The sequence below is a fragment of the Paralteromonas sediminis genome (assembly GCF_003820355.1).
GTDB lineage: Bacteria > Pseudomonadota > Gammaproteobacteria > Enterobacterales > Alteromonadaceae > Alteromonas_F > Alteromonas_F sediminis.
Map to the genome: position 1 here is coordinate 692,059 of NZ_RPOK01000002.1, position 57,671 is coordinate 749,729.

The following is a 57,671-nucleotide window of genomic DNA, read 5'->3' on the forward strand; positions in this document are numbered from 1 at the left end:
GATCCCAGCTCACTAAAAGGCAGTAACATCAATGCCCCTACTAAGTACAAAAACACATTCAGTTGATTGGCGGAATACTGTTTCAGCAAGTTCTTTTGAAGTAATGCATAACTGGCCCATACCAACGCTGAAAAGGCAATAATAACAATTCCGATGGGCTGTTCTTTGTCAGAGGTAAGAATATCAGGTAACCGTTGTTGAAAGAAAAGCATCAGGCCAGTGATCAGCACAACAATGCCGGTCTTCTGTGTTTTGGTCAGTGATTCTTTAAAGAAAAAAACACCCCCAGCCATTAATGCAAAAGGCGCAATTTGCATCAGGATTTGCACACTACCCGGACTTAAATAAACCAACCCCAGCACATTCGTAACGTAGTTTAGAACCAACAAAAACGTGGTGAAAAACAGCATTGAGCGCCATTTAATAGGCATGTGTAAAACTGGCTTGAGCCGTCTTTGCGCAATGAGAATAAAAAGTACAACAACCCCCGCAAACACAAAGCGGTAAAACGTAATGGTACTACTGTCCATTTGTTTCAAACACAGGATCAAAAACAAGGGCAACACGCCCCACATTACTGCAGTAGTCAGTGAGAGAATAAGCCCTTTTGCGTAGTGATTTGTCTGTAGCGTTTCCGGTTGATTTGGGTGTGTGCTCAACTAGGTTTTTTCCATGAGATCATCAAGATCGCTGATAATATCGTTTATTTCCTCAATGAGCTTGCTTTTTTGTTTATCTGACAACGTCGATCCCAACTCTACCATTAACGCAATTGACTGCGCACGGTTCGCGTCTCTATTAACAGCATACTCCGGTGAACGATAGCTATCTGGATTAAGCATCATAGTGGTCAGTTGCTGCGCAAATTCTGGATTCGAATCACGGTTGGCAAATAATTGTCTGGCTTCGTTTTGGATCAGGCGTCGGTACGCTATCCAGTCATCACCCGTTGCAATAAACAGCGCCGCATATTTTTCAACAATACGCTTTTGCTCACTGCTCAACCTACCAATATTGTCCTCTATTTCGTCTGTAATACTCTCAATGCGTTTCTCGAGTCGTTTCTCAGGTCCGCCTTTACGGCGTTTAGCCATTCTTTTTTCTTGTTTTACGTTCTCTTTTTCCAGTGACGCGAACAAGTACGTAATTTGCTCTTCATTGATATCGAGAGCCATTTCCACCAATGCAGGCGTAACTTTCTCACGCACACGTTCAAAGTGCGCAGTACCTTGCTCCATATGTCGGGCAATAGTTTGCTCATCAAGATGACCATTTTTTATATCGTGCTTAATCGATTCCAATTGTGCCTTGTATTTACCTAACTCTTCCTGACGGTGCCACGTCATCCATTTGGCCACCTTGCTATCAAAAAATGCTTCTTGCTCATCGTTTAGCTCAATGTAATCGTCGAGATACCAGTACACCAACCAATCAAAATTGTTGTAGGCGAATTTTGTAGAACAACCCGTTAGGGTCAGCACTAAAATCAGACAAAAAACTTTTTTAAACATCAATTTAACCCGGCATTTTGCTTGAGCCATGAATAGGCTTTCTTTATCATCATTATTGGTTACGACAAAATTGCATAGCAAGGATTCATTTGTGACAAAAAATTTCGCTGTACTAAGCTCTGGCGGTGACGCACCGGGCATGAATGCTGCCGTCCGTGCAGTTGTCTTGGCTTGCGAAAGAGAAGGTGGCCAAGTGATAGGTTATCGCTATGGCTACAACGGCTTACTGTCACAATCATGCAGAAACCTTAATGCGAAAACGGTTCACAACCTGATTCAACAAGGTGGCACTGTACTGCACAGTGGTCGATGCCCTGAATTTAAATCTGAGCAAAGTGCTAAAACAGCGGCAGCTAACCTAAATGAAAAGGCCATCGATTGCCTCATTGTCATTGGCGGCGACGGTTCTTTTAGAGGTGCCGCGCATTTGTCTAAGTATTGGTCGGGCCAGGTGATAGGATTGCCCGGTACGATAGATAACGACATTCCAGGTACTGACGCCACTATAGGTTATTACACGGCTATCGAAACTGCGGTGACGTCAATCGATAAAGTCCGTGACACCGCTGACGCTTTTGAACGGCTCTTTCTTGTAGAAGTAATGGGCAGGCATGCCGGCTTTTTAGCATTAAAAGCCGCCATCGCATCAGCGTCGGATTACGTTATCTTGCCAGAGTTGTTTGAATCTGAAGACAAGAGTCTGAACGAGATAGAGTTGCAACTTCACAAACACAGAAAAGACGTTGAACATGACAGTTTTATCATCGTTGTGGCTGAAAATGTGTGGCCTGGCGGTTTAGACGCATTGTCTTCGTCATTGGCACAACGTACAGGTTCTGAAATTAGACCCGTTATATTGGGCCACGTGCAAAGGGGTGGTTCACCAGTATCCCAAGACCGAATACTGGCCACAAAATTAGGGTGTGAAGCGGTTCAGGCTGCCTATGATGGTGATAATTGCATTATGATTGGGGAGCAAAAAGGAGAACTCGTTAGAACGCCTTTGAGCGAAGTGTGCGACGCCAGTAAACCACTGACCGCTAGCACAGTCAAAACAATGAAACTATTACTGAACAATCGTTACGCGTAACCAATATTTGCTTTACCCATCTAGGATTGGCGTTTGCGCCGCTTTGCATTACTATTAAATCAATAGAATGATAAAACCGTTAAATCACTAATCAAGACAAAGGAGTGTGTTGTGCATGGTAGCGTTTCTATTTTCTGACCTTAATTGTGTATTCACTGTGGCACTGGGTATTGTTCTGGCCCTATCTATCGCTGAAAGCATTGGCTTTATTTTTGGCTTAGACTTACTTCATTTGAAACGCGATTCATCTCCTTTATCCCACGCTAAAAAGCCGCCTCACCCATCGTGGACATTGCGGCTTATTGTCTTACTGTCGATATTTGCTTTTGTCGGATACTTGATCACGTACTTATTCAGCACATTTATACCCCAAGTGGCTCATGCGGGGCTGACCGTGATGCTATCGCTTATCGTTAGTTTAGGCATGTTCTTATTGTTGCCCGCCTTATCGATGATCAATAAGGTTTCATCACAGGCCTTTGATAATAACAGCGTACCCTAACTATGCATTGCAGCTTTAACCTTATCCCGATGAGATCGCGATACCTTTAACTCGGTCTCGTTTTGCAGTATGAGGTGATATTCACCGCTTACATGACTCACCATTTTTTTCACAAAGTTAATATTAACAATAGCTGAACGGTGAACACGAACAAAAACATTGGGATTAAGCTCTTTTTCGAGCTCTTTCATTGTTTTTCGCATGATGTGCATACCCTCTTTAGCATGCACACACATGTAATCGCCGGCAGCATCAATCCACAATATACTGTCTACAGGTACACGGGTTACCTCAGAGCCGTCCTTAATAGCCATAGTGTCTGAATAAGGGCTAGATTCAACGGGCTCGTCGTTGGCTAACTTCTCTAGCACGTCAGTGGCAGATTGTCCTGTATACCCTGCAACCAAATTAATGAGCTTATCAGACTGCTCTGACTGGTTCTGCTGTTTGAGTGACGCTCTCACTCTGTCTAATGCTTCAGCAATGCGTTCGTCATCAGCAGGTTTGAGTAAATAGTCAAGGGCGTGAATTTCAAATGCCTTTATCGCATAGGCATCATAGGCTGTTACAAACAAAATAATAGGTAGCGTGGTCAGTGTTTTTTTCAATTCCGCAACTACCTGAAAGCCGTTTAGCTCAGGCATTTGAATATCGAGAAAAACCACATCGGGCAAATGCGTCATAATGGCATGCACGGCTTCTTGGCCGGTAGAGCACTCAGTGATAATTTCAATATCTTTGTGCTCTTCTAAACGATATCGCAACCCCTTTCTTGCAAGCGGTTCATCATCAACCACAATAACTTTGATTGTTCCCGAATTATTCTGCATCGTTCCTTTCCTTCACTTCATAGGGAATTCTTATTCTCACTCTAACTCCTTGCGGCTGATTATGCTCAATGGTGAAAGCAAAATTTCGATTATACAAGGAGTGCAGACGTTCTCTAATATTCACTAAACCCACGCCATTCTCGCGCTTGAGCTGGCCGTTCTTTATTTTAGCACCCGGCCCATTATCGGCCACATCTAACAATAAGTCGTGACCAAAGATTTTCGCTGAAATCTCTATTGCACCACCACCGGTCATTTTGGATATCGCATGCTTTATTGCATTTTCAATAATGGGTTGCAAAAGCAAACTCGGAACGAGCGCTTGTTCGCATTTTTCAGATACGTCCCACTGTACATTCAACCGGTCGTCAAAGCGCACTTTTTCAATTTCAAGATACAACCTTAACGCCTTTATTTCCTCACCCAATGGCACTTTTTTTATAGGGTCATTATCCAGTGAATAACGCAAGAAATCGCTCAAACGAGATACCATTTTTTCTGCGGTTTTATTCTCTTTCATCAAAACTAATGTAGAGATCGCATTCAAAGTATTAAACAAAAAATGGGGATTGAGCTGATACCGCAACATCTTTAAATGCGCCTGATGGGCCATGGTAGTTGCGGTAAGTGCATTTTGTTTTTCTTTTTGAAGCATTTGGTAGTTTTTAATACCAAAATAAAGCACAGCCCAACAACCAATAATCACAAAGGCATTGATTGTGCCATGAAAATAGTAAATCAGTTCTTCAGGCCGAAAGCCATGTTTGTAGATCTCCCAATAGTGGAAGTTTCTGGCCACCGCCCACAACAGCGAAACAGCATAGGTGGCAGCAAGAATGGTTAGCGCCATCTTGACCAAAGAATACTGACGACTGTGCTGAAAAACATAGCGAAGAGGTACTGTTAACACCCAGCCTGCTAATGAATTTAATAAAACGATAAACAGAAATATCGGACGGGGGTCGTTTAGAAACGACCCAATATAATAAATAATTGCCAGACCAAGCCAACCTAGCGTGTGAAGACCCCAAAACAGTCTTTCGTTGCTTTCAAACCATTTGTACCAACGACTCACGGACAAACTCTAATTAACTATGTTGAGTTCAGTATAACGTCAAATTTGGGCAGATAATGCGTGTTTACCGTACATGCACCTCGCTTTATCGCATAAAAGTGATTGCAGGTTGCTCAATAGGAAATGTTCATGCGCTTTAACCAATGCACCCACCACCAGGCAGGCCCCACAAGTAAGAAACGCAAATCCTCAAAGAATGAAGGCTTTTTACCTTCGATTTTATGCCCTATGAACTGCAACACCCACATCACCACAAACAGCGCCAAACAAAACTGCCAAACCACCACGCCATAAGACGCTAATAACGCAATGAACGCAAATGACGCGATAGACAATAATGTCATGGCTGCACCTATGGGCCCAGACAAACGAAAGTAATAATACAGTGTGGGTATGATAGCAATGTGAGCCCAAGTCACATCAAACTTAACCAGCCACGCTGGAACAGGAATGGACCAGATGAGTCCGAGTGTGACTAGAAATATGCTGGGAACAGCGATGGCATGAATAACAACGTTAGTCTTGTTTTGGTGACTTTCACCGTATTGTTGAAGGAGTTTTTCTATCTGTCTCATAACGTTTCCAATCGCAATTTTCGCCATAGTATTGTAAATAGAATGTAAACACAAAGCGCTTTTTTACATCACTTGCGCTTTTTTTAAATCTCTTTACATTACGCCATTAGTCTACACAGAAAGTTACGCTTATGATCACATATCAGGTATCACTCGCCTCAGTTTCTTTGCAAACGTTACATGTTTCAATGTCTATTCCGGCTTGCGGAGAAACCACCACGCTCACGTTACCAAGCTGGATCCCCGGTAGCTATAAAATACGCGACTTCGCAAAAAATATCGGTGAATTTACGGCCCTGTCTCAGGACAATACCCCTCTCACATGGCAAAAACTTGACAAACAAACCTGGCAAATAAATACGGAAGGTAAAGCCTGTACTGTTTATTACACGGTAGTGGCAAACGACTATTCAGTGCGGGGCGCTTTTATTAGTGATGAGTACGCCTTTTTTAATGGAACCAGTACTTTTCTTCAAGTAAAAGACCAGCCTGATATGCCCTACTCCATGCAGATAGACGAGAATTCAGCGCCCATGGGTTGGGAAACCTTTTCTTCCATGCCAGAGGTATGTGCCGATTACTATGAATTTATCGACCATCCCGTATATTGGGGAAAAGGCCAAGTAAAATCGTTTACGGTGAAGGGTGTCGACATTACTTTGCTTTTCTCGGGTACACACCCTTTGGATATTGATGCAATTTGTCAGGACTTGGCGCCCATCTGCGCGCACCACCTCACATTGTTTGGAGCCCCCTATCCTATTGAGAATTACCTCTTTATAACCTTACTTGCGGACACAGGCTACGGTGGACTTGAGCATCGCCATTCAACAGTATTGATGTACCCAAGATTCGATTTACCCATGAAGGGGGAAAATCGCTCTATATCCGACAATTACATCGATTTTTTAAGTTTGTGCAGTCATGAGTTCTTTCATACTTGGCACGTTAAACGCTTACGTCCTAGCGTTATGCTGCAACCTGATCTCAGTCGCGAAGTCTATACTCCTCAGCTTTGGATATATGAAGGGTTTACCAGTTTTTATGACGATCTGGCAGTGGCACGTGCTGGAAAAATGTCACCAGAACACTACTGCACTGTGCTCGGTCGCCATATAACGCGCTTATTGCATACACCGGGGCGTCATAAACAAAGTGTTGCAGCGTCAAGCTTTGAGGCCTGGACGCGCTTTTATCAACAGGATGCACACTCAAATAATCATATCGTCAGCTACTATACGAAAGGCGGGATTATCGCGTTGGGCTTAGACATCATTTTACGCGTGCGCTCGGATAACAAGGTGTCTATGGATATACTGATGCAAACCTTATGGAATATGGCTGGGCGCAGTGAGACTGGTAGCCAAGACGATATTATCCTCAACGCGTGTGATTCACTTAACGTAGAAGTACGAGATTACCTAGATAACGTGGTTGAAGGCACAGAAGATGTTGATCTTGACAGCCTTCTTCCCAAGATAGGCTTGAAACTCAACCTCAGACCGCGTTCGAATACTGCCGACAAAGGCGGTGTAAATAGCGAACAGCACCCAAAATACGACTTTGGGGTCACCCTCGCTGAAAATACAGGAATGGGTTGTAAGGTTACCCAACTACAAGAAAACAGTGCAGCTGATCATGCAGGTTTACAGGTAGGTGATATCGTAGTTGCTGTTGACGGCTGGGTAGCCAACGAAACCCTATGGAGACGCCTACTTACACAAAGTGAAGCAGAGTCCTTGAGCCTTTCAGTAGCGCGCCAAGGAAGACTGATAAACCTGCACATGCCAGTGCAACCCAGTAAGCATAGAGTGGCCTTTTTGACCATAGAAAACCGCGAACGTTATCTGTCTTGGCTAGGTCGTGATGAAGCTGAATAGTCAAGACCATCACGCTCAGGCACAAGCAATGCGGGGTCTAACCTGACCGACTTCCAGTTGATCCGCCAGTCGAGATGAGGGCCGGTGGATCTGCCACTGGACCCAACCTCGCCTATCTTTTGCCCCTGACTGACCGTTTCACCGACACCAACCGCAAAGCTATCTAAATGTAAAAAGGTAGAAAAGACACCTAAACCATGGTCAATAATTAATGTTGCGCCAGAGTAATACAGATCAGGGTCAGCTAAGGTGACGACACCCGACGCTGGTGCTACTACTGGAGTGCCTGTACTTGCTGCCAGGTCAATACCAAAATGCGGTCTACTGGGCTTGCCATTGAGTATTCTCTGACTGCCATAAACGCCGGTTATTACGCCGTCTGAAGGCCAAATAAACGAGTCAGTGAAACCACGCATAGTAGAAACTTCTGAACGTGCACGCCTAACGCGCTGTGCATCGTTGCGGATGCGCGCTAGTACCTCACTGGGCGGCGTGACTTTATTTTGATCCAGCCCATCAATACGCTGAATACGATAGGCTCTTTTTTGTATGTTTAACGTTTTTTCTGACCAAGTTTTTTCACCGGGTAATTGCCACTTAAGCAAATGTGTCAGCTTGTCGTCTCTGGAAAAACCAAAAACAAAATGTCCTTGTTCTGAAACATCAACACGCTGATCATTTAAGAAAAGGGTTGCTCCGGGAACAAGCGTCCCCCTGATCAGGCTACCTTGCAGATATTCGCCGTCTAATGTGAGTGCTTGGACATGGGTGTGTATCACAAAGACTATTGTGACCAATGAACAAAAAAGCCCTCGCCGACCTATCATCGGTTTTCAGCCCCCACGATAGCCCCCTTGCCAACACCTTCATAGGCAACCACACAAAAGTTGTCTTCAGGGAACATTACTCTCTGTTGGTCATAAATATATTGCGCAAGACATTCCACTGTGGAGTCGGATGCTATCACTTCGATACAAGCACTTGGCATCACTATTTCAAACCACCCCTGTGAGGCTTCATAGGCGTATGCACTGTAGCCGCTGCCGGGTACATCGAAGGTCATCGTTAATTCGTCGGCCGCAACGGAGTCGTCTTCAGACGCAATGTAAATATCCTGCCATCGCGTTGCCCAATATGCTTCACATGCCTCACTACGTTGACCATTTTTATAGATATCTATCTTTGAACGATGGCCATGCGCTATTCGTTGACAATTGCCGTCGTGCTTTTTCAGGCCATGGGTATAGTGATAAAAAGGCGTTGAAATCGTTTCTGTACGAAGGTGGAGGTGGATCCCTTCGACATTATCTGGCAAATGGGTAGCAATGATTTCTTTTAAATATTCACCCACCGACGCCATAGTCACGCTAGTTGCGTAAACAAACGCATATGCATCATCGGGACAGAATAGTGCAATCGTTCCTTTATTTTGTGTCTCAAAAACCACTTCTACTCTGTCGTCTACATCCCTTTTAATGGTGCATTTAGTATAATCTGCTGGGACTAACAGTTTGTGATCAACATAGTCATCAATCAGTCGTTTGAGATTTTTCTTAACTTTTGAAAAATCCTGGATCATGCTTTCTTCATTAAGTGCGCCATCTAGCACAACGTCAACAATCCAGCTTTCACCAACCATGCCTCGCTCAGAGCACAGGTAAGAAAAGTCCATTACCGTTAAATCATTAACAAACAGTTGCATATGTGTATAACCTATCCTTCGTTGTGGCTCTTGAGCGCTTTAGTAAGCTGATCTTTAAGGTTAGGTGGGACGCCCTTTATTGTCAGAGTATCTGTATTGACATCATAGTGTACACGTTCGCCCATGAGCTTTCTGTCAAATGCCACACTCACACCGCCGCCCTGTCCAGAAAATTTGGCCAGTTGGCGCAATGCCGATGGGTCTGGTGCAAAGCTGGGCTCAATAGGTGTCTCAAGGTTTTCAACAAACACCGAGAAATCGCTCTTGTTTGCCAAATCTGACGGTAAATGCGCAGATAGCTCTTTAATGGAAATTTCTTCGCCCTCGACGTGCTTCGATTTCATGTAGTCTTTTACCTGGTCCCTGTGCTGATGCTTTTCCGATGCATCAAGTACTTCTGTTGACAGGTATTCATCAACCGATGAAATTAACAATTTGTTTTGCTGCTTAACGTCGACTTGTTCCTCACACCCTACAAACTGCATAAAAAAGTCTGACACTTTGCGGCCCATTCGGCCTTTGATAAAACTGATGTAGCGGTTCTGTTCTGGTTGAATAGACAACTGAGTCAGATCCAGTTTAACCGCAAGCTGCATGCGAGCCAGGTCAAGGTGCTCCTTTGACGATAGCTCCAAGGCGCTATTTACCTCAATGTGCTCTCGGGTGTTAAGTAAACCAATCATTAAATACTGAGTTGCCAGGTATTCATAATGCGCAAACACCAAGAAGCCAGTTTCGACCGTATTGGTGTCTAATAACGCTTTAATCAACAGCGTTCCAGCCTCTACACTGAAGCCATGGAATGCTGCGTCGCTTTCTGTCTCTTCCGACTGGGCACGCATAAATTGACGCAAGCTTTGTGCAAAAGCTTGATTATCGTCGGAAAAGCACCCCACGCCCTTTCCTGGTTTGCTATTAAAGCTATGGTTAAGCTGATGACAGAAGGCATCCAAAGCCAACGAAGGAGAAAGACAGGCTTCTCTAGGAACCAGGGTTAACTTTTCGTTGTTGTCCATACCAATCTGGTGAACAACAAAATGATGAACCTGCATACTCATGGGTACGTTTTACTACTCCGGCATAAAAAAATCAGCGCTGTGGTATTTTGCAAAAGCGCATGACATAAAACTTGGCTGGCATTATGCCATAAGTCAGGCATATAATCGCCGTAATCTTTTCTAAACACTTGATTTTCCATGCCACAAAAAAGCAAATACACAAACGATGATGTTGAACGCATCATGAATGAGATTTTAGTTGTATTAGAAAGCAACAAAGCCAATAAGGATCTATCCTTAATGGTGTTGGGGAATGTGGTAAGTCATGTGTTCAATCAACATGTTGCGCCAGCGCAAAGAGCTGAGCTAGCGCAGGCATTTTCTGCTATTTTACAAAAAACGTTAGATAAAGAATAAAGACACTATCGTGATTTTAGCTGAGTCGCCCCGTCGCATGCGTGTTACCCGATTAGTTAGTTGGGGGCACTGGTTCGCATTGGCCAATATTGTTTTTGCGTTAACCATTTCATCCATTTTTTTGTTTTCGTCACCTTCTCCGGGATCGCTACTAGGCAATGCGTATCTGGTGACAAACTGGTTAGGGCACATAAGCTTCATCACATTTATTGGTTTTGTCATTCTTATATTGCCACTGTGTTACGTGGTAAGTAACGAGAAAGCAGTGAAAGCAACAGGTTCTGTTGTTGCAGCCATTGGCCTTGCTCTACTTGCGTTTGATGCACTCTTGTACACGCGCACCGGTTTTCATATTAGTTTTAGTGCTGCGGAGTTAGTCCGCGATGAAGCGCAATACAGAATCAGTCAGTTTGGCTGGCAACAATGGAGTTATTTGTTGCTGTTGTTTTTTATTTGGCTGGGTTGTCAACTGGTACTCGCGAACGCTATTTGGAAACGTCTAGAGCGCCTCAATGAATATAAAATCGGTTTGCCAGTAACCAGCGTATTTGTATTTTGTTTTGTGTCTAGTCATGCAGTTCACGTTTGGGCCGATGCACAATTGTACCAACCCATCATCAAACAAGATAACTTGTTTCCATTGTCATATCCCGCCACAGCAAAAACCACGCTCTCTCGCTATGGTCTGCTCGATTTGGCTCGCTATGAACAACGAAAACAGTTGCAGTTTAATTCGAACCTGCAATCCATCAGGTACCCCAGTGAACCCGTGTACTGCAGTGTAAACGACAGCAGGCCCACGATAGTATTCATTCAGACAGACGATTTTCCACTGAGTGATTTTTCCTCGCTTGGGCTAAGTGCTATCGAACAATACTATGCAACGTCTTCGTCAAGGGAATCCCTTGTGATGTCAGCCATATTTGGTGTGCCAGAATTGTATAAAACGCCGTTGCTGAACAAACGGCCTGTACTTTTGGCGTTGCCTCATGCTCAGGGTATGCATGTGAGTATTAGTACCGACGCCATTATTGAGCACAATTATATTAAGCCTTATCAAGAGCCCTTCGCCATTCCCGTATCCGGTATGCACATTGCCTTTACCGATGCGCAAACCATCCGTACCGTAGTCAATGAGGGCCTGATACAAAGCCATCATGTGATCATAGCAGGTATAGGTAACAATCCTCAGCAGAAAGGTGTGTTGTATTCAAACCTAACCCTTAAGGCAGAACTTGCCAGTATCGAGGATATAGCGCCAACGATATTGCATGCGTTTGGTTGTGATGCTCCTCCAAGGCTTTATTCCACAGGGCGTAACTTACTTGATCCCAGTAGAAACTGGATTGTCAGTACCAGCGAAGACAAAATTGTTGTGGTGAACAACAATCAGCGAATAGAAGTCATGAGCAATGGCAGCTATGAAATCATTAATACGCAGGATAACTCACGTAGTAACGAGCAACTGAATGTTGATTTACTCAGCCAGGCAATTAAACATTTAACCCGCTTTTCGGTAGCAAACTAGGCTATTTACTTTCTAGTATCTGGGACAGTTTACTTACTGCTTTTACCTTACCAAAAGCATTGTCGATATGTTCCTGATGATGCGGTGCTACCTGTTGAGCCAAATAGTAAATCTGCCCGACCCCTGCCTCCTCCGCAGCCATGACATCTCGCCAGCTATCACCAATCATTGTGGAGTCCGCCGGATTGATGTGATGCGCTTCAATGGCATCAAATAACATGCCGCCAGCAGGTTTGCGGCAGCCACATACCTTTTTATATTTGCCAAGTGCATGTTCAGGATGATGTGGGCAAAAGTAAACACCATCGAATTGTACCTGACTGGCTGATAATGCCTGATTCATCCACGTCATCAATGCGTGAAAATCTTTTTCTGAATAGTAGCCACGGCCTATCCCTGACTGGTTAGTCACTACAATAATTTTGTAACCTTTATTCTTGAAGGCCTGCATGATGTCAATGACGCCGGGTACCCACTCCACATCAGCCGCTTGGTAGATATAGCCCTTATCAATGTTGATTACGCCATCGCGATCAAGAAACAATGCTTTGTGCATGAATCACTTTCTTTTTTATCAATGCGATGGCGCTAAGTGTATCACTTAGTTATTCTGATCAAATAACCTAAAAATGCTGGAAAAATCTTTTTCTGCATAACCTTGGTTCTGGTGCATCTTGTACAAACTCTGTGCCAGTGAAGCCATCGGCGTGGCAGAACCGCTTCCTTGTGCAGCCTCTGCAGCGAGTCCGAGATCTTTGTTCATCAGTTTAACCATGAAGCCCCCTTCATAATCATTACTTGACGGCACAGTGTCCATAACGCCGGGACAAGGATTATACAGTTGAAGTGCCCAGTTATTGCCCGAGCTCTGTTTCATGATCTCAGACATTACTTTAGGATCCAGACCGTTGTGAATAGCCAACTGGAGCGCTTCACTTGTCCCTGCCATTAGAACAGCTAGAAGCATGTTATTGCATATTTTAGCAATTTGACCTGAGCCTAAGTCTCCCGCGTGAAAAAGGTTTTTGCCCATCGCGCTTAAAACAGGTCTGGCACGGTCAACATCTTGTTCAGCGCCACCCATAATGAAGGTAAGTGTCCCAGCTTTGGCGCCACCCACACCGCCTGAAACGGGCGCATCGATAAAGCCCACTCCCTTTTGTGACAATCTATTGCCGACAGAACGCGCAGTATCAGCGTCTATGGTGCTGCAGTCTATCACCAGCGTATCTGTGCCTAGTCCATCAGCGATACCGTGGTTTTGGTCAAAATATACAGACTCCACGTGCTTTGCTGCCGGCAACATAGTGATAACGGTATCAGCACCCTCAACAGCCCGTCTGGCCGAATCAGCAGCAGTCGCGCCCACTGCTGTTAATGATGCAACTGCCTCTTTATTCAAATCAAAAACAGTAACCGAAAAATTGGCATTTAACAGGTTTGCCGCCATTGGCCCACCCATATTACCAAGGCCAATAAAAGTGATATTTTTCATTAACTCGTTCCTTTCATTTCCAAGTGACTGAGTGGATGTGTAGCGCCTGCCCAAATAGGCGTAAAATGCTTTGCAATGACGTCGTCGGGTACTTCGTCAAGCTGCTTGTAACGCCAGTTGGGTGAATTGTCTTTGTCAATTAATAAGGCTCTCACACCTTCTTGGAATTCTCCCAGTGCTGCGCACGTGCAAGCCATATTCAATTCCAGCCTGAACGCCTCAGCAAGATTTAGGTGCGCGCCACGCCGAATCTGTTCAAACACGACATGCGCTGTGATAGGCGAACCTTTGGTAAAATTGCCAACTGCTCTGTTAATCCACTTATCATCCCTATTCAAACCTTCTAACATTGCTGCTACTTCAATGACAGAGTCAGCCTTGTCCAACGCTGCAATCTCATGTTGGTATTGCGCCAGCTTAGACGGATTTGTAGCCGGAACAGTAAACTGCTCAAGTACCTGAGTAACCTGCTTTCCATGCTCTGAATCGGCTGACCATTCAATATCGAGTAACGCGTCGATGACTGCATCAATGTTGCCATCAGCGATATGATGATCAGCCATGCCCACAAACAGCGCATCTGCGGCGTTAAACGGAATGCCCGTCAGTCCAAGAAATAGACCCATTCCTCGTCCAAGCCGTGGCAGGAAATAGGTGCCTCCCACATCGGGAAACAGCCCTATGGTTATTTCAGGCATAGCCAAACGACTGCTAGGCGTGACGACTTTGTGACTGGCACCACAAAACAGTCCCATTCCGCCCCCCATCACAAATCCGTGACCCACTACGATAATGGGCTTATTGTATGTGTGAATAAGGTAATCCAACCGGTATTCGGTAGTGAAGAATGCCTCAACACTCGACGGCGTTTGTTCGGGCTGCGCTGTCATGGCTTTATGCATTGAGACAACATCGCCACCCGCACAAAAGGCCTTGTCGCCTGCCCCATAAACGCAGACACAGGTGATGTTGTCATCACTTGCCCACTCCTCAAGTAGCGACAACATAGACTCAGCCATATTGTGATCCAATGCATTCAGCGCTTTGGGCTTATTAAGAACAATGGTGCCTATACTTTTCCCAGCTTTACCGGGCTTAATAGCACTTAATATTGCTGCGTTTTCAGCCATAGCAACTACTCTACCTTAGTTAAATCTGACAACAGTCTTCTTGCAATAATCACCCGCATGATCTCATTGGTACCCTCTAGGATTTGATGTACGCGTACATCACGCACATGGCGCTCCAATGGATATTCTTTGATGTAACCATAGCCACCATGTATTTGTAGCGCCTGATTGCAAACATCAAACCCCACATCAGTAGCAAAACGCTTAGCCATTGCACAATAAGTGGTTTTGTCGGCATGGTTGCCATCTAGCTTGCTCGCTGCCAATCTAACCATTTGACGCGCGGCAACCAAATCAGTGGCCATGTCGGCCAGTTTGAACTGTAATGCCTGAAACGCTGCTAATGGTTTGCCAAACTGTTGTCTTTCCTGCATGTAAGCGTTTGCTGTGTTCAGCGCTTGCTGGGCGGTACCGACAGAACACGTTGCGATATTGATGCGTCCACCGTCCAGCCCTTTCATTGCAAAGGTAAATCCCTGGCCTTCATCGCCAAGCAAATTCGCCTTGGGCACAAATACATCTTCAAACGTCACCATGCGAGTTGGCTGGGCATTCCAACCCATTTTTTCTTCGGGCTTGCCATACACAATGCCTTCACTGTCTGCAGGAACAGCAAAAGCAGAGACGCCTTTAGGTCCGGCTTCACCTGTTCTTGCCATTACCACTAGCATGTCTGTGCTTCCTGCACCCGAGATAAATACTTTTGAGCCGCTTAACAAATAGCCGTCTTGATGAGAAGTGGCTTTAGTTTTTAATGACGCTGCATCTGAGCCTGAGCCAGGCTCTGTCAAACAATAAGAAGCCAGTTTTTCACCGGCAACCAGTGCATCACACCAGGCAGACTTGACCTCGTCACTACCCCAGGTAGCAATCATCCAGGTGGCCATATTGTGTATGGTCAACATGGCTGTAGTGGTGGTACACCCCATAGATAACTGTTCAAAGATAATGGAAGAATCCAGTCGGGCTAGCCCCAAACCGCCCGCATTTTCTGGCGTATACAGCCCACAAAAACCCAGACCGCCTGCTTCGCGGAACACGTCTGTCGGAAAGATGTGCTCTTTGTCCCAATGTGCGGCATTTGGCAACAATCGATCTTCTGCAAACTGCCTTGCTGTTTCTTCAAAAGCCCGTTGATCATCGGTTAATTCGAAATTCATTTACTGCCCCCTGATCAGTCAATCGATATGGTCATGTTTGGACCACGTGCAATATCGTCTTCCAACCATCGAGAAGTGATGGTTTTGGTTTCTGTATAAAAGCGCACGGCTTGCTTACCGTAGGCATGTAAATCACCATAGAAAGAGTTTTTCCAGCCCGTGAAAGAGAAGAAAGGCAGTGGAACAGGAATAGGCACATTAATGCCGACCTGACCGACTGTGACCTCGCGCTGATACTTACGCGCTGCTGATCCACTGTTGGTGAATATAGAGGTTCCATTGCCAAAAGGGTTATTATTCACAAGCGCTAATGCTTCATCTAGTGTCTCTACGCACATACAGCATAGAACAGGACCAAAAATCTCCTGTTGGTAAATCGCCATATCTGCAGTGACGTCTTTAAACACGGTAGGGCCAACCCAGTTTCCCGATTCCTTACCGGCTACCGTTACGTCGCTGCCATCAACCAGGCAGGTTGCCCCCTCATCTTTACCTTGTTGAATTAGAGAGAGCACTCTTGCTTTTGCCGCTGGGCTGATGAGTGGTCCGAATCCGGCGTTTTTGTCATCCCATACACCTGGCTTAACCTGCGCGATTTTTTCTGCCAGCTCATCAATCCACTGCTGCGATTCACCCACAAAAACAGCAACAGAGATAGCCATACAACGCTGACCTGCTGCACCAACAGAGGCCCCCACCATTTGGTTAATGACGTGTTCTTTGTTGGCATCAGGCATGATCACACTGTGATTCTTCGCGCCTGCGAAACACTGCGCTCGCTTCATATGGTCTGTGGCTGTTTTATAAATATATTGTCCTACTGGCACAGAACCAACAAAAGAAACAGCGTGTACGTCAGGGTGTGTTAACAAAGGCTCAACCTGCTCCTTTCCACCATGCACAATGTTCAGCACGCCAGCTGGAGCGCCTGCTTGCATGAACAGCTCAGCCAACTTCATTGGCGTTAGAGGATCTTGTTCAGAGGGTTTAAGCACAAAGGTGTTGCCGCATGCAATGGCAAGAGGAAACATCCATAGAGGGATCATCGCAGGGAAATTAAAAGGTGTGATCCCTGTACAAACACCAAGCGGTTGGATCATGCTAACTGTATCGATGCCGCGAGCCACATTTTCCACGGTTTCTCCCATCATTAGCGAAGGCACATTCATGGCTTGCTCAACCACTTCAATACCACGCCAAACATCGCCCTTGGCATCGTCAAACGTCTTTCCGGTCTCCTGTGATAACACAGTAGCAATTTCATCATGATGCGTCTTTAGCAACGCTTGATAACGCATCATCACTCGTGCCCGTTCAGTTACAGGCACATCTTTCCACGTTTCGAAAGCAGCTTTGGCACTGGCAATGGCTTGCTCGATTTCTACCTGAGTCGCACAGGGCGTTTTTGCAATAACGCTGTTATCAGCAGGATTGGTTACATCGATAAATTCAGAAGAAGAAGAAGGCGTAAACTCGCCGTTGATTAACAAAGGAACTGTGTGCATTACATATCTCACGTAAGTAGTCACAAAAAATTAACAGCAACCTTACCTACTGTTTCACTTTACGTAAACGTTAACCTAATGCGACCCAAACAGGGAGTGTAAACATTATTGTACGCATAACAAAGTATCAATCTGTACACGAAATATTCGTGACGGAAAAACAGTCGACTGTTATTCTGAATACAGTTGCAACACAACATTTTTGGCCATATGGACTTACAACTTCGCCTGGCAATAGTTGAGGATAATGCTACTGCCAGAACGAATCTACGCAGTCATTTGTTACCTTTCGGTTGCTTTGATATCCATAGCTTCAGTAACGGCAATGAGCTGCGAAGTGCCCTGAAGCGCCAACCCATCGATGTTGTGATTATTGATTACCATCTGGGCCAACACAAAAATGGTGTTGAATGCATAGAAGGGCTAAAACTGTCTGGCCATATTAAACCCAGTACAGGTGTGTTTTTCATTACCGCCGACCGCGCACCCAAAACTATCGCGCAAATTATGGAATTGCATCCTGACATGCTCATTGTAAAACCCTATACCATGGGAATGTTAACCAAGCACATAGAAAAATATCTAGTATTCAGGCAATTGGTTACCGATGTGTTGAATCACATGGATAATGGCATATATGACTTGGCTCTGCGACACATGAAAGATCTCATATTAGACGCACAACCCGTCAATGCTAATACGCATAGGTTTATGCCCGAGCTAAACAAGCTCTTTGCCCGCCTGTTGGTTTATACCGGTTTTTACAGCTCTGCCGTCACACTCTACGACAGTATCTTACAACGCTCTGACAAAGTCCTCTGGGCTCAGTGGGGGAAAATTAAATGCCAATATCTATTAGGCGAGTGGAGTGCCTGCGAAAATATTTTGCAACATCTTGTAAAAACAAATCTGACACGCGACAAAGCATTCGAGTGGCTCGCCTGCCTAAGTGCCGAGCGAGAGCTTTATGAACAAACCAGTGACTTTTTGGAAAACATTAAAGTAACAGATTTGACTATGTCTGCGACCAAGCTAATAACGCTGGCCTACCGCAAACAAAACAAAGTTATTGAAGGTATTGATTTACTGCAAAGGCAACGAGAACACAACCGCTCAACCCGTGATAGGTTTGAAGAGTTTACTTATGAGCTGGCTGAGTTTTATATTGCCATCGCAGAAGAAACGCCATTGAAGCAACGAGAAGAAAGCCTCTCCCAAGCGCGAAAACTAATTGGTATGGCTGCCAGAGGGGAATCAGACATGCAGCTAAAACTCAAGAAAGACGTGCTTTTAGCTTACTCTGCCACACTCGAAGGTGATAACGAAAAAGCACAGAAGCTCATTGGTGATCTTAATATGCTGGCCTTGCAATCAGCCCAGCCCAGTGCGCAATTTTGTGCAGCTAAAGTATTGTTCTCAATTGGCCATAAGGAGAACGGCAAAGCACTGCTAAACCGCGCTGAAGCGCAGCTTGAAAAAGCCGAGGACCAAACCTGGCGTAGCGTAATGACAATAGGGCTAAACGACAGTGAAAAGACATTGGGGCTCGACCAACAGAAAGCCGTAGATTTAAACGAAGAGGGCATGGTTTTGTTTGCTAACAAGCAGGCAGAAAAAGCGATGCCCTTATTTTTTGAAGCGTTTCAGCGCATTCCCACAATGCCCGCTTTCTCACTCAATTTGCTACAGTGCCTGGTAGAGCTTAATCGTACGTCATTCAGACACATCACCACTGGTCACCTGCTTGAACAGCTTTCACAGCTCTCGCTCAACCAAGCCAACCAACAACGACTAGACAGAATCCAAAAGTTAATGGCCCGAGAATCGTGTTAGCAATGAAGATGTATCATAACGCCCATTGCCCGCTTTTTGTACGTCAGCATAAAATTGATCGACTAACGCAGTAAGTGGCAAGGTAGAGCCATTTCTTCGAGCTTCGTTCAAAGCAATATTTAAATCTTTTCGCATCCAGTCAACGGCAAAGCCAAAATTGTATTCTCCCTCAATCATGGTCTTAGCTCTGTTCTCCATTTGCCAAGATTGTGCCGCGCCTTTGCTGATGACGTCGATCACTGCGGCGCAGTCCATACCCGCGTTGGTACCAAACTGAAGCGCTTCTGCCAGCCCCTGTACTATCCCAGCAATGCAAATTTGATTCATCATCTTTGCCAACTGTCCGCTACCCGCCGGCCCGAGTAATCGGGCACTTTGCGAGTAGCAAGCGATGACCTCTTTTACGCTTTCAAATGCAGAAGCCGCGCCGCCAAGCATGACCGTCAGCTTGCCATTTTCAGCGCCGGCCTGGCCACCAGAGACGGGGGCATCCATAAACTGTACACCTTTCTTTTGGCAATGATTCGACAACACCCTGGCAATATCGGCAGAGGCGGTAGTGTGATCGACCAGTATGGTGTTAGCCTGCATAGTCGACAAAACACCCTGCTCGCCCAGTGTAACCTCAGTAACATCATCATCATTACCGACACACAGAAATACCATGTCACACCCTGCTGCCGCATCTGCTGGCGTCGCTGCGTACTTTCCAACATATTCCTGTGTCCAGCGAACAGCTTTTTCCTGTGTGCGATTGAATACCGTCACCGAATATCCCGCATTGGCAAGATGACCAGCCATGGGGAAGCCCATTACGCCGAGTCCAATAAAAGCTAATTTGGGTTTGTTGTTGTGCATCTGCTGTCCTTTTATTTTTCGCTGTGCCAAACTCACAGTCTAAAATCTTAGTTGTTAGGAATTATCAATGAGCAACAGCGTACATGAGTTTTCGGCACGTTTAAATGACGGCACTGAACAAGACTTGTCCGAATACAAAGGTCAGGTTCTCCTAATCGTTAATACCGCAAGTAAATGTGGATTCACGCCGCAGTATGATGGTTTAGAAGCCTTATATGAGCAATATAAAGATAAGGGATTTAGTGTACTGGCTTTTCCTTGCAATCAATTTGGAAGCCAAGAACCGGGTGACGCAGGCGATATCGCAGAATTTTGCGTAACCAAATTCAGCATTAAGTTTCCTTTGTTCGAAAAAGTTGATGTTAATGGCGACAAGGCGTTACCGCTCTATGATTATTTAAAAACGGAAGCGCCAGGCGTGCTTGGCAGTAAAGGTATCAAGTGGAATTTTACAAAGTTTTTGGTAGGGAAAGACGGCAAAGTCATCAAGCGTTATGCCCCAGCAACCTCACCGGAAAGCATACAAGCCGACATTGAAAAAGCGTTACAGGGCTAATGATGAATCACATCGCATTTTTCAGTACAAAAGCCTATGACAAAAGGGCTTTTGAGCCATTTTTAATACAGCACCAAGGTGCGCTCACCTGTAATTATTTCGAGGCGTCATTGTCTCCAGAAACAGCATCTTTAGCGCACGGTCACGATGCCGTATGCACATTTGTTAATGATAATATTTGCAGTGATACGTTGAGGGCCTTGCATGCTGCAGGGGTTAAGCATGTTGCTCTGCGTTGTGCAGGGTTTAATCAGGTAGATGTAGAAACAGCGAAAGCGTTAAACATTGCTATTTCTCGCGTGCCTGCCTACTCACCCGAAGCCGTAGCCGAACACACAATAGCCTTAATTCTGACTCTAAACCGGCGCTTGCACAAAGCCTATAATCGGGTAAGAGAGGGTAATTTCTCATTGGATGGATTACAGGGCTTTACCTTACATGGTAAGACCGTAGGCATTGTTGGTACCGGGAAGATTGGATTAGCAACAATCAAAATCCTTGCCGGTTTTGGCTGTAATATTCTGTGTTATGACATCGCAAAAAATCCCGAAGCAGAAGCACTTGGTGCACGATATGTCGACATACCGGAATTGTTAAGTAGCAGTCATATAGTGAGTCTTCATTGCCCGTTAAACGAAGATACACACCACATCATAAACGATGATGCCATTGCACGTATGCGTGAAAAAGTAATGCTTATCAACACATCTAGAGGTGGCCTGGTTGACACCCACGCCATTATACAGGGACTGAAAAAAGGCAAGATTGGCTACTTGGGGTTAGATGTGTACGAGATGGAATCGGAACTCTTTTTTAGAGACCTCTCTGACACCATCATACAAGATGATGTCTTCGAGCGACTTGCTACGTTCCCCAATGTGTTGATTACAGGGCATCAGGGTTTTTTCACTCACGAAGCACTGGAAGAGATAGCCAGAGTGACAGTAGAAAATCTCGTGCACTTTTCTAAGGGGCAGCTTGATGGTGCTCGTCGGGTTGTTTAGCAAGTACGTGTAGATAGCGGCCAAATAGGCTAAATGGCGCTTGCTGGCAATACTGCTTTTCCAACGCAAGGAGATACTGGTATTCCTGCTCCGATACCAAAGGTCTCTTCATATAGTCGTAAAAACACCGTATTCCGGACGTTTGAATACAATGAAATCCAATCCCGGACAATGATTGTGAGACCTCGTCCAATGTTAAGGGTGATTGCGGGTTGAGCCTGACCTGGTTTTTAACCTGTAAGCCATTTTCCACGTACTCAAAATTACCGTATACCACATTTGAAAACAATTTGGCGTCTCTGTTAAAGAAGCTTAAGCTCAAGGTACCTTCAGGCTTCAAAAAACGCACAAGACTAGCCATGCACTTTAATGGTTCGGCAAGCCATTCGAGCACAGCATGACAAATGACAAGATCGTATTTTTCTTCACTGTTGAAAGTCTGAATGGGTGAACAAAAAAAACGCACCATACCTGTGTCAATTGCAGAATTCATTGATGCTTTAGCAAGTTCAAGCACATCTGAAGAAATGTCAACGATATCGACCTTATGACCCCACTCTATAAAGGTCTGAGCCATGACACCCGTTCCCCCACCAAGATCCAACACCTTAAGTGGTGTTTTATGGGCAAAGTGTGGCGCAAGAACATGGCTAAGTATTGCGTGCCGAAGTTTGCCTTTAGGGGTGCCATAAATGTTTTTATTGAACTTATCCGCAATACCGTCAAATGATTGGTCTCGACGAATGTCTTGACGAATGTCCTTTTTATTAGTCATGTTTATGCTGGGTTATCAATATCAACAAAAGACACAGCCACACCGGTTTGTGCTGTTAGCCATTCTCCTAAGGCTTTTACACCATAGCGCTCTGTAGCATGATGCCCTGCACTGAAAAAGCTAATGCCCATCTCTCTTGCGACGTGAATAGTCTGTTCAGAAACTTCGCCACTAATGAAGCCGTCTATACCCGCTTCGGCCGCCGCCTCAATATATCCTTGTCCTCCGCCTGTGCACCAGGCAAGAGTAGTTATGCTGCGGTTACCTGGCTCCATGAGTACTGACCTTCCTAACGTGCTTTCAAGACGTGTTTTAACGTCGACAGGCTCACAAGTATCAACTTCACCGGTATAAACAAGACCCTGTGGTTTAATTGAGTTCAAAGGCTTAATGGCGTTCACGTTGAGCAACTGACCCAGCTGCACGTTATTGCCCACCTCAGCGTGAACATCTAAAGGCAGGTGATAAGCAAAAAGATTGATATTGTTTTCAAGCAATGCTTTAAATCGACTGCGCTTCATACCTGTTATGACCGGCGCTTCACCTTTCCAGAAATAGCCGTGATGGACCAAAATAGTGTCTGCATTTAGTGCTATCGCTCTGTCTATGAGCGCTTGAGACGCCGTAACACCCGTCACGATATGAGAAATGGTATCAGTACCCTCTACCTGTAAACCATTTGGGCAGTAATCCTTAATTTCCTGGGGAGATAAAAAGTCATTCAGTATGTTCAATAGCTGATTTCGTTTCAAAGACATAACATTTCCGTAATAAATACGTTACAAATTAGACATCAACACAAAAATTCGTTATAACAAATCGGCTAGGTAAACCATATGAGGTAACGAAAAAAGAATGAGTAAACTCGATAAAGAGCAAGTAATTGCAGCTTTTACCGAAGCATACACAAAAGCAAACGGTAAAGCTCCACAAATTGAGGCAAAAGGCGGCTGGTTTAGTGTCGATGGCGGTAAAAACATGCGTCTTGCCCAATTAGATGAAATGGCAAAAACGCTCTCTGCAGACAAAGCTACGGCTGATACAAACAGCAAAGAAGCATCAAAGCCAAAAGCAAAACCTGCCACTAAAGCCAAAGCTAAAAAAACAAAATCCGATACAGGATTCTCTGTGAAGCAGTACTGGGCAGAGCAAATTAAGTCAGACAACGCTGGCGCAATCTTGCCCCGATAATCTGCATCTGGCTATTTTGCACTTATACCCTGGGACACAAACGGTAGCAGGCTGAGCAGAATTTCATGGGTTGAGGTCTGATGATTAAAATCGGCCTCAACAATTTCACTTAACGCTGTTCTCGCTGCCATTGAAAACACCACAGAGCCTAAGGCAAAGTGCAAGCGCCAGAATAATGTCTCAGCGCTAATCCACGACACGCTTTTGTGAATACACTGCACCAACATGGATAAGGTTTCACCATACTCCGCCTGAATAAACTTTCGCATATGACCACGAGATTCATTGTAACCTCTGCCCAAAAGTAACAAAAACACCGCAGCGCCATTTGACCTGATTTTTTCCAATGCCATCAAAGGCGCAATAAGCGCACCAAACACATCCTCTACGTTAACATCATCTCGCTCGTTAACGGCGTTAAGCACCTTATTGAGGTCAGGCATCAGTTGGTCAAAGTAGCGTTGAAATACTGCCTGGATAAGATTGTTTTTGCTCCCGAAGTGATAATTGATTGCAGCCAGATTAACATCGGCCTCTGTCGTTATCTCGCGCATAGACGTTTGCGCAAAGCCCTGCTCCGCAAACAACCGCTCTGCCGCAATCAATATTCGCTTTTTGGTATTCACTTAGCTAAACCAGTTAGTAGCTTTACCCCAAAGCCTGACCAAGCCGCGTTCCAACGTCACTGATGCCGCCAGTCCAAGTTTCTCTGCAACATTTTTCTTTTGGCTGTATTTCACCGAATAAATAGACGTATCTTCATTCTTAGCCAATAAAACATCGTCGGACGTTTTAATTTCATCCACTAAATGTAACGATAACGCCTGTGTGCCATACCAGTATTCGCCCGTCGCCACTTTATCAATTTCCAGCGCTGCACGATGATGCTGAACATGCTGTTTGAACATCTGATGGACCTCAGTTAATTCTTCTCTGAACTTTTCACGGCCTTCGTCAGTATTTTCGCCAAATACCGTTAGCGTTCGTTTATAGTCGCCTGCAGTATGCTGTTCAAATTCAATGTTGTTCTTCTTTAACAACTTATTAAAGTTGGGAAGCTGCGCCAATACACCAATTGAACCTATGATCGCAAACGGTGCAGCATAAACCTTATCTGCCACACAAGCCATCATATAGCCGCCACTTGCCGCCACCTTATCCACACAGGCTGTTAAGGTAAGTCCTTTGTCTTTTATCCTTTGAAGCTGTGATGCTGCAAGTCCGTATCCATGCACAACACCACCACCGCTCTCAATTTTAACCAACACTTCATCGCCTTCTTCTGCATTGCAGATAATCGCCGTCACTTCCTCTCGCAAATGATCAACTTCATGGGCATCCATGGACCCTTTAAAATCGATAACGAATAAGCGTTTCTTTTCCTCACTGTCTTGCTTTTTAGACGCTTTCGCTGCTTTTTTCTCAGCTTTAGCCCTCTTTTTGAGAGCGTCTTTGTCTAACAAAACCTGTTGAGCATACTGTTTAAGCTCTTCAAGTTGTTCGCTTATTGAGCGAATCTCCAGTTGTCCTTTGCCCGGCTTTTGCTTCATCGCTGCGCTTGCCAGCAAACCAATCACAACGGCAATGGCCACCACTATTGTTACTGACTTGGCTAAAAAAATGCCGTATTCGTACAAAAATTCCAATGTTCACCTCATTTAAAACAAAAAGGCCCCGCGGGGCCTTTTATTTGAACCGCTTATAGCGGCAAGTTTACCAGTCTTATATCACTGTGACGATAGGTCTAGCTCGTCTACTTTGTTGTTCTCAATGTCCTGGTCTGTAAAAAACAGCGGGCGTAATTGAGGGCTACTGGAATACAATAATGTTTGATCATCATTATTTTCATCGCCCAACACTCTTGACTGAGAATACGTCAATAAGCCACGACCAACAGGACCTTGTTCGGTAAAGTTCACAATATACATCCAGCTGCTGCCATAGCCAATGTGATAGCCTTTGGCCTCAGCCGACATATTAGTGCCTGGTAGTGACGGATAGGTATGACGAGGTAACAAGGTACCGTTATCACCACCGTCTGATCTAAACACATTAAACCCGCCTTCTACATTGTGCGATCCCGCCCACGGAATGCGTATGCCAGAGGGTGAACCATCAGGTAGACTGCGCTCAATAAACTGCACATTACCGAAGGTTTCATCAGCGGCAACACCCGCAACATTCAATACCTGAACTGCACGTGCAAAATGCATCAGCGTGGTATCATTTTGTGCCAAACCACTTGGCGTAGTGGCTGGTGCAGAAACATCAAACGGTTCAACCCACTGAGGGTTGGTGGCAAATTGGAAGGCGAACTCTCTGAACAAGTGTGCAGCCACACTATTTACATTCATCGTCCCGTCCCATAGCGACAATGCACTACACGCCGCGCTAATATCAACACTGACACCGTCAACATCAACAGGCTCGGAACCTTGTGCCTGACAAACTTCCAATAAGCCATCGAGTACTTCGATACCTAAATAACTGGCATTGCTCAGTAATCCAGCTTCTAATTCTGCTGGTGAGAACTTGCCATCCGTCCCGGCACCGTTAGCGATTAAAAAGTGCCCATGTCTGGACCGGAGCGATTGCTGGTTACCTACTTGCCCATAAAGTGGCGACACGCCATCAATAGGCGATTCAAGGTTAGTTAACCAGAAGCTGTCATTAGAGTTCTGAACATAGTCAGCGCCTTCGTATTTGGGTGCCTCTTCATAAGGTACAGGGATATCAAAATCAAACTGAGACGACAGACCTGGCAAGATCGTAAAACCAGCCGCCTGCTTGGCTGCGATAAGCTCCGGGTTTGTCGTGAGCTGGTCAATCGCTGTCTGTGTTAAACGCGGTACCGTTGAATCGTCAATGTAGAAGACTTCGCCTTCTTTTGACGCTGCCATGGTGTTATTAAATATCACACCATCATAGTCTTTAAAGGCTTGCTTGAACTCTTCCATGTTACTGGCTAAATTCATTGCCAACCAGTGATCAACCACATCGTGGTTAGGGAAGTTTACGTCCTTTATCGCATATACGCTGCCATTGCCCCAGTCAAAGGCCCCAGGCACTTCGATAATTGGCCCGTAATTGGTTACGTAGGCTGTTTTCTGTAATTGGATGGTTTGCCCCGCACCCACAGCAACATCAATCACCAACTCTTTGGGAAAGATAGTTCTTTTGTTGCCATCGACTAAATGCGTTAGCGAAGAAGGGTCAGATTCATCAAGACTAAGCTGATACACCACAAAGTGCTCTGCCGTTGAAAACGTGTGCGTCCATGCCATGTTTTCATTGAAACCAATATTGATACCACCGGGCATGCCGGACAATGAACCGCCAATTACATTTAGATGCCCGGGAATGGTAATGTGAGACTGCCAAAATCGCAGATTACCCGTATGAGGGAAATGCGGGTTACCCATCACCATTCCCATGCCATTTTCTGTCATTTCACTTCCGAGGCCCCATCCGTTTGAACCCAAATCTTGAGGGTTCGTCGTATCGGGGGCCGCAACAGTGGGATTTATTTCAAAAGGCGCAGGTTTTCCGCTGTCAACAGGCGTCGGCAAGGGATTCACGCCGTCAGGCGCAGCAATAAACATGGCGCCAAGGAAGTTGGCTGCTCCAGGTAAAAGTGCAATACCCAATGTCATATTGTACACATCGACAGCACTAATTGGCTGTACCCATGGCTGGCCCGCACACTGCGGATCCATGTCAGACAAAGGTGTACTAGCAATATACTTATTGTAGCCAGCCGCATACCCTTGCATCATGGCTTTGGTATTGTCACTCAATGAAACAAAGTTAGACTCAGCAATCTCGCGAATACCCACGGTCAAGTAACCAAAGTCGTTGATCAGGTTTTGCGAATCACCTGATCCCAACACTTTGTCAGGTCCGAAATACTTGGAGCGCTCAGAATTATATCGCACAACCTGGTCGGCGATTATGCACAGGTTGTCATTCGCAAAGGCATAGCCAATACCAAAAGACATGCTTTCCAAATTGTCTGCTGTGACATGCGGCACGCCATAGGTCGTCCAACGAATGTTAGCGTCTAGTGAGCCGTCGGTATCAAATGCGGGAACTGGATCAGGTGCCGGTGTAGGTGTCGGCGTCGGTGTTGGTGTCGGCGTTGTCGGTTGAACATTGCTAAAATCATTGCTTCCACCACCACACCCGATAACGAGGGCAACGGATAGTCCTACAAAACTCAGTCGAAATGACTTACCTATTTTCATTGTTTATTTCCTTAATACGTATTGCGACATAGGTGCATTGATATCTTGGATGAAAAAAAAGCTGAGCGAATGCCCAGCTTTTTGAATGTAATGTCGCCTTAGTTGGCGATAACGTCTGTGTTAGTGATTGGTATAATAGTACCCTGACTCTTCAAATACGTCGCAATCTGCGTCTGCATTTCTACTGTCGCAGCTGCCGAGGCACTTGGATTTAAGCTAGATGCGTGCGCACCTTGGTTAAATAACGTGAGCCCGCTAACCGTATCTGCACCACCAATCAGTGTACTGGTTACCTGCTGCAGGCCAATCTGTCTGGCCAAAGGCAACTGTCCGGCCAATGGAGAACCAGGAGGTGCCACACTGACAGGGATAACCTGATCTGGTTTGTTCATATCTGTACCATCACCCACTACGGTGAGTTGCAGTGTTGGCGTATTCTGACCCAGTGTACTGGCATAGTTAATGGGATCGCCTGACTCAAGCACCGTTTGCGAAGCAAATGCGAATAAGCTAAACAAAGACTGCACACCGGCACGCTGTTCCGGAGTCAACACTTCTAGGAAGGGCTCCACAGCTGCGCTGCGCTGGTCTTCAGTGTACTGGCCACCTGCATCTGGATAGAAGTTGGCTAAGAAGCCATTGAACTCAGCTTCTAGTGTTTGGCCGATTAATAACGACTTAATCAAAGGACCAAACGCCGGAGACTCTAGTAAAAATGAAGGAATACCGCCACCTGGTGATTCAAGCGCGGCCGTTTTCACAGCAAAGAAGCTGTCAAGGGCACCCAACTCGCCTGGCATAGGTGTATTAGCTACAGCGGCAAAATTTCCACCCGTAATGGCACCTAAAGAAACGCCCACTACCGACACGTTCGACGTATCAATATCAATTTTCTGATCAGCAGTACCGTCAATTAATGCGTTGATACCTAACCGTAAACCCAGCAGGTCTGACACGCTTTGACGCAGGTTATCCCTGGCGGTTAACAGATAAGCGAGATTCATATAATGGGTTGCAGACACAGTGCTGGCATTAAGTTCATCGCCTGGCGCAACAGGATTAATATCAAAACCTCGAGACCCATGAATAGGTTGGTCGATGGCAATGGTCGCGATACCCGCAGCGGATAACGCGCCCGTCATTGCCAGCATATCTTCTTTTTTGCTAGTAATGCCGTGCATCAAAATCGCAATAGGCCAACCGGCAGCAGGCTTTTCAACCAAAGCATCATTTGGCACTGTAATTTGAACATCGAGTGTTTCAAACCCGTTATTACCACCCTGCGGCTGAGGAACCGGACTGAATTTTGTCAGGTTACGCTCTGGGTCAAGCATTTCCCCATTAACTCTCAGGTCGTTCAAGCCAACCTGCTGACACAAGGCTGCGTTAGGCCCAGGTGTTGCCATTTCAAGCACACTGGCAGGTGCCGCGGCTAATACAAACCCACTGTCGCACGCTGAAGTCCATGAATTAGTAATTGGTGCTAACGGGTTTTCAGCTGTCGGGATAGCAGAATAGTAAGGTAAAGAAATGGTTGATTCATAGAGATCTGCCGCACAGAAAGCACCGGCTTGCTCAAGAATACCCTCAGCAACACCCACGGCGAAATCATTCAACGGCCCCCAAGTATCAGCCAACATGCCTTGAGACGTGCCAATCAGTCCATCACAGGTAGTCAGCGCTGAGAAATCAGTTGCCTGTATGAGCGGAACAACAGCTTCAAGTTCAGGCGGCAATAAAGAAATACCTACCTGCACGGCACCTGCTACCGCTTCATCAGTAACCAGCCCGAGCGCTTCCATGGCGTTTGGAGCGCCGCTAGATTCTCTGGCAACTATCACAGGTAACGCTTCGCCGGCAGTCGGGTCGCCCGCGCCAGCGCGCGCTGCAAACTCACCAATCATTAGCTGTTTAATCGTATTTAATACTACACCAGTACTCTGCGTAGTGAACGCTGACACATAAGTAATCTCTTCACGCTCAAGGCCAGCACCCATTAACAAATTAACATGGCTGTTGGTTAGTTCCTGAAGCCCTAACTGCGACGGTGTCGATAAAGGCTTCTCATTGATGTCTTCTCTTACCAATTCCCAGGTAGATGAGCCTTGTACTTCTTGACCGTTATTGTCTTTCAGGCCAGTGGTTGTCACTAAAAAGTAGCTCTGGGCTGGTTTCAATGGCTTTAGCGGAATGACAGCAACGGTATCGCTGTCTGCCAGTGATAAAACAAAGTCTTCACCCAACGCCAATTCGTCGCCAAGTTTACAACCGGCGACTGGATTTTGAATAGGGAAACAGTCCGGGTCACTCGGGTCTAATCCAAGTGTCGCTTCAAACAATCGTACACCTGCCGCCAATGAGGTGCCATCTAAGCCAACGTTGTTAGTCGTATTCACATCAAAGGTAAATGGATGTGCTGTGGCCCATCCATCGAGTGCATTGATCGCGACGAAAGGATCAGAACGGTCTGTCGGGTCTTCTGCGGGCAGGTTTAATGTAAAATCAAAAAATCCAGATGCATTTGGCGACAATAGTAGGTTGTTTGGTGTGCTCAATACGCCATTGGCAGGGTCGTAAGCAACTCTGGAAAACGCAACCGACTCGGGTGTTGATGCTTCAATGTCAGCGATAGTTTCGCCGCCACCACCGCATCCAGTAAGCCCGAGAGCAGCCATAACGCTGGTGCATATCAAGAGTTTTCTCATTGGGACTCCCTTTAATTCATTGTTGTTATATAGGTGTTAACGGTTCCTACGTTAAAACACTTAAAAAAGACTGTTCTGACAACCTTTTTCAACACGTAAGACCAGTTGGGCATGATTCAATCTTATTGGCTTTGTCTACATATTGCAAAGGTTTGTTAATACTTTGTAATTCATTTTTAACTTCTGTCATTTCAATCGTGGTTGTGGCTTTACTTCATGCAACGAACCAGTATCATCGCCACAGCGCAAATAAAGAGAACGTAACATGGTCCGTATACCTTCAAACAATAGCAGTCTTGACCAAAAAATCATCCTTATTACCGGCGCAGGCGATGGCATCGGTAAACAGGCGGCGTTAACATTCGCCGAAATGGGTGCAACCTGTATTTTACTCGGTAGAACAGTAAGCAAACTTGAAGCAACGTATGACAGTATTGTGCAGGCCGGTGGTCTTGAACCTGCTATAGTCCCGCTGGATATGAATGGGGCCACACATAAACATTACCTTGATATGAATACCACTATCCTGTCTGAATACGGCAGACTTGATGGCTGCCTGCACAACGCCAGCGTATTGGGTAACCTTTGTCCTTTCAATGAAATAAAGCCCGAAGAATGGCAAGAAGTATTGCAGGTTAATCTGACTGCCAGCGCTTTTATGACACAAGCCCTAATCCCTTCACTCAAGGCAGCGGAACACGCTTCAGTAGTATTTACTTCTTCAGGCGTTGGACGACAAGGCAGAGCTTTTTGGGGCACTTATGCCGTGTCTAAATTTGCTACTGAGGGCATGATGCAAGTGCTTGCTGATGAATATAAAAATGCGCATATTCGCTTTAACTGCATAAACCCAGGTGCCACTCGCACCGCAATGAGAGCTAAAGCGTTTCCTGCCGAAGATGTAACCACCTTAAAAACCCCAGCTGACATCATGCCAACCTATAGCTTTATGATGAGCGACGAAAGCATAGGCATAAATGGACAATCGATTAACTGCTAAATAAAGCAAAACAAAAAAGCCAGTGTTTTTGACACTGGCTTTCACGTAGGTCGGGGAATGGTTAGCTTAACTACCCTGCTCCATTTTCGCCCAGGTATCTCTCAATCCTACAGTTCGGTTAAATACCAAGCCCTCAGATTTACTGTCTCTGCAAAAGTACCCTGTTCGCTCAAATTGCCAATTGCTTGCTTCACTGTCAACCAGACTGGCTTCAACATAACCTTGCTTTTCTAGCAAAGAGTCAGGGTTAATTGAAGCAGTGAAATCCTCTGCTCCTGCTGGGTTTGGCAATGTAAATAAGCGGTCGTAAAGCCTAAAAGTAGCAGGCCGCCCAGCACTAGCATCCACCCAATGAATAACGCCTTTTACTTTGCGTCCATCTGCAGGGTCCTTGCCCAGAGTATCTGCATCATAGGTGCAGAAGACGGTAGTCACATTGCCTTCGGCGTCCTTTTCAACTCGGTTGGCTCTAACAACATACGCATTGCGCAGGCGTACTTCCTTGTCTAATACCAAGCGCTTGAACTTTTTATTTGCTGACTCACGAAAGTCGTCAGCTTCAATCCAGATCTCTCTGCTAAAGGTTATGTTTCGGGTTCCCATAGCGTCGTTATTGGGGTGATTAGGTGCAACCAGATTTTCTGATTCCCCTTCTGGATAGTTCTCAATAACAAGCTTAATAGGTTCTAGCACAGCCATAGCCCGCGGGGCGTTTTCATTTAAATCATCACGGATACAAGCTTCAAGCATGCCCATTTCGACCTGATTATCCATTTTTGTTACACCAATACGGCGACAAAACTCTCGAATAGAGGCCGGTGTATAGCCTCGTCGGCGTATACCTGCAATGGTTGGCATACGAGGATCGTCCCAACCATCTACGTGATTTTCTTCGACCAACTGAATAAGCTTGCGTTTACTTAGCACTGTGTATTCGAGATTAAGGCGTGAAAACTCGTATTGTCTTGGTGTCGCTTCAATACTGATATTCTCAATAACCCAGTCATACAAACGGCGGTTGTCCTGAAATTCTAAGGTACACAGTGAATGCGTCACATTTTCGATGGCATCAGAAATACAGTGGGTAAAATCATACATTGGATACACACACCATTTTTCGCCCGTTTGATGGTGATGTGCAAATTTGATTCGGTAAATTACCGGATCGCGCATACACATAAACGAAGATGCCATATCAATTTTTGCTCTTAAGCAACATTCGCCCTCTGCATACTCGCCCGCTGTCATTTTTTCAAAAGCCTTGAGATTTTCTTCTACAGAGGTATCTCGGTACGGGCTGTTTACGCCCGGCGCTTTTAGGGTTCCGCGATTTTCTCTGATCTCGTCCTGACTGGAAAAATCTACAAATGCCAAGCCTTTTCTGATCAGTTCAACCGCATATCCATGCAGCTGGTCAAAATAGCCTGAGGAATAACGTACATCGCCATCCCATTGAAAACCTAACCAGCGTACATCTTCCTGAATTGCATTAACGTATGAAATATCTTCTTTGGTAGGATTGGTATCGTCAAAGCGCAAATTGCACTTGCCCTGATAGTCCTGAGCAATGCCAAAGTTTAGACAAATTGATTTCGCATGACCTATGTGTAAATAACCGTTAGGCTCGGGAGGAAACCGTGTTTGAATACTGGAATGGACCTTATTCTCTAAGTCAGCTTCTATGATTTGGCGAATAAAGTTGGTCGGACGGTGCTCAGTCTCGGCCATGCAGCGTGTTCCTTTTGAATAGTGATGATTTAGCTAAAGTGTTGAGTATATCACTTGCGCCTGTCTTACCGCTAGCAATAGACATAAAACGCCGTACTGGTGTATAACTTTGCATAGGATGAAAGTATTTGGCCGTTAAATGAAAGAAAAAGCGACATCGTTTGATATCGCCCACGCTGCGGGAGTATCTCAATCAACCGTATCTAGGGCACTCAGTAATAGCCCTCTGGTTAATCAGGAAACACGAGAGCGGATACAGCGAATAGCAAAAGAGCTCAACTACAAAGTTGACAAAAACGCCAGTAATTTACGTAAGCAACGCAGTAATACTATCGCGCTTCTGTTGTTTGAAGACCCGACTTCAGACGATTCCATGATTAATCCCTTTTTTCTCTCTATGCTAGGCAGCATTACGCGGGCGTGTGCATCAGCGGGGTACGATTTGCTGGTCTCTTTTCAGAATATGAATGATGACTGGCATGCTGAATATGAAGACAGTAACAAAGCCGACGGCATCATTTTACTGGGGTACGGTGATTACACTGAGTACAAAGATAAGATCGATATGCTGGAAGAGCAAGGCACACACTTTGTGCGTTGGGGGGCACACGATGCAGAACACCCTGGCGTATCCATTGGATGTGATAATTTTCAGGGCGGCTATGACATTGTGTCTCACCTTATAGCCAAAGGAAATAGATCCTTTGTTTTTATTGGTGAGGCCGGTAATCAGGCCCCCGAATTTCAAGCCAGATATTTTGGCTATTTAAAGGCATTAAAAGAACAAGGCCTGTCACAACATACCCTGGGCCAGTACGATGCTATTTCAACAGAAGGCGCGGGCTATGACGCCACAGAACAGATGCTTAACGAAATTACGTTGTCATCGCGTCCTGATGCTATCGTCTGTGCGTCCGATTTAATTGCCTTAGGAGTTATGCAAAAACTGGCTGATGCTGGGGTTAACGTGCCTGATGATATTGTGGTGGTTGGTTACGACAACATTCCCGTTGCTGCTTACAGCACGCCATCGTTAACTACAGTAAAACAAAATACAAAACTGGCGGGTGAATTATTGGTATCAACGCTATTGGACGCCATTGCAAATAAACCCGTTGAAGACTACTTAATGCCCGCAGAACTGGTGGTACGTCAGTCCTGCGGTAGCAATAAGTAGAAGGTTAGCGATATTTCATTAAAGCGTGTAAAGCCTCTTGCAGTGCTTCGCCTTGCACAGCGCCCTCTCGTACCCATACTTGAACATCATTGGCATTTACGGTGGCATTGAGCGGCTCTCCCGGCCCAATATTTTTTGATACACCGGTTAGCTGCTCTTGCCATTGACCGCTCTGCATATGTTTATCAACAGAAAAAGACGCCGCTTCATCACCTTTGTTAAGCAGCACCAACGCGGTTTGCGCAATGCCATCAGCTTGTAAAATGCGATAAAACGCTGCCGTGTCGCCTTCAAATTGTAGATTCAGCTGTAACCCACGTTGTAACGCAGGTGTCGTTTTTCTCACGTTCGCAATTTCTGTTAACTGTTTATGGATAGGATGTGACTTGGCACGTTCTATGTTGTCTTGTCCATAATAATTGCGATTGCCAGCATGCTCTTTTGTTCCCCGCATGTAGCCCATTTCTGAACCCATATACACTACAGGAATACCCCTTGCCGTAAACAACCAGTTATTGGCATTGATAAAGTTGTCATCCGTGGCATTAATCCTAGCCATATCGTGATTATCATAAAAAATAGTCAGGTCATAGGGGTTGTGGTATGGCCCATGTGTCAGATACAGCACCTCTTCTAATTTAGCAAAGCTACTGTCTTCATTTTCAAATACCTCAATCATGGCTGACTGCATTGGAAAGTCGAGCACACTAATACGTCCATTTTTTGGTAATGTGTGCTGAGCGATAAAATATGGGTTGTAGTCAAAGCTCTCGCCAAACATGTAAAATTCTGGGTACTGCTCTCTTATTCTGTCTGCCATTTCACGCCAGAACGCATGTGGAACATGCTTAATAGTATCGATGCGAAACGCATCTGCTCCCTGCTCTATCCAGTATAAATAACTGTTTATGAGGTAGTCTTTCAGATCGGGATTAGTATCATCAAGGTTAGACAATTGCATGATGTCTGGCGTATTGCGGAAGAACGCATGCAATGGGTTATTAGGGTCTAATTCTGAAGGTGGCAAATTCATATGATCAGCCACTAAATTGCCGTCAATATCATAGAGTTCACCAAACTTCGGCTGGTCTTCTACCATGTCAAAACTGGGCGAACCGTGATTTGCTACGATATCAAAAACCGTTTTAATACCGTATTGATCACGCAAAATGTCTGTGTATTGCTTGAAAGACAAGTCCTCAGAAACCAGGTGCTCATCGGCCTTGTAAAAGTTATTTGCCCAGTACCCATGGTAACCGGTCTTTCCTCCATCTTTAAACGCACCGCCGAACTCAATTGGCTCACCGCCCGCATAAGCTTCATCAGGGTTATCGACAATAGGCGTTAACCAAATTGCCGTGAACCCCATGTCTCGAATAAAGTCAGCATTATTGACAACGCCCCTAAGGTCACCGCCCATATATCCCACATTGGCAACCTTTCCGTCAGGCCCCTTTAAAACGCGGTTAAACGTTGGGTTCTTCCCTCCTTGCTCAGGAAAGTTATTGCTAGGGTCACCATCGACAAACCTGTCAGTCATCAAAAAATAGACGGCTTCCTTCGCGAAAGCTTCTTTGGTTCCGTAGAATTCATGCGCATTTTTTTGCGGCTGTGTAGATGCACAAGCAGACACCGACAGCACCAATCCAATAGCGCTTGCAAGACGCGTTACTTTTTTCATAGCGATTGCGCTCCTTCATATTCCGACACATCTTCTTTCACAAAGAACACGGAAATCGCCGCAGCCAACATACTCACTCCAGCGACAACGATAATGTAAACAGCATTGTTATCGAAAACAGCGCTCAAGATTAATCCTGAAAGCAAGCCCGATACAATTTGGGGAAACGCCACAGTAAAATTAAATATCCCCATATAAACGCCGGTTTTTTCAGGAGGCAATGACCCAGCCAACATCGCATAAGGCATTGCCAGAATTGCAGCCCAGGCAATGCCCACCCCTATCATTGGGAGCAATAGGTTCACTGCGCCAGCCGGAACAGTGACCTGAGTGATAAACAAATTCACATTGACTTGCTCAAGATCTTGGAAAAGTAAAAAGCTCATGTAGCTGATAGCACCCAAAAAGAGCGCGCCGGCATAAACAGTTTTCCTACCTAAGGTATCAGCCAGTTTTGCAAGAACAATGGAGAATAAGGCGGCAAATACCGAATAGGCGGCAAACAAAATACCCACCCAATCACCAGCAGCACCTTTTGCATCGATAACAAACTTTGGTACCACAGCTACACTGGCCAAATGTGCCGAATCCCACCATATTTTGTCGATACCCCATATATGCTGAGTTATAGCGGGCGTGGTGTATACCCACATAATAAATAGGGCGAACCAAGAGAAAAATTGCACAACGGCTAGTTGACGCATGGTGGTTGGCATGGTTTTTACTAGTGCAAAAAAATCACTCAACCTTTCCCCTATGGATTTTTTCTCGGCTAGTTCAGCCTCAGCCGCTTCGGCTGACACGCCCTTATAAGCGTAGTATTCCTTGGGTGCATATTCCTTAGTTCTGAATACCGTCCATAATACTGACCCAAGTAAAACCGTGGCACCAATGTAAAACGCCCATACTACAGAGGGCGCGACCTCGCCTGCCTGTGCAGTATTCTCAAGCCCAACAACATTGGTGAGTACAAAGGGTAAAATTGAGCCGATTACAGCGCCAATGTTAATAAGTAACGACTGTATAGAGTATCCAATGTTACGTTGCTCTGGCGGCACCATGTCTGACACCAGAGAACGGAAAGGCTGAAAACAAACATTAAACGAGGCATCCATGAGCGCAAGCATGAGTGCACCGAAAATCATGGGAGCCATAAAAGCAACAAATAGCGGTGCATTAGGCATCAAAAACATGCCGATAGCGGCAGCTATTGCACCGACAAAAATAAACGGGCGGCGGCGACCCAGTCTATTCCAGGTGCGATCTGATGCCGCCCCAACAATAGGCTGAACAATAAGTCCCATGATGGGTGCGACTAGCCAAAACAATGACAATGAGTGTAAATCTGCACCTAAATCAGACAATATTCTACTTACGTTGGCGTTCTGAAGTGCAAAGCCGAATTGCACCCCTAGAAAGCCAAACGAGACTGTCCAAATTTGCCAGAAAGACAGTTGTGGTTGTGTTTTTTTCTGCATAATTAGCTCATTATTATTTTGAATGTAATGTATAAACCGTCGCTGACATTGCCGGTAACGTAAGTGATTGACCCACAGGCAATTCCGCGTCGTCTTTCCAGCGAACCATACTCTTTGCATGGAACAAATGACGTGTAAATCGAGTTAAATCAAGTGTAGTAGTTTCTGTATTTTTATTAACGACAACCATAACCTCAGGCTCACTTTGCGCCATGTGCCTAAAATATACATAAGTGCCCTCATGCGGTGAATAATGGATGAAACGACCATTGGTTATGGCTTGGCTGGCTTTTCGCTTATTCAGTAAAAGTTTTAGTCTGGCCTGAGCTTTTTTTTGCTTATCGGTTAAGCCCTGTCCGGTAAATGCATTTACTGTCTTATCTGAAAATCCGCCCGGAAAATCTGCGCGGATAAACCCGTGATCATCAGTCCCAGGATGATGCATCATGATTTCAGTACCGTAAAATATTTGTGGAATTCCCCGGGTCGTCAAGAGAATTGTCATAGCAATATTCCACTTATCGTAGTCATCATCCAACTGTGTGGTAATGCGGCTCATGTCGTGATTATCACCAAAAATAACAAGATCATAAGGATCTCCATACACAAAATCTGCAGCCAGAATGTCATAAAGCTGTCTGAGACCAACATCCCACCTTTCTGGGTTTTTGATGCTATTTACCAGCGCAACCTGTAACGGAAAATCCATCACACTAGGTAAGTCAGTCTGATAGTTATCATGGCGCAACGACCCCTTCTGCCAATAGGCTGTTATCATGGGGTTAACTGACCATTCCTCGCCTACAATATTGAGGTTTGGATATTCCGTCATAATGCGCTTAGTCCACTGTGACAGAAATTGCTTATCGGCATAGGAATAAGTATCAACTCGCAACCCGCTTAAATTGGCAAACTCAATCCACCAGATTGCATGCTGAATCAGATACTGGGCAACGTAAGGGTTACGTTGATTCAAATCTGGCATTGTCGGTACAAACCAGCCTTCACTGTGCGCTTTTGCATCCGCTTCAACACCATGTGGGTCGTGCAGTGCTTCTCTTCTGTGGCTGGTAGGCACAAATTCAAAGTTATGATTCACCCAGTCTTCACTGGGTCTGTCCTTCATCCAGATGTGCTCACTACCAATGTGGTTCAATACAACATCTTTTATGATGCCAATGCCTTTATCACGGGCCTTATCGCTTAAAAGCCGATACTCCTCATTGCTACCAAAGCGAGGGTCGATCTTGAAGTAGTCAGTGGTTGAGTAACCGTGGTAAGAGTATTGTGGCATGGCGTTTTCAAGCAGCGGCATCGTCCAGATCTGGGTAAAGCCCATTTCACTCAGGTAATCTAGGTTCGCCATAATCCCCGCGATATCACCACCGTGTCTGCCGCCTTTGTATGCAGTGTTTGGCTGTTCTTTGTAACCGGATACCGTATCGTTCTTAGGATCGCCATTCGCAAATCGGTCAGGTGTAATCAGATAAATCACATCAGACGCATCAAAACCTGCTCGCTGAGCAGAGCCAGCAGCACGCTGTGCAAAAGTATAAGTAAACGACAGCGAATCGCCCTCAGGGCCAGTCAGGGTGAATGTAGCCTCACCGGGTTTCATCTGTTCACTGAGTTCAAGGTCAACCATGAGATAGTTGTCCCCGCCAGGGCTTGCACTGTCCACGATGCTGACACCATAAAAGTCAGTCTCTATGCTGTAATCACTGATGTTTGGATGACGAACCATGAGCTGAAGGTGATGATCTTTCATCCCTTGCCACCATGATGGAGGAGAAACCTCCACGGCAGAAGTCGCGCAGCTACACAAAACAAGTAGCAAACTACATACGATAAATTGGCCACGCATGGATACTTTATTCATAGTGTTAATACAGTGTAAATAGAATTCTTGCAGTCTACCTTTACCCGTGTTGTTCCACCAAATACATGCATACGTATTCAATGTTTTGCATGATGAACATCAACATGTTAAAAATTTTAACAAACTTGATAAAGCAATGAGACGTTGTGTTTGCTAACAAAACGATTGCGATAATTGGCGGAGGCACCGCAGGATGGATGAGTGCCGCTTGGCTGCAACATCACTGTGACGACACAGCTCGCATTCTGCTAATCGAGTCTGATGATATTGGTACCATTGGCGTTGGGGAAGGCACCACACCTCACCTCTCAGTGTTTTTTGATACGTTAGGAATTAAAGAGCAAACTTGGATGCCTGCTTGCTCTGCCACTTTTAAAAATGGTATTACCTTCACCAACTGGACCAGTAGACCCACTGCGCCAAGCTATTTTCATCCTTTCCCGTCGGCCAGTGATCGGTACTCTGCGGGCTTTTTCCTGCAAGCTGTTGAGGCCATGCGAAAAAATGTGCCCATTGGCCCTACCCTACCTGACAGCTATTTTTTGTCTTGGCACTTAACACAAGCCGCACAAAGCCCACGTAGAATAAAAACGGGGGCCAATATTCCACTGAGCTATGCTTACCATTTTGATGCAGGTTTGTTAGCTAGATTCCTCCGAGAATGGTGTGAGCAAAGAGGCGTTATTCGCTATCAAGGCCGTATTACTCGTGTCGGCCAACATGAAAATGGACAAATTAGCGCTGTTTATACCAATAACATTGATTCGCCCATCAACGCTGACTTTTTCATAGATTGCAGCGGTTTTCGCAGTTTGCTGGCACAGCAAACCCTCAATACCCCTTTTGTTTCTTATGCGGACAGCCTACTCAACAATGCCGCCATCGCATTGCCTTGCGAGGCCTTATCGCCGTTATCGCCACATACTGTTTCCTGTGCCATGCCAAGTGGCTGGCGCTGGCAGATCCCATTGCAGCACAGAACAGGGAATGGCTATGTATACAGCGATAGCTACATCAGTGCAGAAGAAGCAGAACAGCAACTGGTCCAGGCTGTAGCAAGTAAACCATTAAATCAAAGTCCTACCCATTTAACTTTTCGCGTTGGGCGTCTGGAAAAAACTTGGTCGGAAAACTGCCTGAGCGTCGGTTTATCACAAGGTTTTATCGAACCTCTTGAAGCTACAGGCTTACATCTGGTGCTTTGCACACTCAGTGAGTTCACCGCGGCGATGGCGCGTTGTAATGAGTCACAGCAAGCCATGAACACAGTGAATGAAAGCATTTCTGCGCGTTTTGATGGCATTAAAGACTACATTGTTGCGCATTATCTTATGTCAGATCGCAACGACAGCGAGTATTGGCGAGCTGCACGTTCTGTCACCCCGTCAGATACGCTGCAAGCCCTGCTCGATTGCTGGCACAATGGCGGCAATTTGATAACAAAAATCGACAAACTCGGTATCAGCCAGTATTACAGTGTTATCAGTTGGTATTGTTTGTTGGCTGGGTATGATGCATTCACACAAAATAAAACACACCCAAGGGCGCCGTTACAATGGCAGCAATTGCAGGAAAAACTCAAAAGCTGGCAAGCACACTTTCTGGACCATGAAGAAGCCCTTAATCAGTTTTTATAACCCACTCGCGTGGTGTTGCTGAATCGCGTAATCACGGAGTTAACCTCTTTAATCGTATTGGTCAGCTTTGTACTTGCCTGAACGGATTCTTCAGTGGCTCGTTGCGTTTCATTGGCGCCCTCAGCAATATCAATGATTTGCTTGTTAATATGCTCGGCGACTTCACTTTGCTGCTCCACCGCCGATGACATCTCAAGGGTTTGATCAGCGATACGCGAAACCGCTGCGTTAATCACTGAGAGCGCAGCCCGGGTTTCGTCAACGATGGTAGTGCCGCGCTCGGCAGCCTGCATACCCTCATTAGACACACTCACCGCTCTCTCAGTACGTGTTGTTAACTCTTCAATAATTTTGTGTATGCGGTCGGTAGACTCGCGCGTTTTGGAGGCCAGTGATCTCACCTCATCAGCCACAACCGCAAAGCCTCTACCTTGTTCGCCAGCACGTGCAGCCTCAATAGCAGCATTAAGTGCCAAGAGATTTGTCTGTTCGGCAATACTGGAAATAATACTGGCAGCTTCACCAATATCATTGGTTGACTGCGCCAGCTCTTTTACCGTTGTTGATATTGAATCAACTACATCGCGCAAAGCCATCAGGGCCTGCATAGACTTCTCCGCTTTTTCGTTCCCTGCAGTCACATTGGTAGACGCTTCTCGACTGCTTTGTGCATTGAGCTCAACGTTATTGGCAACAGATTGTATAGACTGTGACATTTGCGTGATGGCAGACGCTATTTGTTGTGTGGCCTGGTTTTGTTGGACCACAGTTGCACTTGTGCTTTGTGCAATTTTTTGCGTTGAAGACGCAATATCTTCGAGCCCATCTACAGCATCAGCCGTTCTGGCCAGTGAAGTCCGACTTTTGGCCAATTCACACCCAAGCACCAACTTTGCGCGGGAGCGTGCACCGTAGTCGTCAAAGTAAGTTTGCGCGACGACAGGGTTATCATATGAATCTGGGCTCAAAGCAATAAGCTTTTCCCAATCTTGAGTGTTGGTATACATGACCCATGCACAAGTCACAACAAAGCCAACAAACACAATTGCTGCAGCTGCGGCGCCTATGGAAAAAAGTGCAGAAAGCGAGGCAATGAGTCCAACGGTAGTAAATGGCAGCGTTTTTTTACCATAATGCAACATCAGCTCGGCCATACTGGTACTGGATTTACCCTCTCTTAGCCGCGCATAACGTTTATCAGCGCGCGCTATTTCATCGTCGTAAGCCGGCACTCTGACCGATTCATAGCCAACGATTTTGCCTTGCTCAAATACCGGTGTAACAAAGGCAGAAACCCAATAATGATCACCATTTTTACGTCTGTTTTTGACCAGTCCCATCCATATTTTTCCGGCCTGCAGCGTTGCCCACATTTCTCTGAATACGCCTTCTGGCATATCAGGATGACGGATCATATTGTGATTTTTATTGATAAGCTCATCGCGGTTATAACCACTGACCTCAACAAAGGCATCATTGCAGTGCGTAATGATGCCTCGTACATCTGTAGAAGATATTAGTCGATAGTCTTTGGGGAATTTATATTCCTGTTGCGTTACCGGCTGATTATTGCGCATTTACACTGTCACTCCATTAATTCTTATTGTCGCAGCATGGACATTTTTCTGCATGCCGCACCTTTCAACATAGTTAAAAATGGTGTGATTACAAATTAAGTATCAGATAAATAGCCGTTTTGTTTCTATAATGCGATGTCAATTTTCATCGGCTGGCTTAACGACAAGTTAGTCTTGATAATTAATCGACTCTTTTGCTCATCCCACTGCCAAGCATCACTGAGAAGTCCATCAATAGCAACACCGGTAGGCTTTGTATTAAGGGCGTGAATATGCCATTCAACAGGTCGTTGCTGCTTCACTCCTTCATACTGGCCTTGCGTGTTTGCGTTGATCTGTAAGGTCTCATTGACATGAGAGGCCTCAAACTGCATCGCAATATATTGTGCTTCTTGTATCGCTTGAGGATTCACTCCATCATCTTCATACAGAGTAAAAATAGAATGTTTTCCAGACGCATTGGCCCAATGATGGATTTCCAAAGGTTGATTATGCGAATCTCGCGTTCTCTTTAAACCCGGTTGCATTGGCACAAACGCCCCCGCTTTGACAAAAACAGGTAGCGTATTAATGTCTAGCGGATACTCGACAGTGCCGCCCCCTTCATAGTGTTTGTGGTCAAAAAAGCCAAACCAGTCTCCTTCAGGTAAATCAACAGAAACCGATGACACTCCCGGAGCGGTGACAGGTTGAACAAGAAACGCCTCACCCCACAAATAGCTATCGTCATGGGTAAAATATGCCTCACTGTCTATAAAAGCCAAAGGACGCATTAAGGGCATGCCTGTCAGTGCATTTTCATACGCAAGAGAATAATTATAAGGCAACAAGTCATAGCGTAACTGTATAAAACGTTTGACGATATCCCGTGTATCTTGGTCGTGAAACACCGGTTCTGGTGGAATGTGCTCTTGCGCATGAGGGCGGTAAACAGGCGTAAACACACCCGCCTGCAACCAACGCGTATACATCTCGGCATCAAATTCCTCTCCACCTGCAAAACCGCCTAAATCAGAGTGGGTATAGGCGAGACCAAACACACTCATCTGCAATGACAGTTCAACTTGTGGCTTTAACCCTCCCCAGCTTCTGGCAACATCACCGGTCCACGGGATCATCCCATATCGCTGGCTACCCAGAAAGCCAGACCGCATTAAAACAAGGGGCCGTTTTTGCGGATTTTTGGTCAGGGTTCTTTCATAGACCATTTGTGCCCATTTGTGGCCATAGGCATTGTGGACTTCGTCTCCGGTTACCGTCACACCTTCCCAATTGTGCATCGCGTCATACGGGTGAACCTCAGGCTCGCCCAAATCTCCCCACCATCCACTGACACCTTGGTCAGACAATTTCGCATAGTGTTGCCAGAACCAGTCCTGAGCATCGGGATTAAACACATCTACCAAACCAGTATTACCAAAATAAAAGTCAAACAGCCTAGGCTCACCTGCTAGGTTGGTGGCTAATGCACGACTATCTGCCGCATGTTTATACTGGCTTGACGTAGTAAGAATAAAGGGCTCTGTGATCACAACGGTATTGACACCCTGTGCAGAAAAATCAGCAATCATTTTCTCCGGTGTTGGAAACGCGTTCCTGTCCCAATCAAGATTACCCATGTGGCCCTTGATATCAGGCCCAAACCAGTACAAATCCAACACAACCGCGTCCAATGGGATATCGAACTGGTTGTATAGAGAGACTACCTCTCTTGTTTGCTGTTCAGAGCGATAGCCAAAACGCGAGGCAAAATTACCTAGTGCCCATTTTGGCGGCAATGGTTGTTTACCTGTGAGACTAACAACTTGCTTCACCAACTCTGGCAAGGCATCGGCTACAGAAACAACATAAGCCACACGTCCACTTACTGCGTCAAATTGCAGCACGTTCTTTTCTGTGTGTCCGATATCCAAATTACCCTTGGCCGTATTGTCAAATAAAATGGCGTAGTGCTTTGACGACATGACTGCAGGTAGGCTGTAGTACATCTGGTCGGTTTCAACGTCAGCATAACCATAAGAGGCACGGTTATACAGTGGCATTCTTTTGCCACGACGGTCCATACCCATAACACGCTGGCCACCGCCATAGAGCTTCTCCGTGTCATTTAAGCGAAACCTGACACCGCGGAGACCGTCATAAATAAAGCCACCTTGCTCCTCTTCGACTTTCACCACCCCCTGTTTCATGAAACGCAAACGAAAGGGGGATTTTTCTACCGCAACCTGAATATCGGGGGCATTGAACAACAAATATGCGCCTTTGTCTTGCACACTTGTATTTACCTGTAGACGTGCTGACTGAGTGTCGTTAGATAAGGCCAATCCAGGCAATGTGGAAACACCCTCTTTTTGATACACCACTTCAACACTGCCCTGTCCAAGCCCTCCTATGTTCACAGACATCCCATCACTACGCTGAATGGTAAGCGTAGAGGCATCATGCGAAAAAGACGTTACATCTGCAGCCGTTGCTTTGAATACCGACGTAAATGCGGTAATACACAGTAACAGTGCTAGGTAATAATTTTTTTTAATCATAACGAAGCTCATTACAATGCAAGCTCTAAGACGACAGAACCCAAGGGCTGCAAACGGGTGTTGAGTATGATGCCACTATCATCCTCGCCAGCCTCAACTGAAAAAGACTGTGTACTTGTATTGCTTGGCTCGGAACCACCTAAGAGTATTGTCCATTGCGAGTTAGCCGGCAACGCACTAACAATGCTTTCAGGCAGCGAAAATGAGAGTTCAAGCACATCATCTCGGCTAAAACTACTGGCAACAATCAATACACTATTGTCGGTGTATCGAGCGAAAGCGAATACATTGGCGGGTGCGTCAATTTTCGTATAGTTGCCTTGCATGGTGGGGTGAAACGCGGCGATTTGCATCACCTGCTTGTAATAAGCACGCAACTGACGTTCCTGCTCGGTTAATTGGCCACCGTCAAACTTACCGTTATTCATCCAGCGTTGGTGCGCCGGAACGCCAGCATAGTCAAATATACTGGTACGGGTCGGGTCACCAAACCCCATTTCCTCACTGCCATCTTCGCCAACATCTTGGCCAAAATACAGCATCATAGGCGCGCGATTTACCAATGCCGAAGCGACGAGACCAGGTTTACCCATCACTGCGTCACCGGCAAAATCAGGACTGGCTATGCGTTGTTCATCATGATTTTCTAAAAAGTGCAGCATGTGGTGTTCAATATCTGCAAGACCTTGCTGGATAGTATGCAATTGAGCGGTATCGCCCTCGCCTTGCATCACGCGTTTTAGCGAATCGTAAAATTCAACCTTGTCGTAAAGATAATCCATCTTTCCAAGGTGAAGATAATCTCTATATAAATGCGGTTGATAAACCTCGGCCAGCAAAAATGCATCGGGGTTTTTCATTTTAATTGATGAATTCAGGTAAGACCAAAATTCTACGGGTACCATTTCGGCCATATCATAACGAAAACCATCCACACCCTTATCCAGCCAGTAATGCACAATATCGTTAAATTTCAACCATGAATCAGGCACATCTACGTCTGCCCAAAATGCATGATGCTCCTCATAACCAAGTTTATCAAAGCCGTCAGGCAGTGACGGAAAGTCATAGCTACCATCGGGTCGAACGCCATAATTGACCTTTACGGTTTCGTACCAATCATTGGCATGAGGCTGGGCTTTTCTCGCGCCATTGCCAGTCCATTTAGCAGGGTACTCATCAAATTCACCATCTGCTAATGGATGCGCTTCCCCACCTAATGGTTGATAGCCATTTTCACCCTCTGGCACACTAAACGCTTCACCAACGATATAATAAAAATTGTTATCACGCGCGTACTCTACTTTTGTGTTGTCACTGGCACCGAAGTTTTCAATGTGATCAGGCATAGATAGTGATTTGTAATTACGTGCTACATGATTAGGCACGATATCTATCAATACCTTCATGCCATTTTTATGTGTGCGAGCAATTAACGCCTCAAACTCTTCCAAACGGCGAGCGGGATTGTCCGCTAAATCAGGGTTTACATTGTAGTAATCTTTAACGGCATATGGCGAACCAGCGCGTCCTTTTACCACATCAGGATCATCGTTACTAATTCCATAAGCAGTGTAATCATTGATAACAGCATGATGCGGAACGCCCGTGTACCAAATATGCGATACACCGAGTTCTTTGATACCTTTAAGGGCATCGTCTGTAAAGTCGCTGAACTTGCCCACTCCGTTGTCTTCGATGGTTCCCCAGGGCTTATTGGTGGTATTGGTATTGCCAAACAAGCGAGTAAAAACCTGATACACAACTGGTTTCGTATGGGCTTGTTGAATAACCTCCTTCTGGCTGTCAGTCTCTTCAGAACTTGTCATTTGGGATGTCGCCTGTTCTGCGGGTGTGCAGCTGAGCATAGCAAATAGTGCTGCACTCGACAGAATGCACTTAGTAGGCCTTGTCAACATAAGGCGTCCTCTTGCGATTTGATAACTTACAAGAAGGATAATCGTTAACAGGCTGTTAAAAAAGCGCTACCCTATTGTTGCATACGTATTCATATTTTAATGAATAGAAACAACAAACTTCCCTGTTCAGAACAGCAATATTATTTAGAACAATGTATAAATAAATGTCGCCAGTGAAGACTGTTGTGTGGCAACGACTAACGCACCCAATAGGGCGAGTACGACAATGATAGGCAACAGCCACATTTTTTTTCTTACGCGTAAAAAGGCCCAAAGGTCCTGTAAAAATTCCCACATTGCTTAAAACGGCTCCTTTAGGTTTTTCTCATTAGGTGACTGCTCTCGTTTGACCCAATAACTGTGTTGTCCTTCGCTGATGGGCCACTTCACGTGTTTATACTGTAATTTGTTCATCAATTGCAATGCTATGCCAATTGGAAAAATCAGAACATAAAACGCAATCAGCATAATGAATCGGGTATTCACCCAAGCAAGTAAACTGGCGATAACCATCCATAACCGATAAACAGGGTAAATAGAAAGTGGGAAAAACTGACCGCCAATAAGCAGCACAGCACTAGCCACAATTGGCCAGTAAGGGATTGCCGTATCAAACAGCCATGGAATAATCCCAAGAAAAAATAAGCACAACAATAAAGAAAAGCCGCGAGAAAAATCTCGCATCGCTTTTGTGTCAGACGCGTCCGCGGTAGGAAGCCACAAATCACCTGCCATCGTTAATCCTTTTCAAATGTCACTTGCTTGGCCCGCCGGATTGCGTCAGCAGACTGTTCGTTTTTATCCAGCACAATATTACCCATTACCAAACGATCCATGTCCGTTGCCAGAAAACAACGAATTGCATCATCGGGAGAACATACCGGAGGTTCACCACGCACGTTGAAAGAGGTATTGATCAACATTGGGATACCGGTTACTTCGCCAAATGCCGCTATTACTTGATAAAAGTCGGGATTGGATTGCCGACTAACCGTTTGCAGTCGTGCTGTTTTGTCCACATGTGTGATAGCAGGCAAGTTGTCAGTTTTCACATCTGCAAGACTCAACATGTAGGGACTTTCATGGGCCGGTGAAAAGTAGTTATCAACAGCATCGACCAATACCGCAGGGGCGAAGGGGCGAAACGATTCCCGCTGCTTAATTTTTAGGTTCATGGTTCGCTGCATGTCCTGTTGTCTAGGGTCTCCTAATATTGAGCGATTTCCCAATGCTCGTGGCCCAAACTCCATTCGACCCTGAAACCAGCCGACTACATCACCTTGTGTTAACCAGGTCGCCACGGTCTGTGGCAATGAGATTTTATGAAGAATCTGATAAGGTGCCTGCCACTTTGCGCACGCATCACTTACCTCCAGCTCGCTATATGCTGGACCTAAATAGGCCCCCTGCATGGAATCCACAGCGTCAGGTTCCACGGCATTATGAGCATAAAAAGCCATCAATGCCGCACCAAGCGCTCCGCCCGCATCTCCCGCAGCAGGTTGAACCCATAACGCATGCACAAAGTCCTGTTGAAACAACTTGCCGTTTGCCACGCAGTTAAGTGCCACACCGCCTGCCATACATACCTGAGCGCAACCAGTCAGTGATACAGCATGTTTAACAATGCGCATAACCGCTTTTTCAATAACGTCCTGAATAGAGCGGGCCAAGTCCATACACCTTTGGTCAGGCTTTCCATCAAACGGATACGGCTCGCCACCGAACAGGGCATGAAAGCGAGCGTTCGTCATGCGATCACCAACAGCAAAATCAAAGTAGTCCATATTAAGCGCAAAACTACCATCTTCGCGTAAGTCGATAAGATGCGTTAATATCTGGTCGGCATAAATAGGCTTTCCGTAGGGTGCAAGCCCCATCAGTTTGTATTCGCCCGCATTCACTTTAAATCCGCAATAATAAGTAAATGCTGAATATAACAACCCTAACGAGTGGGGAAACTGAATCTCTTCCAGTGCAACAAGCTCTCGACCTTTTCCATGCCAAACTGACGTTGTCGCCCACTCCCCGACACCATCAAGACAGACAACAGTAGCTTCTGTAAATGGCGATGGAAAAAATGCTGATGCCGCATGACTTTGATGATGCTCAGTAAACAACAAGGGAGGCAAATCCGACTTCTTTTCAGGATCGGGTAAAAGCGCCCTGCACTCGCGCCGCAATAACTGCTTGAGATAGAGTTTTTCTTTTAGCCAGATTGGCATAGCGCGTAAAAAAGCCTTGAAGCCCTTGGGCGCATGTGCCAAAAACGTTTCGAGTAAACGCTCGAACTTCAATAATGGCTTATCATAAAACACTATGGCGTCCAGGTCATCAAGGGTGAGCTGACCTTCGGACAGACAGTACTGAATAGCCTGTGAAGGAAAGCGTGGGTCGTGCTTCTGGCGTGTAAAGCGTTCTTCTTGCGCGGCAGCGACAATATTGCCATTCACCAGCAACGCTGCGGCACTATCGTGATAAAAAGCGGAAATACCAAGGATTTTCTGCATCTGTGCCATCTAGTGCATACTACTTATTTCTTGGTAGTGTACACACATTGCCGTGGTGAGCAATACACTAACTCAGACAAAGTCTTGCACCTCTCTAGAGGTATGGGTAATGTTTAGATACAAACCAGACTGAATCATGTTATGCGTCAACAACGACTGTTCACACTTATCGCTATCTCACTGCCGATCCTTTTGCTCCTATTAACAGAGGCAGCACTGAAGCTGGCAAATTTCGGTCACACCTACCCCGTATTTGTTGAAGCAGATTTCTCTGAAGATTATCTCATGCCGAACCCTGAACTGATTAAGCGCTTTTTTCATCAGGGTGCCGTTGTACCCAATGTTAGTCCTGATACCTTTTATTTTAAGAGAGAAAAACCATCAGAAACGATCAGAATTGTGGTGATGGGCGGTTCCACTGCAGCAGGCTTTCCCTATGGACGCTTTGGTTCCCCTGCGGGCTTGTTAACCCATCAAATTCGCGCGGTTTATCCTTTCTTGAACGTTGAGATTATACCTGTTGCCATGGCGAGCATTAATAGCTACGCACTGAGGGATATGGCTAAAGAAATCATAGACATCAGCCCGGATGCAGTATTGATATATACTGGGCATAATGAATATCTGGGTGTGATGGGGGTAGGATCCGCATTTGCCAATAAGGGAAGTCATACTACTAATTTACTTTTTTTAGCGTTAAAGGAACTCAGGCTATTTCAGCTACTACAAACACTTATCAACCAGCCAGTGGATGCGCACAACATATCAGATGGACGCACGACGATGGCTGCAATGGCCAAGGAACAGCGAATTCCATATCAATCCGACATTTACCATAAGGGCATAACGCAGTTTCGTAATAACCTGAGCAATACCCTCAGCCAGTTTTCAAACGAAGAAATCCCAGTGTTTATTGGGAATCTGGTTGCTAATGAAAGGGACCAAAAACCTTTCGCGTCGACTGACCCAGCGTCATTTCCAGGCATTTTACCCCTTCTGCGTAATCGTATGGCAACCCAAGCCAAACTGGATAACATCCAGGCTTGGCAAAATGCGCAGCCCTATTCTGCCAATGTGGCCTATGCTAAGGGCAGCCTACTGATTGAAGAGGGGAAACATGAAGACGCGTTAGTCGCGCTGCAACAAGCAACCGACTATGACGAACTCAGATTCAGAGCACCCTCTGCCTTCAACACTATCATTAACCAGGCCACTGCCAATAATGATGTTCACCTCGTGGATATTGTCAGTCAGTTTCGCCATCAGGCCACTCAAGGTATCATTGGCAGCGATCTTATGCTAGAGCATCTGCATCCCACTTTACGCGGCTACTTTGTTATTGCTAACAGCTATCTTGGCGCATTAGTTGACAAAGGCATATTGCCAGCACCGTCCTACCCCATGGAAAAGAGTGCCCCGTTCCGCTGGCAACAGGTTCCTCTAACACCCGTGGATCGGCTGGTTGCTGAATATAAAATAGTCCAGCTCACCAGCGACTACCCGTTTGCCGTTCCGTCTAAACCTGTCCCACCTTTGGGCGATGAAAGCCCATATCACACTATGGCGCAGGAGAGGCTTGACGGTAAAACCTGGCTGGCACAGCAGCAATCACTTTTAAGCCTGTACCAACAGCAAAAAGAGTGGAAAAAAGCGGCACAAGTCGCTGCACTGCTGTTTGAAGCCTTGCCCACTAATAAACAGGCTGCAGAGGCTGCAGCCATGCTCTATTTGCGCGCTAAGGAACACAGACTCGCCTGGTATTATGCACGACAGGCGTTAACATTTAATCCTACCAGTGAATCGATTGCCCTCGCATTGGCACAAGCACAATATCGGTCAGAAGACGAAACCGCAGCAATGCAAACGCTTGAAGAGCTGCTTATACATCACCCCGACAACCAGCAAGCCCAGCGCTATCTGAATAATTTAAAGGCGAGTCAGTGAAAATATCTGGGGCCCAAGACAAAAGAAAGTGGCTTTTTCAAACCATAGCGTTATGTATTCCTTTCCTATTTTTGCTTTTAATAGAAGGCGCGCTGCGGTTAGCCGGATTTGGTGGCCAGACGCCTCTGTTCATCCCAAACCCCCAACATCCAGACTATAAACTAGCTCGTCCTTCGGTTATCTCACGCTATTTTCCTGATAAGTACGCTCCCAATGTGTCACTGGAACCGACATTTTTCTTAGCAGAGAAGCCTGAAAATGGATTAAGGGTTGTGGTTCAGGGTGGGTCTACCGCAGCAGGGTTTCCTTATGGCCTTGGAGCATCACTGGCAGGCATGCTCGATCAGCGGTTGAGACAATCCTATCCAGACCGCCACGTTGAAGTGATAAATGTTGCTATGTCAGCGGTGAATAGTTACTTCTTATTGGACACCGCTGACGAAATAATCGCAGAGAAACCAGATGCGATTGTCATTTACGCCGGCCACAATGAATTTTTGGGGATTTTTGGTGTTGGTTCCTCGTTTTCCACTTTTCAACAGCCCTTGTTGATGCGTGCGTTTTTATCATTTCGTGAGTTAGCAATATTTGATGCACTGCAAACCCTAATAACGGGTTTTCAAGCAGCGCCGACAACATCAGACAGCCAATCGCGTACGTTAATGTCGAAAGTTGCACGACGCAAATCGATTCCTTTCGACTCTGCCATGTATCAAGCTGGACTCGAACAGTTTTCGCACAATATCAACGCTCTCCTTGCTAAGTATGATAAAGCGGGCATACCCGTTTTTATTTCCACAATAGCCAGTAATTTAAGTGGGCAGGCACCGTTTTCCTCTGTCGTTGATCCTCACTCAGATGGCATCGCTAATTTAGAAATGCCAGCACTTCTCGAACTAACCAAACGGAATAGCGAAAGCGCCGATTTTCATTTTGCGTTAGGCGGAGCGTTACTAGAGAAAAACAAATTCAGGTCAGCAAAGCATCACCTCTCTTTAGCTAAAGATTTGGATCAGCTGAGGTTTAGGGCGCCTGAAGATATCAATACCATCATAAAACAAACAGCTATCGCTCATGGGAGCATCCTTGTTGATGGCAAACAAGCCTTAGAAGCCCGAAGTCCTAATGGTATCATTGGCGATTCGCTTATGTTAGAGCATTTGCACCCCAACCTGCCGGGATATTTTATCCTGGCCGATGCGTTTTATCAGGCTCTGATAAAGAGAGAATTTGGCAGTCAGGTTATCCCTGTGAAAACTGCTGATGCCTGGCAGCGCAGACCTATCACTCCTGCAGAAGAATATTATGGATTTGCCCATGTGCAGGCACTCAAAGCGGATTATCCATTTACCATTCGGCCTGCCCCGTTAAGGCTTCCCGCACCGGCTGATTGGCAACAAGCATTGGGAAAAGCTTATTTTGAAAATAAAATGGATTGGGTCGCTATGATGAGGGCACTACGCGATGGCTATATGCAACGAAACAATGCCCAAATGGCCTTAAAAACAACCTTATTGCTGGCAGATGCCTTACCACATGACGTAAAGTTGAACAGAGACGCATTTAGTAGATTACGGGCAGCTAACCGAGAAGCAGAAGCCCGATTTTATGAAGAGCGGTTTGTTTCCTCACAAAAACTTAAAAACGCGACAAAGGTCGCGTCTGATTATCGGTAGTAAACCTCTTTACTGCCAAGAGGAGCGAGTAGCAGATAGAAAATCCATGCAAACCAAGAAATAAAAATCACAGCTAAAATCCAAGCTAGTTTTTCTTTACCACCCGTTTTGCTTGAACCTGCAATAAGAATGATAGGAATAAACCAGACGATAGCGCAGAACACCATAAATATTAATGAAAAAATACCAGCAATAAATTCCATAGTTCCTCCTTTGCCTAACGAGTAGTCGCAAAACTTAGGCCAAATTTTTTAGTTATACTTTTCAATAGGTTACTAGTAACAAAGCATTACCCATATGCACAAACTCACTAAATATTCGTTAAATACACAACCGATTGGCCGATTTGGCTTGAACGAGTAGCCAATCTCTATAACACTGAATCTCAAAAAGTACGTAGGAAAATCAAATGAACAGCATTTTAGGTACGCCACTGTCTTTGCCCTGTGGTGTAGAATTGCCCAATAGACTGTGTAAGAGTGCCATGACGGAAGGGCTGGCAGACCAACATGATCGTCCTACCGAGCAACTCTTTACGCTTTATAGAACATGGTCACAAGGTGGCAGCGGATTACTGATCACCGGTAATGTGATGGTTGATAAAAACTATTTGGAGCGCGCTGGCAACGTTGTGCTGGAAGACGATAGCTGTATTGACCGCTTCCAAGCCTATGCAAAAGCAGCTCAGGTAGCGGGTAATCATTGTTGGGTTCAGTTAAACCATCCAGGCCGCCAGTGCCCTAAATTGGTCAATGCCCGTCCACTTTCTCCCTCGGACGTACAGCTCTCATTGATTGGGAATTTTGGCAAACCTAAACCTATGGATAAAGTCGATATTGAGGACGTCATCAAACGTTTTATCAAGTCAGCTGAACTGGTCAAGCTAGCGGGCTTTAAAGGTGTTCAAATTCATTGTGCTCACGGTTATTTGTTGAGCCAGTTCCTATCTCCAATAACAAATAAAAGGCAGGACGAATGGGGTGGTTCGCTTGAGAACCGAGCTCGTATTATCAGGCGCATTGTGCAGGGTGTTAGGCAAAGTGTGGGTAAAGGTTTCCCAGTTGGCGTAAAGCTCAATTCTGCAGATTTTCAAAAGGGCGGATTTACCCTAGAGGAATGTGCACAAGTTGCGCAGTGGCTGGCAGAAGACAGTGTGGATTTACTGGAGATTTCAGGCGGTACCTATGAGCAACTTAGCTTATTTGGCGTAGACTCAAAGGATGTTCGAGAAAGTACACGTAAACGCGAAGCATACTTTATTGAATATGCAGAAAAGATCAAAGCCAATGCATCTATACCGATTATGATCACAGGTGGCTTTCGAAGCAGACAGGTAATGGAAAAAGCCGTTGAAAGTGGTGAAATCGAGATGGTGGGACTGGCTCGTCCACTGTGTACTCAGCCAAATTGTGCTATTGATTTAATAGAAAAGCGCGTTGATCAGCTTGATGACTATGAGAGTAGACTGGTACTGGGCACGGGTATGTGGGGCAACAACAGCGCATTTGATTTAATCAAGGCCGTAAATGCCTTTGGGCAAGTTGGTTTCTACTATTGGCAAATAATCAGACTCGCTAAAGGCTTGCCACCACAAACACAACTAGGCGTATTTTCTGCATTTATCCGTCATGTCGTTAATGACGCCAAACTTGCACTGCGACGAAAAAAAGCCCAATAACTGATATAAAAAAACCGGTAGTTTTCACTACCGGTTTTTTGTTTCGTAAGCTGCGCTTATTTCTCTGTTACCGTAATCGTTGGGCTGTTAGCACTTGGACCCTCAACTTTAAACTCGTAAGTTGCTGAGGCTGGGAAATCAAGCAGCAAATTATTGTTACTTGGTGCAAGCACTTTGGGTACCCCTAACGTTACTGTTGTATCGTCGCCATCGGGTGTACCTAGGTTTACCGTGGACCAGTCATCAGACGCCACTTTAAACTCAACGGAACCCTGACTAACGTCGATATCAGTGACATAAGCGCCTTCCTGGAAGGTAAACAGATTATCCGTTCCCCAACCATTCATTCCGCCGCGCAGGAATACCTCAGTATCACCGAAAAACTCCTCCTTAAAGACGCTAATCAATGGCTCATCAGCATCGCTCAGGTCAAAGACGAATACATAGGAATCAGAGTCAGCAATATCAATCGTAAGATTATCATTGGATGTACCAATGATTTTCTCAACACCTATTTCAACGGCTCTGTCTTCTGCATCCAGCGCACCCATGTTGACCGTTGCCCAGTCGTCAGTCGCTACTTTAAATTCATAGCTGCCGGCATCGATGGCTATCGCTTCTGCATATTTGCGGCCGCCCTGATACTCAAACGGATTGTCTGTGCCCCACCCGTTCATACCGCCGCGTAAATACACAGGGTTGTCGAAGTAGGTATCACCGTAATTTACATTCAATACAGGTTCAGCCACGTCTGAGGCATCAACACTGAAGCGGTATAAGGTTGTCGCAGGTGCAGTGATGCTGAAATTGTCATTGGTTGTCGCCATAGCTTTATCAACACCGAGCTCAACAACCGTATCACTGGCCGACACTGCGCCTAGATTTACCGCGGCCCAGTCTTCCGACGCAACTTTAAAGAAGACTTCTTCATCAGCATTTAGCGTCACTTCAACTTCATAGATACCGTCTCCGGCATAATCCATTGCATTGTCAGTACCCCAGCCGTTCATACCACCACGCAGATACACGGTCGTATCACCAAACGGCACAACATCGGGTGCGCCCGCTGTTGCAAAGGACGGTAAACCAAAGCCCTGTGCGCCCATTTGTGGCTTGACGAACACAGCCATAGTCATGGCAGGTACTGTGAAGGTACCGTTGCCGTCTTCGCCCTCTGTGAACATTGCCCCTCTCACGGTGGCATCGTAAGAGTTCATCTGTGTCATATGAAGCTCAAACCCTGTCGCCATATTTACAGTGATAGATTTCTCTTCATAGCCAGTGTTGGCAATGACCATAAGCGCATCATAGTTAGGATCGATGTCCATCAACATAAGATCAGAATCTGGTGTAATACCGTCATCAATACTCATGGCAATCAAGCCCACTTGTTGTCTGCGGCCAATGTTGTGGAAGCCTATACGATCAATAATGTCCTGGGCTTCAGTAAGCCTAAATAGCGGACTATCCGAGCGAATAGACAAGAACTCGTTGAATACTGCTGACGCAAATTCAATCTCAGTCATGGTTGCTGCACGCTCAGGCGCATTGATAAAGGTGCCCATTTCTGCCCAGCGTCCCTGATTGTCTTCAGCTAAAGGCAAACCCACATTCCAGTTGTTTGTGAGCATGGTGAAATCAACGTAGTTGAACCAGTCTCCTGCATCATAGGTGTTGCGATCCATCGATTTGGAGCGAAGCATATCACCGCCCATTTGCAGGAACGGAATACCTTGAGACATCAGAGGAAGCGTAATGCCAATATTCTGTGCTCTGACTCGCTGCTCCAGTGAAATGTCGCTGGGCAACACATAGTTGAACTGATCCCACAAGGTTTCATTATCGTGTTTTGACACATAATTAATAATATCGGCAGGATCTTTCGCATAGCCGCCTAAGCTTGCCGTGGTGGTCGCTACGCCAGCTGAAGTTTCAAGGATATAGTCGGTCAAATTACCAATAAGACCCACTTTCACTCTATCTTGCTGGCTTAGTGCTGCTTCGTTTTCTGGGTCAAATATTTGCCCCTGACGAATCGCTTCGCGAATGCGGTCATTAAAGGTACCAATTTGTGTTCCCGCCATGTTCAGCTGATTCGCCACTTCGAATCCGCGATCCACACGAGGCCACCCCTCTCCATAGAAATAGTTGTCTGGATCAACAGCCTGTACCGCATCGCGCAGACGCAGCATAGTGTCTTTTGACGCATGGCTCATGATATCAAAACGGAATGAATCGATTTTGTAATGCTCGGTCCATACCAATAATGAGTCTTTCATGAACTTTTCAAACATGGCGTTACGAGGCTCAGTGTCATCACAGCAGGTTTCACGCGTAATGGCGCCCGTGCCCACTTCGTATCTGTGGTAATAACCCGGCACTACTTTGTCGAGTACAGACTTAGTAAACACGCCTGACGCGTTGGTGTGGTTATAAACCACGTCCATCACCACGCGCAGACCCATTTCATGCAATGCAGTAATCATCTGACGCTTTTCAATAATGCGCTCCACGCCCTCTGCACTTGACGCGTAGCTACCTTCTGGCGTATTGAAATGATGCGGATCATAACCCCAGTTAAATTCGTCAAATCCGCGCATATCTTGCGCTAGTTGTTGCGCTTTACCTGCTTCAGACAGCGGATCGTAACTTTCCAAAACATCTATCAGTCTTGAACCAGCAT

Annotated in this window: 47 protein-coding genes (2 of these 47 only partly in view); 15 read left to right on the top strand and 32 right to left on the bottom strand. The window is 45.7% G+C overall.

From position 1 onward, the window contains the following. On the bottom strand, positions 1-659 hold the 5' portion of the coding sequence (locus DRW07_RS08450) for a DMT family transporter (RefSeq protein ID WP_124027435.1). The gene continues 295 nt to the left of window position 1, outside the view; the window shows 659 of its 954 coding nt (coding positions 1-659); its start codon is at positions 657-659; its stop codon lies beyond the left edge, outside the window. Beyond that, positions 660-1,511 (bottom strand): DUF6279 family lipoprotein, encoded by an 852-nt coding sequence (locus DRW07_RS08455; protein ID WP_124027436.1) that lies wholly within the window; start codon positions 1,509-1,511, stop codon positions 660-662. A gap of 91 nt (positions 1,512-1,602) precedes the next feature. Between DRW07_RS08455 and DRW07_RS08460 the strand changes: the two genes are divergently transcribed. Both DRW07_RS08460 and DRW07_RS08465 read left to right on the top strand, forming a co-directional pair. Continuing rightward, on the top strand, positions 1,603-2,601 hold the full coding sequence (locus DRW07_RS08460) for an ATP-dependent 6-phosphofructokinase (RefSeq protein WP_124027437.1): 999 nt from the start codon (positions 1,603-1,605) through the stop codon (positions 2,599-2,601). Positions 2,602-2,716: 115 nt separating this feature from the next. Continuing rightward, entirely contained in the window at positions 2,717-3,103 is a 387-nt protein-coding gene (locus tag DRW07_RS08465) for a hypothetical protein (protein WP_124027438.1), read from the top strand. On the opposite strand, the gene DRW07_RS08470 is transcribed toward DRW07_RS08465, so the two are convergent. The 3 genes from DRW07_RS08470 to DRW07_RS08480 all read right to left on the bottom strand — a co-directional run bounded on the left by DRW07_RS08470 (position 3,100) and on the right by DRW07_RS08480 (position 5,583). Next, entirely contained in the window at positions 3,100-3,933 is an 834-nt protein-coding gene (locus tag DRW07_RS08470) for a LytR/AlgR family response regulator transcription factor (protein WP_124027439.1), read from the bottom strand. The genes DRW07_RS08465 and DRW07_RS08470 overlap by 4 nt on opposite strands. Further along, complete coding sequence (locus tag DRW07_RS08475; protein WP_124027440.1) at positions 3,923-5,008, bottom strand: sensor histidine kinase; 1,086 nt, start codon at positions 5,006-5,008, stop codon at positions 3,923-3,925. The genes DRW07_RS08470 and DRW07_RS08475 overlap by 11 nt, the downstream gene beginning before the upstream one ends. 113 nt (positions 5,009-5,121) lie before the next feature. Beyond that, the gene (locus DRW07_RS08480) at positions 5,122-5,583 is read right to left on the bottom strand and encodes an Mpo1 family 2-hydroxy fatty acid dioxygenase (protein WP_124027441.1); all 462 of its coding nucleotides are present in this window, start codon (positions 5,581-5,583) and stop codon (positions 5,122-5,124) included. 131 nt (positions 5,584-5,714) lie between these two features. On the opposite strand from DRW07_RS08480, the gene DRW07_RS08485 reads away from it, so the two are divergent. Further along, on the top strand, positions 5,715-7,463 hold the full coding sequence (locus DRW07_RS08485; protein ID WP_124027442.1) for a M61 family metallopeptidase: 1,749 nt from the start codon (positions 5,715-5,717) through the stop codon (positions 7,461-7,463). On the opposite strand, the gene DRW07_RS08490 is transcribed toward DRW07_RS08485, so the two are convergent. The 3 genes from DRW07_RS08490 to yejK are packed head-to-tail and all read right to left on the bottom strand — an operon-like array spanning position 7,427 to position 10,223. After that, complete coding sequence (locus DRW07_RS08490) at positions 7,427-8,242, bottom strand: M23 family metallopeptidase (RefSeq protein ID WP_338067756.1); 816 nt, start codon at positions 8,240-8,242, stop codon at positions 7,427-7,429. The genes DRW07_RS08485 and DRW07_RS08490 overlap by 37 nt on opposite strands. A 44-nt stretch (positions 8,243-8,286) precedes the next feature. Then, entirely contained in the window at positions 8,287-9,165 is an 879-nt protein-coding gene (locus DRW07_RS08495) for a 6-carboxytetrahydropterin synthase (RefSeq protein ID WP_124027444.1), read from the bottom strand. Between the two features lie 11 nt (positions 9,166-9,176). Next, on the bottom strand, positions 9,177-10,223 hold the full coding sequence (gene yejK / locus DRW07_RS08500; protein WP_124027445.1) for a nucleoid-associated protein YejK: 1,047 nt from the start codon (positions 10,221-10,223) through the stop codon (positions 9,177-9,179). 138 nt (positions 10,224-10,361) lie between these two features. Between yejK and DRW07_RS08505 the strand changes: the two genes are divergently transcribed. Continuing rightward, entirely contained in the window at positions 10,362-10,580 is a 219-nt protein-coding gene (locus tag DRW07_RS08505; RefSeq protein WP_124027446.1) for a YejL family protein, read from the top strand. 10 nt (positions 10,581-10,590) lie between these two features. Next, positions 10,591-12,108 (top strand): DUF3413 domain-containing protein, encoded by a 1,518-nt coding sequence (locus DRW07_RS08510; RefSeq protein ID WP_124027447.1) that lies wholly within the window; start codon positions 10,591-10,593, stop codon positions 12,106-12,108. 1 nt (position 12,109) lies between these two features. Here DRW07_RS08510 and gmhB read toward each other — a convergent pair whose 3' ends face one another. The 5 genes from gmhB to DRW07_RS08535 are packed head-to-tail and all read right to left on the bottom strand — an operon-like array spanning position 12,110 to position 17,398. Next, entirely contained in the window at positions 12,110-12,664 is a 555-nt protein-coding gene (gene gmhB / locus DRW07_RS08515; protein ID WP_124027448.1) for a D-glycero-beta-D-manno-heptose 1,7-bisphosphate 7-phosphatase, read from the bottom strand. 45 nt (positions 12,665-12,709) lie between these two features. After that, entirely contained in the window at positions 12,710-13,603 is an 894-nt protein-coding gene (gene mmsB / locus DRW07_RS08520; protein WP_124027449.1) for a 3-hydroxyisobutyrate dehydrogenase, read from the bottom strand. Then, entirely contained in the window at positions 13,603-14,733 is a 1,131-nt protein-coding gene (locus DRW07_RS08525) for an enoyl-CoA hydratase/isomerase family protein (RefSeq protein ID WP_124027450.1), read from the bottom strand. Before DRW07_RS08525 ends, mmsB begins: the two co-directional genes overlap by 1 nt. A 5-nt stretch (positions 14,734-14,738) precedes the next feature. Further along, positions 14,739-15,893 (bottom strand): acyl-CoA dehydrogenase family protein, encoded by a 1,155-nt coding sequence (locus DRW07_RS08530; RefSeq protein ID WP_124027451.1) that lies wholly within the window; start codon positions 15,891-15,893, stop codon positions 14,739-14,741. 14 nt (positions 15,894-15,907) lie between these two features. After that, a complete protein-coding gene (locus DRW07_RS08535; RefSeq protein WP_124027452.1) occupies positions 15,908-17,398 on the bottom strand; it encodes a CoA-acylating methylmalonate-semialdehyde dehydrogenase in 1,491 nt (496 codons plus the stop codon). A gap of 186 nt (positions 17,399-17,584) precedes the next feature. On the opposite strand from DRW07_RS08535, the gene DRW07_RS08540 reads away from it, so the two are divergent. Continuing rightward, on the top strand, positions 17,585-19,231 hold the full coding sequence (locus DRW07_RS08540) for a response regulator (RefSeq protein WP_124027453.1): 1,647 nt from the start codon (positions 17,585-17,587) through the stop codon (positions 19,229-19,231). Here DRW07_RS08540 and DRW07_RS08545 read toward each other — a convergent pair. Continuing rightward, on the bottom strand, positions 19,208-20,089 hold the full coding sequence (locus DRW07_RS08545) for an NAD(P)-dependent oxidoreductase (RefSeq protein WP_124027454.1): 882 nt from the start codon (positions 20,087-20,089) through the stop codon (positions 19,208-19,210). The two genes, DRW07_RS08540 and DRW07_RS08545, sit on opposite strands and share 24 nt — an antisense overlap. Before the next feature lie 67 nt (positions 20,090-20,156). Here DRW07_RS08545 and DRW07_RS08550 point away from each other — a divergent pair, with 67 nt between their 5' ends. Both DRW07_RS08550 and DRW07_RS08555 read left to right on the top strand, forming a co-directional pair. Continuing rightward, positions 20,157-20,645: a glutathione peroxidase gene (locus DRW07_RS08550; protein WP_124027455.1), complete on the top strand. Its 489-nt coding sequence runs from the start codon at positions 20,157-20,159 to the stop codon at positions 20,643-20,645. Further along, positions 20,645-21,649 carry a 2-hydroxyacid dehydrogenase gene (locus tag DRW07_RS08555; protein WP_377923179.1) on the top strand — a complete coding sequence of 335 codons (1,005 nt, stop codon included), beginning with the start codon at positions 20,645-20,647 and terminating at the stop codon, positions 21,647-21,649. The genes DRW07_RS08550 and DRW07_RS08555 overlap by 1 nt, the downstream gene beginning before the upstream one ends. Here DRW07_RS08555 and DRW07_RS08560 read toward each other — a convergent pair. Continuing rightward, on the bottom strand, positions 21,612-22,424 hold the full coding sequence (locus DRW07_RS08560; RefSeq protein WP_124027456.1) for a methyltransferase domain-containing protein: 813 nt from the start codon (positions 22,422-22,424) through the stop codon (positions 21,612-21,614). The genes DRW07_RS08555 and DRW07_RS08560 overlap by 38 nt on opposite strands. Positions 22,425-22,426: 2 nt before the next feature. After that, a complete protein-coding gene (locus tag DRW07_RS08565; RefSeq protein ID WP_124027457.1) occupies positions 22,427-23,182 on the bottom strand; it encodes a Nif3-like dinuclear metal center hexameric protein in 756 nt (251 codons plus the stop codon). A 97-nt stretch (positions 23,183-23,279) separates the two neighbouring features. On the opposite strand from DRW07_RS08565, the gene DRW07_RS08570 reads away from it, so the two are divergent. After that, complete coding sequence (locus DRW07_RS08570) at positions 23,280-23,615, top strand: hypothetical protein (RefSeq protein WP_124027458.1); 336 nt, start codon at positions 23,280-23,282, stop codon at positions 23,613-23,615. An 11-nt stretch (positions 23,616-23,626) separates the two neighbouring features. Here DRW07_RS08570 and DRW07_RS08575 read toward each other — a convergent pair whose 3' ends face one another. The 4 genes from DRW07_RS08575 to DRW07_RS08590 all read right to left on the bottom strand — a co-directional run bounded on the left by DRW07_RS08575 (position 23,627) and on the right by DRW07_RS08590 (position 30,564). Continuing rightward, entirely contained in the window at positions 23,627-24,241 is a 615-nt protein-coding gene (locus DRW07_RS08575; RefSeq protein WP_124027459.1) for a TetR/AcrR family transcriptional regulator, read from the bottom strand. After that, positions 24,242-25,261, bottom strand: a complete 1,020-nt coding sequence (gene sohB / locus DRW07_RS08580) for a protease SohB (protein WP_124027460.1) — start codon at positions 25,259-25,261, stop codon at positions 24,242-24,244. An 81-nt stretch (positions 25,262-25,342) separates the two neighbouring features. Further along, positions 25,343-27,859 (bottom strand): acylase, encoded by a 2,517-nt coding sequence (locus DRW07_RS08585; RefSeq protein ID WP_124027461.1) that lies wholly within the window; start codon positions 27,857-27,859, stop codon positions 25,343-25,345. Between the two features lie 98 nt (positions 27,860-27,957). Then, positions 27,958-30,564 carry a VolA/Pla-1 family phospholipase gene (locus DRW07_RS08590; RefSeq protein ID WP_124027462.1) on the bottom strand — a complete coding sequence of 869 codons (2,607 nt, stop codon included), beginning with the start codon at positions 30,562-30,564 and terminating at the stop codon, positions 27,958-27,960. Positions 30,565-30,829: 265 nt separating this feature from the next. On the opposite strand from DRW07_RS08590, the gene DRW07_RS08595 reads away from it, so the two are divergent. Beyond that, entirely contained in the window at positions 30,830-31,564 is a 735-nt protein-coding gene (locus tag DRW07_RS08595; RefSeq protein WP_124027463.1) for a YciK family oxidoreductase, read from the top strand. Positions 31,565-31,630: 66 nt separating this feature from the next. Here DRW07_RS08595 and glnS read toward each other — a convergent pair whose 3' ends face one another. Next, on the bottom strand, positions 31,631-33,292 hold the full coding sequence (glnS, locus tag DRW07_RS08600) for a glutamine--tRNA ligase (RefSeq protein WP_124027464.1): 1,662 nt from the start codon (positions 33,290-33,292) through the stop codon (positions 31,631-31,633). Between the two features lie 139 nt (positions 33,293-33,431). On the opposite strand from glnS, the gene DRW07_RS08605 reads away from it, so the two are divergent. Then, complete coding sequence (locus tag DRW07_RS08605; RefSeq protein ID WP_124027465.1) at positions 33,432-34,469, top strand: LacI family DNA-binding transcriptional regulator; 1,038 nt, start codon at positions 33,432-33,434, stop codon at positions 34,467-34,469. A 4-nt stretch (positions 34,470-34,473) separates the two neighbouring features. Here DRW07_RS08605 and DRW07_RS08610 read toward each other — a convergent pair whose 3' ends face one another. From DRW07_RS08610 to DRW07_RS08620, 3 genes are read right to left on the bottom strand one after another with little or no spacing between them, the layout of a single operon-like run. Further along, positions 34,474-36,150 carry an alpha-amylase family glycosyl hydrolase gene (locus DRW07_RS08610; protein ID WP_124027466.1) on the bottom strand — a complete coding sequence of 559 codons (1,677 nt, stop codon included), beginning with the start codon at positions 36,148-36,150 and terminating at the stop codon, positions 34,474-34,476. Next, positions 36,147-37,628 carry an MFS transporter gene (locus tag DRW07_RS08615; protein WP_124027467.1) on the bottom strand — a complete coding sequence of 494 codons (1,482 nt, stop codon included), beginning with the start codon at positions 37,626-37,628 and terminating at the stop codon, positions 36,147-36,149. Before DRW07_RS08615 ends, DRW07_RS08610 begins: the two co-directional genes overlap by 4 nt. A 13-nt stretch (positions 37,629-37,641) precedes the next feature. Next, a complete protein-coding gene (locus DRW07_RS08620) occupies positions 37,642-39,507 on the bottom strand; it encodes a glycoside hydrolase family 13 protein (protein ID WP_124027468.1) in 1,866 nt (621 codons plus the stop codon). A gap of 146 nt (positions 39,508-39,653) precedes the next feature. Here DRW07_RS08620 and DRW07_RS08625 point away from each other — a divergent pair, with 146 nt between their 5' ends. Beyond that, complete coding sequence (locus DRW07_RS08625) at positions 39,654-41,144, top strand: tryptophan halogenase family protein (RefSeq protein WP_124027469.1); 1,491 nt, start codon at positions 39,654-39,656, stop codon at positions 41,142-41,144. Here DRW07_RS08625 and DRW07_RS08630 read toward each other — a convergent pair. From DRW07_RS08630 to DRW07_RS08650, 6 genes are all read right to left on the bottom strand, one after another. Beyond that, a complete protein-coding gene (locus tag DRW07_RS08630) occupies positions 41,132-42,721 on the bottom strand; it encodes a methyl-accepting chemotaxis protein (protein ID WP_124027470.1) in 1,590 nt (529 codons plus the stop codon). The two genes, DRW07_RS08625 and DRW07_RS08630, sit on opposite strands and share 13 nt — an antisense overlap. Positions 42,722-42,846: 125 nt before the next feature. Next, positions 42,847-45,261 carry a TIM-barrel domain-containing protein gene (locus DRW07_RS08635; protein WP_240630546.1) on the bottom strand — a complete coding sequence of 805 codons (2,415 nt, stop codon included), beginning with the start codon at positions 45,259-45,261 and terminating at the stop codon, positions 42,847-42,849. 11 nt (positions 45,262-45,272) lie between these two features. After that, a complete protein-coding gene (locus DRW07_RS08640; protein ID WP_240630557.1) occupies positions 45,273-47,090 on the bottom strand; it encodes an alpha-amylase family protein in 1,818 nt (605 codons plus the stop codon). 234 nt (positions 47,091-47,324) lie between these two features. Next, entirely contained in the window at positions 47,325-47,477 is a 153-nt protein-coding gene (locus DRW07_RS18295) for a DUF5989 family protein (protein ID WP_165870451.1), read from the bottom strand. A gap of 3 nt (positions 47,478-47,480) precedes the next feature. Beyond that, positions 47,481-47,915, bottom strand: coding sequence for a hypothetical protein (locus DRW07_RS08645; RefSeq protein ID WP_124027473.1), 435 nt, complete (start codon positions 47,913-47,915; stop codon positions 47,481-47,483). Between the two features lie 2 nt (positions 47,916-47,917). Next, the gene (locus DRW07_RS08650; RefSeq protein WP_338067757.1) at positions 47,918-49,699 is read right to left on the bottom strand and encodes a carbamoyltransferase family protein; all 1,782 of its coding nucleotides are present in this window, start codon (positions 49,697-49,699) and stop codon (positions 47,918-47,920) included. A gap of 132 nt (positions 49,700-49,831) precedes the next feature. Between DRW07_RS08650 and DRW07_RS08655 the strand changes: the two genes are divergently transcribed. Both DRW07_RS08655 and DRW07_RS08660 read left to right on the top strand, forming a co-directional pair. Further along, positions 49,832-51,634 (top strand): hypothetical protein, encoded by a 1,803-nt coding sequence (locus DRW07_RS08655; protein WP_124027475.1) that lies wholly within the window; start codon positions 49,832-49,834, stop codon positions 51,632-51,634. Beyond that, the gene (locus tag DRW07_RS08660) at positions 51,631-53,310 is read left to right on the top strand and encodes an SGNH/GDSL hydrolase family protein (RefSeq protein WP_124027476.1); all 1,680 of its coding nucleotides are present in this window, start codon (positions 51,631-51,633) and stop codon (positions 53,308-53,310) included. Before DRW07_RS08655 ends, DRW07_RS08660 begins: the two co-directional genes overlap by 4 nt. On the opposite strand, the gene DRW07_RS08665 is transcribed toward DRW07_RS08660, so the two are convergent. Continuing rightward, a complete protein-coding gene (locus DRW07_RS08665) occupies positions 53,301-53,513 on the bottom strand; it encodes a hypothetical protein (protein WP_124027477.1) in 213 nt (70 codons plus the stop codon). The two genes, DRW07_RS08660 and DRW07_RS08665, sit on opposite strands and share 10 nt — an antisense overlap. 206 nt (positions 53,514-53,719) lie before the next feature. Here DRW07_RS08665 and DRW07_RS08670 point away from each other — a divergent pair, with 206 nt between their 5' ends. After that, positions 53,720-54,988, top strand: a complete 1,269-nt coding sequence (locus DRW07_RS08670) for an NADH:flavin oxidoreductase/NADH oxidase family protein (protein ID WP_124027478.1) — start codon at positions 53,720-53,722, stop codon at positions 54,986-54,988. Between the two features lie 56 nt (positions 54,989-55,044). Here the strand turns inward: DRW07_RS08670 and pulA are convergent, their stop codons facing one another. After that, positions 55,045-57,671, bottom strand: partial view of a pullulanase-type alpha-1,6-glucosidase gene (gene pulA, locus DRW07_RS08675; protein WP_124027479.1) — the 3' portion only. Its footprint extends 1,705 nt past the window's final position; only the last 2,627 of its 4,332 coding nucleotides appear in the window; the start codon falls outside the window, past its right edge; its stop codon occupies positions 55,045-55,047.

Coding starts and splice junctions, on each gene's coding strand:
- DRW07_RS08645 (WP_124027473.1), bottom strand. CDS start 47,915: ATGGCAGGTGATTTGTGGCTTCCTACCGCGGACGCGTCTGACACAAAA.
- DRW07_RS08595 (WP_124027463.1), top strand. CDS start 30,830: ATGGTCCGTATACCTTCAAACAATAGCAGTCTTGACCAAAAAATCATC.
- DRW07_RS08590 (WP_124027462.1), bottom strand. CDS start 30,564: ATGAGAAAACTCTTGATATGCACCAGCGTTATGGCTGCTCTCGGGCTT.
- DRW07_RS08615 (WP_124027467.1), bottom strand. CDS start 37,628: ATGCAGAAAAAAACACAACCACAACTGTCTTTCTGGCAAATTTGGACA.
- DRW07_RS08670 (WP_124027478.1), top strand. CDS start 53,720: ATGAACAGCATTTTAGGTACGCCACTGTCTTTGCCCTGTGGTGTAGAA.
- DRW07_RS08455 (WP_124027436.1), bottom strand. CDS start 1,511: ATGTTTAAAAAAGTTTTTTGTCTGATTTTAGTGCTGACCCTAACGGGT.
- DRW07_RS08630 (WP_124027470.1), bottom strand. CDS start 42,721: ATGCGCAATAATCAGCCGGTAACGCAACAGGAATATAAATTCCCCAAA.
- DRW07_RS18295 (WP_165870451.1), bottom strand. CDS start 47,477: ATGTGGGAATTTTTACAGGACCTTTGGGCCTTTTTACGCGTAAGAAAA.
- DRW07_RS08525 (WP_124027450.1), bottom strand. CDS start 14,733: ATGGCTGAAAACGCAGCAATATTAAGTGCTATTAAGCCCGGTAAAGCT.
- DRW07_RS08565 (WP_124027457.1), bottom strand. CDS start 23,182: ATGTCTTTGAAACGAAATCAGCTATTGAACATACTGAATGACTTTTTA.
- DRW07_RS08655 (WP_124027475.1), top strand. CDS start 49,832: ATGCGTCAACAACGACTGTTCACACTTATCGCTATCTCACTGCCGATC.
- DRW07_RS08585 (WP_124027461.1), bottom strand. CDS start 27,859: ATGAAAATAGGTAAGTCATTTCGACTGAGTTTTGTAGGACTATCCGTT.
- DRW07_RS08650 (WP_338067757.1), bottom strand. CDS start 49,699: ATGGCACAGATGCAGAAAATCCTTGGTATTTCCGCTTTTTATCACGAT.
- DRW07_RS08550 (WP_124027455.1), top strand. CDS start 20,157: ATGAGCAACAGCGTACATGAGTTTTCGGCACGTTTAAATGACGGCACT.
- DRW07_RS08530 (WP_124027451.1), bottom strand. CDS start 15,893: ATGAATTTCGAATTAACCGATGATCAACGGGCTTTTGAAGAAACAGCA.
- DRW07_RS08560 (WP_124027456.1), bottom strand. CDS start 22,424: ATGACTAATAAAAAGGACATTCGTCAAGACATTCGTCGAGACCAATCA.
- DRW07_RS08480 (WP_124027441.1), bottom strand. CDS start 5,583: ATGAGACAGATAGAAAAACTCCTTCAACAATACGGTGAAAGTCACCAA.
- DRW07_RS08605 (WP_124027465.1), top strand. CDS start 33,432: ATGAAAGAAAAAGCGACATCGTTTGATATCGCCCACGCTGCGGGAGTA.
- DRW07_RS08505 (WP_124027446.1), top strand. CDS start 10,362: ATGCCACAAAAAAGCAAATACACAAACGATGATGTTGAACGCATCATG.
- DRW07_RS08545 (WP_124027454.1), bottom strand. CDS start 20,089: ATGCACAACAACAAACCCAAATTAGCTTTTATTGGACTCGGCGTAATG.
- DRW07_RS08470 (WP_124027439.1), bottom strand. CDS start 3,933: ATGCAGAATAATTCGGGAACAATCAAAGTTATTGTGGTTGATGATGAA.
- DRW07_RS08485 (WP_124027442.1), top strand. CDS start 5,715: ATGATCACATATCAGGTATCACTCGCCTCAGTTTCTTTGCAAACGTTA.
- glnS (WP_124027464.1), bottom strand. CDS start 33,292: ATGGCCGAGACTGAGCACCGTCCGACCAACTTTATTCGCCAAATCATA.
- DRW07_RS08555 (WP_377923179.1), top strand. CDS start 20,645: ATGATGAATCACATCGCATTTTTCAGTACAAAAGCCTATGACAAAAGG.
- mmsB (WP_124027449.1), bottom strand. CDS start 13,603: ATGAAAAATATCACTTTTATTGGCCTTGGTAATATGGGTGGGCCAATG.
- DRW07_RS08570 (WP_124027458.1), top strand. CDS start 23,280: ATGAGTAAACTCGATAAAGAGCAAGTAATTGCAGCTTTTACCGAAGCA.
- DRW07_RS08620 (WP_124027468.1), bottom strand. CDS start 39,507: ATGAATAAAGTATCCATGCGTGGCCAATTTATCGTATGTAGTTTGCTA.
- DRW07_RS08610 (WP_124027466.1), bottom strand. CDS start 36,150: ATGAAAAAAGTAACGCGTCTTGCAAGCGCTATTGGATTGGTGCTGTCG.
- DRW07_RS08635 (WP_240630546.1), bottom strand. CDS start 45,261: ATGATTAAAAAAAATTATTACCTAGCACTGTTACTGTGTATTACCGCA.
- yejK (WP_124027445.1), bottom strand. CDS start 10,223: ATGAGTATGCAGGTTCATCATTTTGTTGTTCACCAGATTGGTATGGAC.
- DRW07_RS08665 (WP_124027477.1), bottom strand. CDS start 53,513: ATGGAATTTATTGCTGGTATTTTTTCATTAATATTTATGGTGTTCTGC.
- DRW07_RS08465 (WP_124027438.1), top strand. CDS start 2,717: ATGGTAGCGTTTCTATTTTCTGACCTTAATTGTGTATTCACTGTGGCA.
- DRW07_RS08640 (WP_240630557.1), bottom strand. CDS start 47,090: ATGACAAGTTCTGAAGAGACTGACAGCCAGAAGGAGGTTATTCAACAA.
- gmhB (WP_124027448.1), bottom strand. CDS start 12,664: ATGCACAAAGCATTGTTTCTTGATCGCGATGGCGTAATCAACATTGAT.
- DRW07_RS08535 (WP_124027452.1), bottom strand. CDS start 17,398: ATGCACACAGTTCCTTTGTTAATCAACGGCGAGTTTACGCCTTCTTCT.
- DRW07_RS08495 (WP_124027444.1), bottom strand. CDS start 9,165: ATGCAACTGTTTGTTAATGATTTAACGGTAATGGACTTTTCTTACCTG.